46 protein-coding genes, 2 tRNA genes and 1 riboswitch are annotated in these 54,732 nt (G+C 62.0%); of the genes, 24 read left to right on the top strand and 24 right to left on the bottom strand.

What is annotated here, in order from left to right:
• Positions 1-1,074 (bottom strand): serine dehydratase subunit alpha family protein (locus GX181_07335; GenBank protein NLM71753.1); only part of this gene is annotated, 1,074 nt, incomplete at its 3' end.
• 336 nt (positions 1,075-1,410) lie between these two features.
• Between GX181_07335 and GX181_07330 the strand changes: the two genes are divergently transcribed.
• The 6 genes from GX181_07330 to glgB all read left to right on the top strand — a co-directional run bounded on the left by GX181_07330 (position 1,411) and on the right by glgB (position 10,761).
• Positions 1,411-2,496, top strand: coding sequence for a nitronate monooxygenase (locus tag GX181_07330; protein NLM71752.1), 1,086 nt, complete (start codon positions 1,411-1,413; stop codon positions 2,494-2,496).
• Positions 2,497-2,590: 94 nt separating this feature from the next.
• Positions 2,591-4,894, top strand: a complete 2,304-nt coding sequence (locus GX181_07325; protein NLM71751.1) for a mechanosensitive ion channel — start codon at positions 2,591-2,593, stop codon at positions 4,892-4,894.
• A gap of 3 nt (positions 4,895-4,897) precedes the next feature.
• The gene (locus GX181_07320) at positions 4,898-6,556 is read left to right on the top strand and encodes a M20/M25/M40 family metallo-hydrolase (protein NLM71750.1); all 1,659 of its coding nucleotides are present in this window, start codon (positions 4,898-4,900) and stop codon (positions 6,554-6,556) included.
• A gap of 166 nt (positions 6,557-6,722) precedes the next feature.
• The gene (gene rocD / locus GX181_07315) at positions 6,723-7,949 is read left to right on the top strand and encodes an ornithine--oxo-acid transaminase (protein NLM71749.1); all 1,227 of its coding nucleotides are present in this window, start codon (positions 6,723-6,725) and stop codon (positions 7,947-7,949) included.
• A gap of 169 nt (positions 7,950-8,118) precedes the next feature.
• Positions 8,119-8,226, top strand: a riboswitch (TPP riboswitch).
• 39 nt (positions 8,227-8,265) lie between these two features.
• Positions 8,266-8,781, top strand: coding sequence for an energy-coupled thiamine transporter ThiT (gene thiT, locus GX181_07310; protein ID NLM71748.1), 516 nt, complete (start codon positions 8,266-8,268; stop codon positions 8,779-8,781).
• Between the two features lie 114 nt (positions 8,782-8,895).
• Entirely contained in the window at positions 8,896-10,761 is a 1,866-nt protein-coding gene (gene glgB / locus GX181_07305) for a 1,4-alpha-glucan branching protein GlgB (protein ID NLM71747.1), read from the top strand.
• A gap of 12 nt (positions 10,762-10,773) precedes the next feature.
• On the opposite strand, the gene GX181_07300 is transcribed toward glgB, so the two are convergent.
• The 5 genes from GX181_07300 to GX181_07280 all read right to left on the bottom strand — a co-directional run bounded on the left by GX181_07300 (position 10,774) and on the right by GX181_07280 (position 13,390).
• Positions 10,774-11,646, bottom strand: coding sequence for a DMT family transporter (locus GX181_07300; protein ID NLM71746.1), 873 nt, complete (start codon positions 11,644-11,646; stop codon positions 10,774-10,776).
• A gap of 73 nt (positions 11,647-11,719) precedes the next feature.
• Positions 11,720-12,781: an AbrB family transcriptional regulator gene (locus GX181_07295; protein ID NLM71745.1), complete on the bottom strand. Its 1,062-nt coding sequence runs from the start codon at positions 12,779-12,781 to the stop codon at positions 11,720-11,722.
• Complete coding sequence (locus GX181_07290; GenBank protein NLM71744.1) at positions 12,781-13,065, bottom strand: acylphosphatase; 285 nt, start codon at positions 13,063-13,065, stop codon at positions 12,781-12,783. The genes GX181_07295 and GX181_07290 overlap by 1 nt, the downstream gene beginning before the upstream one ends.
• A gap of 166 nt (positions 13,066-13,231) precedes the next feature.
• A tRNA-Glu gene (locus GX181_07285) sits at positions 13,232-13,307 on the bottom strand.
• A 9-nt stretch (positions 13,308-13,316) separates the two neighbouring features.
• A tRNA-Gln gene (locus tag GX181_07280) sits at positions 13,317-13,390 on the bottom strand.
• Between the two features lie 125 nt (positions 13,391-13,515).
• Between GX181_07280 and GX181_07275 the strand changes: the two genes are divergently transcribed.
• Positions 13,516-14,706 carry an anaerobic sulfatase maturase gene (locus tag GX181_07275; protein NLM71743.1) on the top strand — a complete coding sequence of 397 codons (1,191 nt, stop codon included), beginning with the start codon at positions 13,516-13,518 and terminating at the stop codon, positions 14,704-14,706.
• A 70-nt stretch (positions 14,707-14,776) separates the two neighbouring features.
• Here GX181_07275 and GX181_07270 read toward each other — a convergent pair whose 3' ends face one another.
• The 12 genes from GX181_07270 to GX181_07215 all read right to left on the bottom strand — a co-directional run bounded on the left by GX181_07270 (position 14,777) and on the right by GX181_07215 (position 25,255).
• The gene (locus tag GX181_07270) at positions 14,777-15,637 is read right to left on the bottom strand and encodes an SDR family oxidoreductase (GenBank protein ID NLM71742.1); all 861 of its coding nucleotides are present in this window, start codon (positions 15,635-15,637) and stop codon (positions 14,777-14,779) included.
• A 137-nt stretch (positions 15,638-15,774) separates the two neighbouring features.
• Positions 15,775-16,623 (bottom strand): acetoacetate decarboxylase family protein, encoded by an 849-nt coding sequence (locus tag GX181_07265; GenBank protein NLM71741.1) that lies wholly within the window; start codon positions 16,621-16,623, stop codon positions 15,775-15,777.
• A 19-nt stretch (positions 16,624-16,642) separates the two neighbouring features.
• Complete coding sequence (locus tag GX181_07260; GenBank protein ID NLM71740.1) at positions 16,643-18,574, bottom strand: FAD-dependent oxidoreductase; 1,932 nt, start codon at positions 18,572-18,574, stop codon at positions 16,643-16,645.
• A 206-nt stretch (positions 18,575-18,780) separates the two neighbouring features.
• On the bottom strand, positions 18,781-19,359 hold the full coding sequence (locus GX181_07255) for an orotate phosphoribosyltransferase (protein ID NLM71739.1): 579 nt from the start codon (positions 19,357-19,359) through the stop codon (positions 18,781-18,783).
• Positions 19,344-20,060, bottom strand: coding sequence for an orotidine-5'-phosphate decarboxylase (gene pyrF / locus GX181_07250; GenBank protein NLM71738.1), 717 nt, complete (start codon positions 20,058-20,060; stop codon positions 19,344-19,346). Before pyrF ends, GX181_07255 begins: the two co-directional genes overlap by 16 nt.
• 20 nt (positions 20,061-20,080) lie before the next feature.
• A complete protein-coding gene (locus tag GX181_07245) occupies positions 20,081-21,001 on the bottom strand; it encodes a dihydroorotate dehydrogenase (GenBank protein ID NLM71737.1) in 921 nt (306 codons plus the stop codon).
• Entirely contained in the window at positions 20,985-21,776 is a 792-nt protein-coding gene (locus GX181_07240; protein NLM71736.1) for a dihydroorotate dehydrogenase, read from the bottom strand. The genes GX181_07245 and GX181_07240 overlap by 17 nt, the downstream gene beginning before the upstream one ends.
• The gene (locus GX181_07235) at positions 21,773-23,080 is read right to left on the bottom strand and encodes a dihydroorotase (protein ID NLM71735.1); all 1,308 of its coding nucleotides are present in this window, start codon (positions 23,078-23,080) and stop codon (positions 21,773-21,775) included. The genes GX181_07240 and GX181_07235 overlap by 4 nt, the downstream gene beginning before the upstream one ends.
• On the bottom strand, positions 23,077-24,003 hold the full coding sequence (locus GX181_07230; protein NLM71734.1) for an aspartate carbamoyltransferase catalytic subunit: 927 nt from the start codon (positions 24,001-24,003) through the stop codon (positions 23,077-23,079). The genes GX181_07235 and GX181_07230 overlap by 4 nt, the downstream gene beginning before the upstream one ends.
• Positions 23,987-24,532, bottom strand: coding sequence for a bifunctional pyr operon transcriptional regulator/uracil phosphoribosyltransferase PyrR (gene pyrR / locus GX181_07225; GenBank protein ID NLM71733.1), 546 nt, complete (start codon positions 24,530-24,532; stop codon positions 23,987-23,989). The genes GX181_07230 and pyrR overlap by 17 nt, the downstream gene beginning before the upstream one ends.
• 265 nt (positions 24,533-24,797) lie before the next feature.
• Positions 24,798-25,004: a TOBE domain-containing protein gene (locus GX181_07220; GenBank protein ID NLM71732.1), complete on the bottom strand. Its 207-nt coding sequence runs from the start codon at positions 25,002-25,004 to the stop codon at positions 24,798-24,800.
• Positions 25,005-25,042: 38 nt separating this feature from the next.
• The gene (locus tag GX181_07215) at positions 25,043-25,255 is read right to left on the bottom strand and encodes a hypothetical protein (protein ID NLM71731.1); all 213 of its coding nucleotides are present in this window, start codon (positions 25,253-25,255) and stop codon (positions 25,043-25,045) included.
• A 243-nt stretch (positions 25,256-25,498) separates the two neighbouring features.
• Between GX181_07215 and GX181_07210 the strand changes: the two genes are divergently transcribed.
• Positions 25,499-27,367, top strand: coding sequence for a S8 family serine peptidase (locus GX181_07210; GenBank protein ID NLM71730.1), 1,869 nt, complete (start codon positions 25,499-25,501; stop codon positions 27,365-27,367).
• A 125-nt stretch (positions 27,368-27,492) separates the two neighbouring features.
• Here GX181_07210 and GX181_07205 read toward each other — a convergent pair whose 3' ends face one another.
• Positions 27,493-27,699, bottom strand: a complete 207-nt coding sequence (locus GX181_07205; GenBank protein ID NLM71729.1) for a TOBE domain-containing protein — start codon at positions 27,697-27,699, stop codon at positions 27,493-27,495.
• Positions 27,700-28,317: 618 nt separating this feature from the next.
• On the opposite strand from GX181_07205, the gene GX181_07200 reads away from it, so the two are divergent.
• Positions 28,318-29,343 carry a DUF1016 domain-containing protein gene (locus GX181_07200; protein NLM71728.1) on the top strand — a complete coding sequence of 342 codons (1,026 nt, stop codon included), beginning with the start codon at positions 28,318-28,320 and terminating at the stop codon, positions 29,341-29,343.
• Positions 29,344-29,612: 269 nt separating this feature from the next.
• Here GX181_07200 and GX181_07195 read toward each other — a convergent pair whose 3' ends face one another.
• Both GX181_07195 and GX181_07190 read right to left on the bottom strand, forming a co-directional pair.
• A complete protein-coding gene (locus tag GX181_07195) occupies positions 29,613-30,155 on the bottom strand; it encodes a DNA-deoxyinosine glycosylase (GenBank protein ID NLM71727.1) in 543 nt (180 codons plus the stop codon).
• Positions 30,156-30,204: 49 nt separating this feature from the next.
• Positions 30,205-30,621: a class I SAM-dependent methyltransferase gene (locus tag GX181_07190; GenBank protein ID NLM71726.1), complete on the bottom strand. Its 417-nt coding sequence runs from the start codon at positions 30,619-30,621 to the stop codon at positions 30,205-30,207.
• A gap of 202 nt (positions 30,622-30,823) precedes the next feature.
• Between GX181_07190 and GX181_07185 the strand changes: the two genes are divergently transcribed.
• Complete coding sequence (locus GX181_07185) at positions 30,824-31,927, top strand: hypothetical protein (GenBank protein NLM71725.1); 1,104 nt, start codon at positions 30,824-30,826, stop codon at positions 31,925-31,927.
• Between the two features lie 54 nt (positions 31,928-31,981).
• Here GX181_07185 and GX181_07180 read toward each other — a convergent pair whose 3' ends face one another.
• A complete protein-coding gene (locus GX181_07180) occupies positions 31,982-34,138 on the bottom strand; it encodes a PBP1A family penicillin-binding protein (GenBank protein NLM71724.1) in 2,157 nt (718 codons plus the stop codon).
• A 247-nt stretch (positions 34,139-34,385) separates the two neighbouring features.
• On the bottom strand, positions 34,386-35,162 hold the full coding sequence (locus GX181_07175) for a methyltransferase domain-containing protein (GenBank protein NLM71723.1): 777 nt from the start codon (positions 35,160-35,162) through the stop codon (positions 34,386-34,388).
• 136 nt (positions 35,163-35,298) lie between these two features.
• Here GX181_07175 and GX181_07170 point away from each other — a divergent pair, with 136 nt between their 5' ends.
• From GX181_07170 to GX181_07145, 6 genes are all read left to right on the top strand, one after another.
• Positions 35,299-35,637 (top strand): helix-turn-helix transcriptional regulator, encoded by a 339-nt coding sequence (locus tag GX181_07170; protein NLM71722.1) that lies wholly within the window; start codon positions 35,299-35,301, stop codon positions 35,635-35,637.
• A gap of 2 nt (positions 35,638-35,639) precedes the next feature.
• Positions 35,640-35,888 (top strand): thioredoxin family protein, encoded by a 249-nt coding sequence (locus GX181_07165; GenBank protein NLM71721.1) that lies wholly within the window; start codon positions 35,640-35,642, stop codon positions 35,886-35,888.
• 85 nt (positions 35,889-35,973) lie between these two features.
• On the top strand, positions 35,974-37,137 hold the full coding sequence (locus tag GX181_07160; GenBank protein NLM71720.1) for a permease: 1,164 nt from the start codon (positions 35,974-35,976) through the stop codon (positions 37,135-37,137).
• A gap of 55 nt (positions 37,138-37,192) precedes the next feature.
• Positions 37,193-38,284 (top strand): efflux RND transporter periplasmic adaptor subunit, encoded by a 1,092-nt coding sequence (locus GX181_07155; GenBank protein ID NLM71719.1) that lies wholly within the window; start codon positions 37,193-37,195, stop codon positions 38,282-38,284.
• On the top strand, positions 38,285-41,329 hold the full coding sequence (locus GX181_07150; GenBank protein ID NLM71718.1) for an efflux RND transporter permease subunit: 3,045 nt from the start codon (positions 38,285-38,287) through the stop codon (positions 41,327-41,329).
• 139 nt (positions 41,330-41,468) lie between these two features.
• Positions 41,469-46,073, top strand: coding sequence for a S8 family serine peptidase (locus GX181_07145; GenBank protein NLM71717.1), 4,605 nt, complete (start codon positions 41,469-41,471; stop codon positions 46,071-46,073).
• A gap of 51 nt (positions 46,074-46,124) precedes the next feature.
• Here the strand turns inward: GX181_07145 and GX181_07140 are convergent, their stop codons facing one another.
• The gene (locus GX181_07140; protein NLM71716.1) at positions 46,125-46,679 is read right to left on the bottom strand and encodes a rubrerythrin family protein; all 555 of its coding nucleotides are present in this window, start codon (positions 46,677-46,679) and stop codon (positions 46,125-46,127) included.
• Positions 46,680-46,960: 281 nt separating this feature from the next.
• Here GX181_07140 and GX181_07135 point away from each other — a divergent pair, with 281 nt between their 5' ends.
• The 8 genes from GX181_07135 to GX181_07100 form a co-directional block, all read left to right on the top strand.
• Positions 46,961-48,343, top strand: coding sequence for a helix-turn-helix transcriptional regulator (locus GX181_07135; GenBank protein ID NLM71715.1), 1,383 nt, complete (start codon positions 46,961-46,963; stop codon positions 48,341-48,343).
• A gap of 183 nt (positions 48,344-48,526) precedes the next feature.
• Entirely contained in the window at positions 48,527-49,873 is a 1,347-nt protein-coding gene (locus GX181_07130; protein ID NLM71714.1) for a hypothetical protein, read from the top strand.
• Positions 49,874-49,886: 13 nt separating this feature from the next.
• A complete protein-coding gene (locus GX181_07125; GenBank protein NLM71713.1) occupies positions 49,887-51,347 on the top strand; it encodes a hypothetical protein in 1,461 nt (486 codons plus the stop codon).
• Between the two features lie 34 nt (positions 51,348-51,381).
• Positions 51,382-52,056, top strand: coding sequence for a PspA/IM30 family protein (locus GX181_07120; protein ID NLM71712.1), 675 nt, complete (start codon positions 51,382-51,384; stop codon positions 52,054-52,056).
• The gene (locus GX181_07115; GenBank protein NLM71711.1) at positions 52,049-52,480 is read left to right on the top strand and encodes a YbjN domain-containing protein; all 432 of its coding nucleotides are present in this window, start codon (positions 52,049-52,051) and stop codon (positions 52,478-52,480) included. Before GX181_07120 ends, GX181_07115 begins: the two co-directional genes overlap by 8 nt.
• 12 nt (positions 52,481-52,492) lie before the next feature.
• Entirely contained in the window at positions 52,493-53,281 is a 789-nt protein-coding gene (locus GX181_07110) for a hypothetical protein (protein ID NLM71710.1), read from the top strand.
• A 29-nt stretch (positions 53,282-53,310) separates the two neighbouring features.
• The gene (locus tag GX181_07105) at positions 53,311-54,531 is read left to right on the top strand and encodes a hypothetical protein (protein ID NLM71709.1); all 1,221 of its coding nucleotides are present in this window, start codon (positions 53,311-53,313) and stop codon (positions 54,529-54,531) included.
• A 57-nt stretch (positions 54,532-54,588) separates the two neighbouring features.
• Positions 54,589-54,732, top strand: a 144-nt coding sequence (locus GX181_07100) for a hypothetical protein (protein ID NLM71708.1), incomplete at its 3' end; no start/stop codon positions are given.

Here is a 54,732-nt window from a genome sequence, read left to right as displayed (position 1 = left end):
GTCGCACACCATGCCTACGAGGTTCCCGAGGATGATCAGCATCGCCTGGGCCGCCTTGGCGACGTCCCTCGTCTTCAGGTAGACCATCGCCGCCGCCGCGCCCGCGCCCGCCGCTACGGAGCAGCCGCAGGTAGGTGTAAGCCGGCCCGTGCGGCTCTTGACGTAGCTGGTGGCCAGGTGGCTGAAGGCCACCGCCTTGGCCGTCTCCTCCCGGCTCGCCCCGTGATGGGCCGCGAAGATCGCCACCGGCAGTATGGCGGTCACCCCGTGGTTGCCGCTGCCCGCGCTGCTCATCACCGGCATCGACACTCCGGCCATGCGAGCGTCGGAGGCGGCGGCCGCGAAGGACTTTATCTTAAGGCTCAGATCCTCGGAGTTGTAGCACGCGCCGGAGACCTTGCGGATGGTCTTTCCGATGTTCAGCCCCGTGTCGTGGTCCTGGTCGAAGCCGTACTCGGCGATGGCCATGTTCATCTCGACCCCCTCGAGCACGTAGTCGATGTCCTCCTCGTCCATCGTGTCCACCAGCGAGACGAGCTCGGAGAAGCCCATGGCCGCAACCTCGTCGGGTATGTTCTTGCCCTGATTCTCATCCCCCGAGGAGGCGGCGGTGAAGACGACCGAGCCGTCCACCTCGACCTCGACTATGCCTGTGTGGGTCCCCTCGATGCGGCAGACCGCCTCGTGGCCGGGGGAGCGAAGCGACGCCTCCACGTAGACCCCGTGGCGGTCCATGTCGGGGACGATCTTGATCGCGCCCCTTTCGATCAGCTTCATCGCTTCGGCGGCATGGTCGGCGCCGCAGTCCTTCAGCACCTCGAGACCGTACTCCGAACGACCGCACAGGACTGCGAGAGCCGCGGCGACGTTGTTGCCCTTGAGTCCGTCGGTGCCCGGGATACCAACGTCCATGCCGTTCTTGTAGATGCTGTCGCTGACGGTCACGAGGACGCTCTTGACCGGCTCGGACAGCTCCTCTCTCGCCCGGGCGACGGCAAGAGCCACCGCTCCGGGCTCGGTACACCCGAGTGCAGGCTTCACTTCGCTCTCCAGGAACTCCTTGATGGTGAACATCGTATCTCCCCTCCATGCAGAAAACTGACTAGCCTGTTATTCTTGGACTCGCCCGTGCGGGCGGATGGTATAACTGTCTGATGATTATATGTCGATTTTACCTCTCTGTCGAGGCTGGTGGGGCCCTGAATCAGCGCTTGGGGCTCGCTGGTATTTTGGTCGAAGAGGGTCCGGCGGGGTTGCTTGGCTGCTGTGATGCCTGCCCGCCCGAGGAGATGCAATCGTCATGCTGCTATTGCCTGTATCCTTCGATATAGTATAGAATGAGTCGTCGCGGCCATGTCTTTTTCCTTGAAGTAGAGGACTGGCGGAACACTAAGCAGAGGAGAGAGTTTTTTGACCACAACACTTCCGGTACTGAAATTAGGTAAGCACACGCCCCGCTTTCCGCTTGTCCAAGGCGGGATGGGCGTCGCCATCTCGGGCCCGAGTCTCGCGGGACACGTGGCAAAATGCGGCGGAGTGGGGACCATAGCCAGCGTGGGGCTTGCTGCGAACTCTCCCCACTACAACGGCAAGAACTACTTCGAGGCGAACCAGATAGCCGTAAAGGAGGCGATCGCGGATGCGCGGAAGATCGCCGGCCCGGACGGCGTTATAGCGGTTAACTGCATGGTCGCCCTCACCGACTACGACAGGCAGACTCGCTCCGCATGCGAGGGCGGAGTCGACGTAATAATATCCGGTGCCGGGCTTCCGCTGAGGTTGCCTGAGTACACGCGCGACTTTCCCGACGTGGCCCTGGTGCCGATAGTAAGCTCCAAGAAGGCGGCCGCCCTCATCGCCCGGCGCTGGGAGAAGACCTACGGCAGGGCCCCGGACGGCTTCGTGATGGAGACGCCCAAGTACGCCGGGGGACACCTCGGGGTCACCAAGATGGACCAGGTGGACGACGAACAGTTCTCGCTGGAACAGGTAATCCCGGAGCTGGTGGAGTACGTAGAGAAGGAGCTGGGCAGGGACATCCCCGTGATAGGCGCGGGTGGCATCTGGGGGAGGGAGGACATGCTGAATGTCTTCTCGCTCGGTGCGAAGGGAGTGCAGGTCGGCACGCGCTTCGCCTGCACCTTCGAGGGGGACGCCTCCGACCGCTTCAAGCAGGCCTACATCGACGCCACGGAGGAGGACGTAGTGATAATCCAGAGCCCCGCCGGGCTTCCGGGACGGGCGCTGAAATCCCCATTCGTCAGGCAGTACCTGGAGGGCGACGTCAAGAGCAAGCCCTGCATGGCAAACTGCCTCACTCACTGCCGCTACAAGACGGACAAGGAGACCTTCTGCATAGCCCAGGCCCTGATAGACTCCTTCCGCGGCAACTGGGAGGAGGGGCTCTTCTTCTGCGGCTCCAACGTCGTCAAGATTACCGAGATGCAGCACGTGGCCGATATAATGCGCGAGTTCTTCCCCGGCGAGGATATTTAGGCTCGGCCGGGGCATTTCCATCCGGGGTTTCAAAGGACAAGGCGGGGGAGAGGCTCCCGCCTTGTCTGGTAGTTGTATCGAGGAGGCGGTGTCGATGAGAGGAGCCAGGACGGTCTTTGCGCCGGTCGTTTTAGGACTGTTGTGCGCTTTGTTGATAGCTTCGGTGATGCCCGGCCCCGCGATGGCCGAGGAGGCGACGGACACGTCCGACCCCCCCGCCGTCGCCCGGTCAGAGGTCCCGAAGACGCCGTTCGAGGGGTTCTCAAAACAGAGCGTGAACGCGAGGATAGACGAGATCCAGAAGGAGATCGACTCGATAGTCTCCGAGAAGGACATACTGATAGAGGAGCGTTTGGCGGAGGAGGAGGACATCCGCAGGGCGCTGATATCGCTGGGTTCGCTGCAGAACGTCTACTCCAGGTACCTGACCGTGATCGACAGGCTCGAGGAGGCCAGGAACGGGGAGGAGGAACTTCCTCGAAAGACGGAGGGAGTCGCCCCGGGAAAGCCCGGTTACAATCTCTCATATTACGAGGATGTGCTGAACCGCTTCGAGACGGCGGTTCACAAGCTGGACTCGACCACGTCCAGCATCCGCCTCTCCGAGAGCAACCTTGTCTCCCTCAAGGAGCATGAGCAGAGGCTGACGGAGCGCTACCGGGAGCTGCTGAAGGCGCCGGAGCCGTCGAGCGGGCCGGAGCGTCTGAGGAGGTCCCTTCACATCACCGAGGCCGATGCGGACCTCGAGGCCGCGCAGGTCTCGCGAGAGGCGCAGAGTATCAGCATCGAGACTCAGAGGATCCTCCAGGCCAGGGCGCAGGCGGAGAGGGACGAGTTGGCCAAGGAGCTCGCCCATGTCGAGGAGAACCTCGTGTTCGACGAGAAGGACCGGGACGACCGGCTGCAGAGCATCGGGGAGCGCATGGCCCAGGCCCGGGAGAAGCTGCCTGCTCTCAGGGATGAGAGGGAGAAGGCCCGCCTGGCCCTGTCCAGAAAGCAGGGAGCTCTCACCAGCGCCCGCAGCGACAAGGAGAGGCAGCTAGCCCAGGCCGCCGTTGCGGAGCAGCAGGTCGCCCTTCAGCTTGCCCAGGTCGTGCTGGAGCAGGCCGAGCAGGAGGTCCAGTTCCTGGAGGAGGAGCAGCGTATCTGGGGCCTGAGATACATGTTGATAGAGGGGAGCCTCAAGGGGCAGGAGATCTGGGACATGAGGGCCGAGGCCCAGGCGCGCCAGAAGAACCTGGAGAACGTGATAATGGTCCGCCAGAGGAGCGCCTCGTCCATACAGGCGGAGATAGTCTCGGCCCAGAAGGAGCTGGAGGAGAGCGAGAATTTGTCCGTGGCGGCGCGCATCCGCTCGCGGCTGAACCTGCTGCATCGCACAGCTGAGGCGGCCAACGCGACCATGGCGATGGTTTTCCCCGTCATCAGCCAGTACAACCGGCTGGAGGAGGAGATAAACGATCGCATAGACGCGGTGAACATAGCCGAGAGGGTGACGGCGTTCGGCAAGGAGCGCTTCCTGGCCTTCTGGAACATAACCCTGTGGTCCGGAGAGGGCTTCGACATCACGGTTTGGAAGCTCTCCTTGGCCGTGGCCCTCTTCCTGGGAGCGTTTCTGCTAAGCGGCAGGCTGACGGAGGCCCTGAGCAGGATGCTCTTCGCCCGGTTTGGAATGGACAACATGGCGAGGATGGCCGGAAAGAAGATACTCTTCTTCCTGTTGATGGGGGCCTTCATCCTCGTCGCGCTCGACCTGGTCGGGATACCACTGACCGCTTTTGCCTTCCTCGGCGGAGCCCTCGCCATCGGAATCGGATTCGGCGCGCAGGACTTCTTCAACAACCTGATAAGCGGATTCATAATCATGTTCAGCATGCCCATCAGGGTCGATGACATTATTGAGATCGACGGACAGTTCGCCACGGTGGAGGAGATAGGGAGCCGCGCCACGCGCATAAAGACCTTCGACAACATTGACGTTCTGATGCCCAACAGCTACTTCCTGAACAACAAGATCGTCAACTGGACCCTCACGGACAAGAGGATCAGGACGATGGTCAAGGTGGGCGTTGCTCACGGCTCCGATGTCAGAAAGGTGGAGGAGCTGCTGCTGCTGGCGGCCACCGACCATACCCGAGTGCTGAAGAACCCCGAGCCGTTCGTGGTCTTCGGCGATATCGGGACGAACGCCCTTGAGTTCACCCTCTACCTGTGGATAGACATGGGCAACGCGTCCGGCATGAAGGTGTGCAGCGACATCCGCTTCCGCCTGGTATCTCTGTTCGAGAAGCAGGGGATAAAGATTGCTCCGCCGAGGATGTACGTCTGGCTGGACCGACCGAAGCAGGCCGAGCTCGATCATGGCGAGTCCGAGGAAGCGACTCCGAAGGAGGTCTAGCCGGTGCTCTCCTTGAATGAAAAGGATCTGTACCGCCTGTTGCTCGATCTCGTTTCGATTCCGAGCGTATCGTACTCGGCGGAGGAGAACCGGGTTGCCGAGTTTATTGTCGGGATTCTGGGAGAGCTCGACTACTTCCGTCGAAACCCCTCGCACCTGCGCCTGCTACCGATCGACGAGGACAGGCTGGGCAGAAGCGCCGTGGCGGCCCTGGTGAAGAGTGCCCCCGCGACCGAAAGGACGGTCGTCATCACCGGGCACTTCGACGTGGTGGACGCCGGGGCGTGCGGCCACCTCAAGCACCTGGCCTTCTCCCCGGAGGAGTACACGAGGCGAGTGGGGGAGCTGGAGATACCGGAGGAGGCCAGGGCGGATCTGGCGAGCGGCGAATACCTGTTCGGCCGCGGCGTCTCGGACATGAAGGCGGGCATCGCCCTCGAGATGTGCCTGCTCGCAGAGGTATCCCGCCTCGATTCTTTCCCGGCGAACGTGCTCTTTCTCGCGGTCCCCGACGAGGAGAACAGCTCCGCCGGCATGAGAGGCGCCGTGCCCTGGTTGGTTCGCCTGCGCGAGGAGTGGGGGGTGGACTATGTCGCATGCCTCAACGCCGAGCCGTCGGTGGGAGGCCGAAGCTCTCCCGCCGCCGTGTACGTCGGCACCATCGGCAAGCTGATGCCCTTCTTCCTGTGCGCCGCTCGAGAGGCTCACGTGGGCGACTACTACGACGGGGTTAGTTCGTCCCTGGTAATGGCGCACCTTGCGATGCTGCTCGAGGGGGCGCCGGAGACGGCGGAGGAACACGAGGGAGAGAGGTTCCCCCCGGCGGCGTGTCTGCGCTTCCGCGACCTGGTCAGGAACTATTCCGTCACGATACCGGAGAGGGCGGTAGCCTGTTATAACGTCCTCACTGTCTCGAAGACCCCGGCGCGGGTCCTGGACGAGATGAAGGAGACGGCGGAGCGAGCGCTTGACATGACGCTGGAGCGACTCGCCGGGTACGGGGAAAAAGCGGGCACGGGCACTCGCTTTGCGGGCAGGGTGCTCTCATTCGCCGAACTGGCGGAACGTGCGCGAAGGCGCACCGACGGATTTGACGCAGCGCTGAAGGAGTTCACCGAGTCTCTTCCCGATTCTCTGGACGAGCGGGAGAGATGCATCGAGGCGGCCTCCTTTCTTCTCGACCTGTCGGGCGAGAAGGGTCCGCTGATAGTGGTCGGATTCCTGCCCCCCTACTACCCTCCGAGGCTCAACAGGCGGGAGACGCCGGGAGAGCTCTCCCTGCTTCGAGCCGCCCGCAGGCTGGTGGAGGAGGCCGCCCCTTCGGGCGTGGAGATCAGCATGGTGGAGGTCTTCAAGGGCATAATGGACATGAGCTACTTGGGATTCCAGGGCGAGCCCTCCGAGCTTGATGCCCTCGCCGAAAACATGCCCCTGTGGGGGAGCGCCTACCGATTCCCTCTCGAAGACCTCAAAAGCCTGGACGTCCCGATAGCGAATTTCGGTCCGCTGGGCAAGGATGATCACAAGAACTCCGAACGCATCAACCTTCCGTACTTCCTTCGCGTTCTGCCGCCGCTGTTCATGAGATTCGTCGAGCTGATGGCCCTTGAGGCGGATGCCGAGGGGGAACGAGGCCTCGAAAACCGCTCTAATAACCCCTAAAAGAAGAAAATATTATGTATTTCTCCTCTCGCGCGTTGCAATTATCCGCGGCGAGGGGCATAATACTCTCAACCTGACCGAACCAGAATTTACAAGTTATGAAATACTAAACTATGGTTTATTTTTGTTCGAGCGCGGGTATATCAACGGAGAAAGAAGGGGCAGCATGTCGAGCAGCATATCTGAAGAGCTTATGGAGATGGAGAACGAGTACGGAGCGCACAACTATCACCCGTTAGAGGTGGTCATATCGAAGGCGGAGGGCATCTGGGCCGAGGACCCGGAGGGCAGGCGCTACATGGACATGCTGTCCGCCTATTCGGCGGTGAACCAGGGGCACAGGCATCCGAAGATAATCAAGGTGCTGAAGGATCAGGCGGACGTCCTCACCCTCACCTCGCGCGCCTTCTACAACGACCGGTGGCCGCTCTTCGCGCGGAAGCTCGCCGCCTTCACGGGCAAGGAGATGGTGCTTCCGATGAACACGGGGGCGGAGGCGGTGGAGACGGCCCTGAAGACCATAAGAAAATGGGGCTTCACGGTGAGGGGCACGCCGAAGGACAGGGGGGAGATCATCGTCTTCGACGGCAATTTCCACGGCCGTACCATCACCATAATCTCGTTTTCCACCGACCCCGACGCGACGGAAGGCTACGGCCCCTTCACCCCGGGGTTCAGGGTGGTCCCATACGATGACCTTGAGGCGGTGGAGCGGGCGGTGAACGAAAACACCATCGGTATCCTGGTCGAGCCCATACAGGGCGAGGCGGGCGTGGTCGTCCCCCGCGACGGCTTCCTCAAGGGGCTTGAGTCCATCGCGCGCAGGAACGGAATTCTCTTGGCAGTTGACGAGATACAGACCGGATTCTGCCGCACCGGAAAGGATTTCGCGTTCCAGCACGAGGGAATAGACCCGGATATCATCATCATGGGCAAGGCACTCGGAGGCGGCGTATTCCCCGTGTCTGCGGTAGCGGCGAACAGGGATATACTCGGAGTCTTCAAGCCCGGGACCCACGGGTCCACCTTCGGCGGAAATCCCCTGGCCTGCGCCGTGGCGACAGCGGCCATCGACGTGCTGGTTGAGGAGAATCTGACCGAGAGGGCCGCGGAGCTAGGCGAGTACTTCATGAAAGGTCTGAGGGCGATTAACTCGCCCGGGATAAAGCTGGTGAGAGGCAAGGGGCTGCTAATAGGGGTGGTGCTGAACGAATCCGCAGGAAAGGCGCGACTCTATACGACAGCCCTCAAGGAGAAGGGGCTTCTTTGCAAGGAGACCCACGACTGGATCATCCGCTTCGCGCCGCCGTTGGTGATAACCAGGCAGGAGATAGACCAGGCGATCGAGGCGATCAGCGAGGTCTTCTCGCAGACTCCCGTGTCCTGCGTGTAGCGGCGAACCGGATGGAGTCGGCTACAGAGCGGGCGGTCTGGCCGGGAAGCCCCGCCAGTATGCAGGACTCTACCCCCGGGAGCTCCCGCCTCCGGTAAGATGATACCACCGGCGGTTTGATTTCGCCCTGGGCTTTGACACTTTTCGTAAAACGGGTGTATAATTCGTTTAAATGCATCGGGGGAGTCCGACACGGACTGAGAGGGGGCGATACGGCCCCGACTCCTGGAACCTGATCCGGGTAATGCCGGCGAAGGGAAGGTGCCGCTTTTATAGGACATTCCACCGATGATATCTGTCAAAGGGGGAATGTCTTTTGTTTAACTCGCGAATCACCATCCTGGTCGAGGGCGCGCTCGCCGTGGCCCTCTCGGTAGTCTTCTCCGGTCTCAGGCTTTTCAGCATGCCACAGGGAGGGTCCATAACCCTCGAGATGCTTCCGTTGTTCCTGTTCGCCTTGCGCCGCGGCGGAAAGCACGGCTGCGCCGCCGGGGCGGTATCGGGCGTATTGCAGCTCATCACCGGCGGTTACATAGCACACCCGGTACAAGCCGCTCTCGACTACCCGATCGCCTTCGGAGTTTTAGGGACGGCAGGCTTCCTCAGGGACAAACCCATCTGGATAGGCCTCGTCGTCGGGGCGTTTCTCCGCTTTGTCTGCCACGTGCTGTCCGGAGTCGTCTTCTTCGGGTCGTTCGCACCGGAGGGGACGAACGTATGGGTCTATTCGTCCGTGTACAATGCGACCTTCATGGCCCCGAATCTCGTGGTCTGCGTCCTTCTCGCCTACCTGGTCTGGCCGAGGCTTAGCAGGCTGGACTCGGGAAGCTAAGGGGGTATCGGCGCAGCCTCCTCTGGGTTAAAATGGACATAGTTCAGGTCGGGAGGGGGAGGCGCAATGTCAAAGGCTGGAAAAATACGCTACGACTTCTCGGTCTTCGGGGAGATGGACTCGTACCTGTTCAGGGAGGGGAATCACTTCCGCCTGTACGAGAAGCTGGGCGCCCAGGTGGTGGACGACGGCAAGGAGAGAGGCACGTACTTCGGCCTCTGGGCGCCCAACGCTCGCGAGGTCAGCGTGGTCGGCTCGTTCAACGGCTGGGACAGGACGCGGCACTACCTATCGCCAAGGAAGGACAGCTCCGGAATATGGGAGGGGTTCGTCCCCGGGGTGGGCAAGGGCGCTCTGTACAAGTTCTCCCTGCGGACCAGGAGCGGTTCGGTCGTGGAGAAGGGCGACCCGTTCGCCTCCTTCTGGGAGATAGCCCCCAAGACAGCCTCGATAGTCTGGCCCGTCGACTACAAGTGGGGCGACGGCGACTGGATGAAGAACAGGCGCGAGCGAAACGCCCTTGACGCCCCGATGTCCATCTACGAGGTCCACGTCGGCTCGTGGCGAAGAAAGCCTGCGGAGGGCTTCCGCTCCCTCTCCTACAGGGAGCTCGGGCACGAGCTCGGCGAGTACGTGCTGGACGCCGGCTTCACCCACGTGGAGCTGCTTCCGGTGATGGAACACCCCTTCTACGCATCCTGGGGATATCAGACACTGGGCTACTTTGCGCCGACGAGCCGTTACGGCACGCCGGAGGACTTCATGTACATGATCGACGTGCTGCACCAGATGGGGATAGGCGTATTCCTGGACTGGGTGCCGTCTCATTTTCCGGAGGACGGCTACGGGCTGGCGCGTTTCGACGGCACCTGCATCTACGAGCACGAGGACCCGCGGCAGGGGTTCCAGCCCGACTGGGGCAGCAGGGTCTTCAACTTCGGACGCAACGAGGTGCGAGAGTTCCTCATCAGCAGCGCCTTCTGCTGGCTGGATCGATTTCACGCCGACGGACTCAGGGTCGATGCGGTGGCGTCCATGCTCTACTTGGATTACTCGCGAAAGCAGGGGGAGTGGGTGCCTAACAAGTACGGCGGCAACGAGAATCTGGAGGCGGTCTCCTTCCTTAAGAGGATGAACGAGGCGATCTACAAGGAGTTCCCGGACGTGCAGACGATGGCGGAGGAGTCCACCGCGTGGCCGATGGTCACCCGCCCTACCTACCTGGGAGGGCTCGGTTTCGGCATGAAGTGGAACATGGGGTGGATGCACGACACGCTGCAGTACATGAGGAAGGACCCGGTCCACAGGAAGTACGAGCACAACAAGATCACATTCAGCATCATGTACGCCTTCACCGAGAACTTCCTGCTTCCCTTCTCGCACGACGAGGTGGTGCACGGCAAGGGGTCGATGCTTGGCAAGATGCCGGGCGACGAGTGGCAGCAGTACGCCAATTTGAGGCTGCTGCTCGGCTACATGTACGCCCATCCGGGCAAGAAACTTCTCTTCATGGGTAGCGAGTTCGCTCAGGGGCGGGAGTGGGACCACGACGACAGCCTCTTCTGGGACCTGCTGAACTACCCGCGCCACGAGGGGATGTTGCGCTGGGTGAGGGACCTTAACCGGGTCTACAGGGAGGAGCCCGCCCTGCACGAGAGGGACTTCTCGCACGAGGGATTCAGCTGGTGCGACTTTTCGGACTGGGAGCAGAGCGTGGTCTCGTTCTTCAGAAGGAGCGAGTCGGGGGAGACGGTTCTGACGGCGCTGAACTTCACCCCCGTGCCTCGAATCGGCTACACACTCCACGTGCCCGTCGGAGGGAACTGGAAGGAGCTGCTGAACAGCGATGCCGAGGCCTACGGAGGCGGCGGAATCGGCAACCTGGGCGGCGTGACGGCGAGAGAGGCGTCCGGCTCGGACTGGCACCCTCTGACCATCAACCTGCCTCCCCTCGGGGCGGTTATGCTGAAGCCGGAGTAGCCCCTGGGATCGCTACCGCTCCTCCCTGGATGCGAGCACGATTCCCGCAAGGATGAGCCCGCCCCCGACGGTCTTGACCAGGGTCAGAGGCTCGCCCAGGAGGAGCGCGGCCAGGATCGAGCTGCCGACCGGCTCCCCGAGCAGGCAGAGAGATACCGTGCCCCCGCTCATCCACCTGAGCGCCCAGTTGTAGCTCGAGTGGCCGAGTACCTGGGGCACGAGCGCCATCAGGAAGAGGGCGCTCCACGTCGTTCCAGAGAAGCCGGACACAGGCAGTCCCGCCGCTAGGACTGCCGCCCACAGCACGGCCGCCGCCACCCCGTAGCTAAGGGTCACGTAGGTGCCGAGCGACACGTGCGGCCTTATCCTGCGGCCCAGCAGGATGTACAGAGCGGCGAACAGGCTCCCCAGCAGGGCCAGGAAGTCCCCCCACAGTGCCGCCCAGCCGGTGGCGAAGTCCCCCCAGCTTATGATCAGAGCGCCGGGAAGCGCGATGAGCAGCCCTCTTTTCAGGGCCTTCGAGAATGGTTCGCCTGTCAGGAAGGGGGAGAAGAGCCCTGTCCACAGGGGGATGGCGTTCACGATCACCACGCTGCTTGCGACCGAGGTGTAGAAAAGAGAGGAGATCCAGGCGGCGAAGTGAAGGGCCAGGAAGAGCCCGGACGCCGCGCCGCAGAGCACGTCCCTCCGCCCGAGCGAGGAGAGCTCCGCGACGGCCCTGCGGATGGTGAAGGGCGAGAGGAATAGGGTTGCCAGCCCCACCCTGTAGGCGGATATGACGAGCGGCGGCGCGGATGCCATCCGCGTGAAGATGGCGCCCGTCGATATGGCGAACACCCCTATGGACAGGACTATCCAGGGAGATACGGGAGGTTTTTCTGTCACGGCTCTGTCTCACTCCTAGCGTTGCAAGGGTTCTGTCATTCCAGGGAGAATGATACCAGAGAAAGAGCCCCGATCAGAGGAAGAAGAGCGAGAATACCAGGGGCAGCACGATGATAATGCTCAGCAGTCGGACGGTCTGGAGCAGGGTGACCTTCAGGGGATCTGCCCCCATCTCGTCAGCTATGACGATCATCTGCGAAAGGCCTCCCAGCGAGGCCGACAGCAGGCAGGTCGGGTAGTTCCACCCGGTCATCCTGTGCAGCAGCTCGGCTATCGCAATGCTGCCCAGCAGCATCAGCATCAGCACCACCGACACGGGCAGCCACTGCCGGCCCAAGCCGCCGAATGTCGAGGCGGAGATGTTGGACGCTATCGTCAGTCCTATGATGGCCTGGGCGGTGGACACGAGCACCCGCGGAACAGAGGGCAGCCCCTCGCGCAGCAGATTCGCCGCCGCAGTCCCGATCATTGCCCCTGTCATCACCCCTGCTGGCAGGCGCAGCATGTAGCCTGCGAAGCCGCCCGAGACGGCAGCCGCGGCCAGTAGGGCGTAGCCGGATGCCGTGCGGTGCCGAACTTCGGGCTCTCCCGGCCCGGGCTCTTCCTGCCCGGCATTGTCGCGGCCCAGTATGGCCGGGAGCGCCCTGCAGATCATGGGCGATAGCGTCAAAGCGATCAGCACTCGCGCCGTCTGAAGCAGGGTGACTGTCGCTACGTCCGCCCCCATGGAGATCGAGAGCAGCGCCATCTCCGATATCCCGCCCGTGGTGGAGCCTATGAACGCCGTCCTCGGGGAGAGGTCCGTGGACAGGTAGAGCAGAGCGCCCCCGCACAGCGACAGGGCCAGCATCCCCGCGGACACTACAAGGGCGGGGAGGGGCAGCTCTCCCAGGAGCCGCGCCGACCTTCTGCTCACCCTCGACCCGGCGAGAGCGCCGATGATGACGTTGCTGCAGCGGGAGGGCCAAAGCATGTCTGCCTCGGGGTAGAGCCCGATCAGATTTAGCATCCCGGCGAAAAAGAGAGGCCCCAGCAGCGCAGGCACAGGCACGGAGAGCTTTTTGAAGACGAGGAAGCCGGCCAGGCCGACCAAGAGAAGCAGCAGGTATGGGGAGAAAAAGGAGAGAACGGTCATCATCGGAAGTAGCGGACGGTGAAAGAGCTCTCGCCCGTCTCGGGAGGGACCTCCATCGCGATCAGCCTCGTCACGGTCGCCATGGGCGGACCTTCGCGAAGCCAGTCCTCCATGGTGGCGACGGACTCGGCTTCACCCTGGGCATGAACCTCCACCGATCCGTCGGGAAGGTTTCGCACCCATCCGACCAGCCCCAGCCTAAGGGCCGTCCTCGCCGCGCTGTGGCGGAACCCCACTCCCTGCACGGTTCCCTTGACCAGAAAACTCCTGCGGACCACGGCCATGGCGTCCTCCTTTCAGGGCGCACCTCCAACAACAAGGGCAGGACCGTCTGCGAAGACAATAATATCACCCGTGAACGGGTGGATCAAAGGGGGCTTGCGCCACGAAAAAAGGCCGCCAGGACGACGGCCTTTCACTATTATCACCGTACGCCGGTACGGATATATTTGGTAGCCCCAACGGGATTCGAACCCGTGTTTTAACCTTGAGAGGGTTACGACCTAGACCGCTAGTCGATGGGGCCTTTGCTTGCTGGCTGGGGAACCTGGATTCGAACCAAGATTGCCTGATCCAGAGTCAGGTGTCCTGCCATTGGACGATTCCCCAGTTTATACGCATTATACGGCGTGCGGGGAGTATATTACCATATTTCCAGAGTTTGACAAGGGGCGAGGCGATAACTAAATGTTCTGTTTTTGTTCGCCGGTGCTTTGGGTGTATAATTCATTATAATGAAATGGATGGTAGCAAGGAGGGTTGCGGAGGCGATGGAAGGGGAGAGGTGCGCGTTCACTGTTATGGCCAAGGTAGTGGGAGGGCTTTGCAATCTGCGCTGCACTTACTGCTATTACTCGGAAAAGCCCGGGCTTTTGGCGCAGGAGATGCCGAGGATGTCCGACGAAGTCCTTGAATCTTACGTAAACCGGGTATTCGATCTCGACGAGGACGGCCAGGCGGAATTCGTCTGGAGCGGCGGCGAGCCTCTTCTTGCCGGGCTTCCGTTCTTCGAGAGGGCGATGGAGCTCCAGGAGAGGCGAGGTGGCGGGGCCAAGAACAGCATCCGGACCAACGGCACTCTGCTCGACGACGGGTGGTGCGACCTCCTAGCCAAGCATGGCTTCCATGTAGAGGTCTGCATCGACGGTCCAAAGGAGCTGAACGACGTCTACAGGGTAGGGCACGACGGGGGCACGTTCGACAAGGTGATGGCGGGGGTCGACCTGCTGAAGAAGCACGGGGTGCGGTTCGGCGCCCTTGCCAGGGTCCACGCGGCGAACGAGTCGCACCCGCGCGAGGTCTACGGCTTTCTGCGCGGCATCGCCGACCGCATGCAGTTCACCCCGGTAGTGGAGAGAGAGGCCGCTTTCCACGAACTGGAAGATGGCCAGTGCTTCTCCATGCCTCCGGGGATAAAAGGCCCACCCGTCCAGAGTAAGTCCGTCGAGCCGTTCTCGGTCTCGCCCGAGGGGTTCGGATCTTTCCTGGCAGAGGTCTTCGACAGTTGGATGGAGCTTGACGGGGGATTGAAAACCGTCGTCCTATTCGATGCGACCGCCCGAAACATGCTGGGAAACCAGGGAGGGACCTGCGCCCACAACCCGCTCTGCGGTCACGGCGTCTCGGTCGAGGTGAACGGGGATGTCTACTCGTGCGAACGGTACGCCTATCCGAAGTACAAGCTGGGAAATCTGCTGGAGACCCCTCTCTCCCAGATAGTGGAGCGCAATCGCCCTTTCTGCATGAACAAGACCGAAGGGCTCCCCGATGACTGCTTCGACTGCCCTTATATCACCCTGTGCTTCGGGGGCTGTCCGAGTCACCGCATCGTTCCGTCGGAGGACGGACTGAGGGGAAAGAACTACCTGTGCGAGGGGTACAAGAAGTTTTTCAGCCACTTCATCGAGAACATGCAGCAGATGTGACGGGGGCGAACTTCCGCGAAGACCATAGATGCCGCCGGACGCTCTCCCGGCGGCATCTTTCATTATCTTGCTAGACCCTGGTCATCTGGCCGCCCCTTCTGGCTCTTGCCACCTCCAGAAGATATGTGTCCGGGATCTCCTCGTGGTCAGGGTGGAAGCAGGTCTTCGCCCCGGACTCGTCGGGGTCGTCCCCGAAAATAACTCTTCTGTTCCTCGCCGCCTGGGCCAGGATGCGCCTCGCGGACTGCTGCGGTGTCTGGGCGGTCGGGGGCGCGGGCAAGTCGCCCCAGATCGCCGTGGCGGTGGTTCCGGGAGTGGCCGAGTTGAACTTGATGTTCTCGTCCCAGTACTCGTAGCGCAGCGACAGCGTCATGCCGTTGAGCGCTGCCTTTGTGGCGGCGTACATAGTCTGGTAGGGCATGGGGTAGAAGGCTATGCCGGAGATCACGTTGATCACCTGTCCGCCGCCGTGCCTCCGCATCACCGGTATGACCGCGCGGCAGCCGTACAGGGCCCCGTAGAAGTTGAGGGCGAAGGATCTCTCCCAGTCCTCGTTGGTCTGCACCCTGATCTCCTTGAGCTCCTCCTCGGGAGCCGAGGGGTGCGGCTCGACGAAGAGCCCCATCATGCCTCCTCCCGCGTTGTTGATAAGCAGGTCGATCCTACCGCCGAAGAAATCGGCCGCCCCTGCGATCATGTCGACGACCTCGCCCTCCTTCGTCACGTCGCAGAGTATGCCCTTCACCTTTTCTGGGTACTCGGCCGACAGGCGGGCTGTATGCTTTTCAAGGTTCTCCTTGTTGAAGTCCGCGAGGACGACCTTCTCCGCTCCGTAGGCCAGCAGCTCCTCGACGAGCCCCAGTCCTATTCCCGACGCCGCCCCTGTGACGACAGCCGTCTTGCCCCTGTAGTAGCTTTCATCGAACTCCATCTGTGCGTCCCGCCTTTCATCATCGATTCAAACGACTGCTGCTTCGAGTCATCCCGAGCGTATGCGAGGGATCTCGCCTTTAACCGCCTCAACCCCGAGGTCCCTCCGGTGCTACGCACCGTTCGGGACGACAGCAATCATTCGTAGGTCTGGTGGTCCTTCAGGAACGTGCAGCGGTCGAAGCGGCCCGGCAGCAGCAGTGACATCGCCTGAGTCAGCTCCTGTTTGTCGGTGTACTCGTAGATCTCCTTCTGACTGATGACCCAGTTGTCGCTGACCATCCATCCTGCGCCGATGACGTTGGTCACGGGCAGCTCCCCCCACCTGTCGTTGAGCGACGAGGCCAGGGACAGGTCGGCCTCGGCGGGATCCCATGAGTAGATCATGGTCGGGCTGTCGTAGTAGATTACCTTGAGGTTGGAGAAACCGCCCTGTCTTATCTCGTATACGTGGTTCAGGCACCCTCCGCCGATTGTCGTCGGGTTCTCCCGCGTGCTCCCCTCCTGAGCCGTGGCGAAGCCCTTCTGGTTGTAGCTGCCTATCTTCAGTTTAACGTCCAGCAGGTCCACTCCGTCTCTCCTGATGAGGCATCTTCCTACGTCGCCCGTCCTCTCGACAAGGATTCTTTCGCACAGCTTCTTGGCGAGCCCTGAGCCCTCGCGCCCGGAGAGCACCCCCATCAACGAGCCTGGGCCGCTCAGCATCAGGCCGAGGAAGTAGATGCCCTCGTAGTCGCCCAGGCGAGCCATTATCCCCAGCCCTCCCTCCATGTACCAGGGCGAGAAGGTCGGCTGCCTGATGTTGACTACATACACGTAGCACATCGGGTTGGCCGGATCCGCCGGCTCCAGGGGAGGCGGCAGTAGCTCCCTCGCCCTCTTAGGGTCCGTGTTGAAGAAGAGCTGGATGCCGTACTGGTCGTTCATGGCGCCGTCCTTCATGAAGTTCGAAAGCTCTTCCTCCGGGATTTTATACCCCATGTCCATGCAAAACCTCTCCTTTCGTTCAGGCTCGCGGCTCGAAGGTGAAAGCCCTTCCGCGAGCGTCCTGCGTGGCCTCCAGCACGCGTCCGCAGCATTTTGCGTCGCCGATGACCACGACGTCCGGAAAGGCGGTTTTGAAGCTATCGACTACCTCCCTCCTGGGGGCGACCCCGACCGCCAGCACGACGCCGTCCGCATTTACCTCGACCATCTCTCCGTCCGACAGGCGCAACAGCTTCACGCCGCCGGGCACGATCCGCTCCAGCCTGTGACCGGTCAATATCACCGGATCGTGCGGCCCGATGCGGTTCATCACGTCCATCACTACCAAATGGTACATGCCCGGCCCGAGCTCGCCCAGCATCTCCACCAGCGTGACTTTGCACCCTTCCAGGGCCAGGGTCTCCGCCGTCTCGAGCCCGGTCATGCCCGAGCCGATGATGACGACCCTACCCGTCGGGCGTGTGCGCCCCAGCAGCACGTCCTCCGCTGTGCAGACGAAGTCGAGGTCCGTTCCGGGGACGGGCGGGACGCACGGCTCTCCGCCGCACGCCAGAAGGACTCCGCACGGTTTCAGCTCCGCGACGTCCTCCGGTGCGACCTCTTGGCCGAGCCTGACCTCTATGCCGGCCTTCTCGACCTGGGCGACCAGGGAGTCCACGTACTTTGTAATCTTGTCCTTGCCGTATCCCTTGTCGGCGGTGTTCAGAGTTCCGCCGAGCCTCTCCGCGCCGTCGAATATCACCGGGTCAAAACCACGTTCCTTGAGCACCAGTGCGGCCTCGATACCAGCCGGGCCGCCGCCTATCACCGCGACAACGCGCCCGTCGCCGTCGCGAACCGGGTGCAGGTACTCCCGCTCGCGCCCGGTCCTCGGGTTCACCGCGCAGCGCACCTGCCTGACGTTGGCTATTTCCGCGAAGCAGCAGAGGCAACCTATGCACCTGCGTATCTCGTCGTCCCTGCCGGAGAATGCCTTGGCGGCCCACTCCGGGTCCGCCAGAAGGGCTCGTCCAAGCCCCGCGAAATCGCAGACCCCCTTCTCAAGCAGCGACTCGGCCACGGACGGATCCTTGATGTTGTTCACCGCTATCACCGGGATCGATACGACTTTCTTGATCGCGGCCCCCATGTAGCTCTTCCATCCCTGCTCGTAAGTTCCAGGCTCGATGCAGCCGAGGTTGTAGCAGCTCACGTTGATCGCGTCGGCCCCCGCCCTCTCCAGCGCGGCGGCGATCCTGGCGGCCTCCTCGAGGTCTATCCCGCCCGGGAGGGCCTCCTCCGCGTTGATGCGGACTGATACGGGGAAATAAGCTCCGCAGCCCCTCTTGATCCCCGCGACTATCTCCTCGACGAACCTCATGCGGTTCTCGAAAGACCCGCCGTACCTGTCGGTCCGGTAGTTCATCGCGGGGGACAGGAACTCGTTGATCAGATAGCCGTGCGCACCGTGAAGCTCAACTCCGTCCGCTCCCGCGGACTTTGCCACGTAGGCAGCGAAGACGAACTTGCCGACCATCTCGGCGCACTCCGCCTCGGTCAGCTCCCGGGGAACGTTGTCCGGTGTCGATGGGTCCGCCACCGGGGAGGGTGCCACCGAGGTCTCGCCGGTCACCCCCGGGGAGGCCATGCGTCCGGGGTGCTGAAGCTGAATGAATATCCTGGTCCCGTACTTGTGCACCGCGCCGGTCAATCGCTGAAGACCGGCTATGTCAGAAATTTTATGAGCCGAGAGCTGGCATGGATCGCTGCTCCCCCTGCCGCCCTCGACTCGTGTGACCTCCGTGATTATCAGACCGACGCCGCCCCTCGCCCGCGCCTCGTAGAACGCAATTATGTCGTCGGTGACGCCGCCATCCGGGGCCGCTAAGTTGACCCCCATGGCCGGCATCACCACCCTGTTGGGAATTACAAGCCTCCCGATCTTCCCCTCGGACCTTAGATTTGGGTACATGGATTTCCTCCTTCCGCGCTTTGAGCGAATGCTACATCAAAAGTGGAATAGAGGCAAGGATAAATTGTTATTAGTCCGTAGATTGTTTAGAGTGGGTCTTTATTATGCTTACGTGGTGCCGCCAAGGGCGAGATTCCTCCTCCCGTCGGTCGTTCGGGACGACGATTCGCTGTATCCTCGTTATGTGTTCGCGAGAGTAGAGATTATCAAACCCTGCTTCCCGGCTTCACCACGGGAATGCCCTGCCTGCACAGGGGGCATTTCTCCGGTTGCCAGACTGGAAAGACGGCCTGCCAGAGGGATTCCGGGATGTGGGGAAGCGACGATTCGCCGCCACTTCTGTCTATTATCGCTCCCGTGCCCGCCCAGACGGCGCCGCCCTCCTCGAGCACCTTCCCGACCTCGCCGGACGAGGCGCCGGTGGTGATCACGTCCTCTATGACCACCATTCTCGTCCCGACCGGCATGGGGAAGCGCCTGAGGGTCATGGTTCCGTCCCTTCTCTCGCAGAAGATGAAGGGGACGTCTAGCGCACGGGCAACCTCGTGCCCTATCACTATTCCTCCGATCGCGGGCGACGCGATCATCTCGGGGGAGAGTTTCCGCACCCTGTCGGCGAGCGCCTTCCCGGCGAACTTGGCGTAGCGGGGGTAGCGCAGCAGCAGCGCGCACTGGATGTAGTCGCCGCTGTGGAAGCCGGACGTCAGGCGAAAGTGCCCCTCCAGGTGAGCGCCGCTCTCCTTCATCATCTCCTGCAGACGCTGTGTTATTAACTCTTCCTGCATTTCAGCCCCCCCTCGATGTCGAGCGCAATTCTCTCCACCGCCTCGACCCTGTCGGGAGCGCCGAGTATCGGCCTGCCTACGACTATATAGTCAGCGCCCGAGGCGATCGCCTCCCTCGGCGTAGCCACCCTGGCCTGGTCGTCCGACGCGCTCTGCGGCCGGACGCCGGGGACCACGGTGAAAAGCCCCGGGGCGGAAGCACGCACCGAGGCAAGGTCCAGCGGGGAGCAGACAAGGCCGTCGATCCCCGCCTCGTGGCAGAGCGCCGCTCGTGCTCTCAGAGCGTCAAAGAGGGAGCATCCGGGGACGACCTCCGCCCACGAGCCCTCGTCGAAGCTGGTCAGCACGGTTACTCCTAGCAGCGACATGCCCGATCCGCTTTTGTCCCTAGCCCTGCGCGCCTCATCCAGCATTCGCCTTCCGCCGGCGGAGTGCAGGGTCAGGGCCCAGAGCCCCTGGTCCGCAAGAGCCTCCACGGCCTGCAGTATCGTGTTGGGGATGTCGTGCAGCTTGAGGTCGAGGAAGATGGACAGCCCCATTCCGTGAAGCTCCCCCAGGAAGGCAGTGCCTCCGCGCGCGTAGAGCTGATGCCCGATCTTCACGTACTTCAGGCCGCCTCTGAGCGAAGCCAGCAGCTCCCTGCCCTCGTCGGGACGCTCCACGTCGAGCGCCAGAATCAGGTGTTCAAGTCCTTCTCTCATGATTTTGCTCCTCCAGTCGATCAGCGGCGTCCGAGGCCGATCAGCCCGGGCACGCTGTCGATATTCCGCTCCGCCATCCAGTCCGACAGCCCGTCGGCGATCCTGCGAGGAATCTCCAGGTCCGCGAACAGAGCCGAGCCGACCTCCACCGCCGACGCGCCCGCCATGAGCATCGCCGCGGCGTCCCGCCAGCCGGATACGCCACCGCAGCCCACCACCGGGATCGAGACGGCCCCGCTAACCTGCCAAACGGTGCGCAGCGCAAGCGGGAAGATCGCCGGGCCGGACAGCCCCGCGACGACCCTGCGGAAGACGGGACGACCAGTATCTATATCCATCGCCATTCCAAGCCAGGTGTTGCAGCATACCACCGCGTCCGCACCCTCGGACTCCACGGCCCTGGCCACTGCCGCCAGGTCGGGCGACTGGGGGGTGAGCTTCGCCCACAGGGGGCCGTTCCACTCGCTCCTGGCTATGCGAACGGCACGCGCCGCTCCCTCCGGGTGCAGCCCCCACTCCATCCCATCCCCCTCGACGTTCGGGCAGGAGATGTTCAGTTCGACCGCCGGGACGCCCGGCGCGTCGCGAAGGGCGGAAAGACTCTCCCGTACCTCTCGCTCCGACTCCATTATAAGGTTCACCAGGAAGGTACGCCCGCAAGAGCGCGCCAGCGGCAGGTAATCCTCGATGAAGGCCGCCATCCCGCTGTTCTGCAGCCCCACGCTGTTGAGCAGGCCGCAGGGGGTCTCGTGGACGCGCGCGCCCCTGTTGCCGGGGCGCGGGTTTAGTCCGACGGCCTTGGTGCAGAGGGCGCCGACCCCCTCCAGCCTCTCCGGAGTCCAGAACTCCGCCTCCTGCGGCCACACGCCGGACGCGGTTATCACCGGCGAGTTCAGCTTCAGGCCGCCAACCTCGACCGACAGGTCAGTCCTCGAGCTCATCCCACAGCACCTCCCCTACGGTGAACACGGGGCCGTCCGAACAGACCCTGCGGTTGCCGTTCACGGTCGGGATCACGCACCCGAGGCACCCGCCCACCCCGCACGCCATCCGCGACTCCAGCGACACCATGATTCTGCCCCCGTCGTTCGGGAATCTGGCCGCCAGCGCCCGCAGCATCCCTGCGGGGCCGCAGGCCCAGATCTCCGCGCCCTCGGGAAGATCGGCGGGGAGGCCGTCCAGCGCGGTCCCCCTGGACCCTATGCCGCCGTCGTCGGAGTGAAGATCCGCGCCCGGCATGGCCGTCTTCAGCCAGTCGGCAAACCCCTCCCAACCGGCCCCCGAGACTCCCATCGTCGCGCCGGCTATCCTGCCCATCCCCAGCCGCTTCGCCGCGAAGACAAGCGGGACCGAGCCTACGCCGCCCCCCGCGAGGAAGACCCTGATGGATGAGCCGCCTGAACGGTCGAAAAATCCCCTGCCCAGAGGCCCCCTTACGACGAGGAGGTCTCCTTTTCGTTTGGCCGCCAGAAGCTCCGTCCCCCTGCCGACCACCCTGAATGCCAGCTTGAAGACGCCGTCCGAGGCCCCGGCCACTGCCAGCGGACGCCCCAGGAAGGGATCCGCGCAGCTTCCCGCCCTGACCATGACGAACTGTCCGGGCACGGCCGAGTCGGCTATCGCCGGGCACTCGACCGCCAGCAGGAGGGTGCGGTCGTCCAGAGCCTTCGCCCCGGCGACCCTCGCCTCGTGGTCGCGCGCCCCCTCGCCGCTCACTCGCCGCCCTCCAGCCGGTTCATCCTTATAAGCCCGTCCACCAGGGTCAGCATCGGCCATCCCTGCAGCATCTCGCCGTCCCACGGGCATATGCGGGCCTTGCTCTTCCATTCGTTCACGTCCACCGTCCTTATCTCCTCCATGTCGATCACGGTGACGTCCGCCCGCGCCCCCTCCTTCAGCGCGCCCAGCGAGCGCCAGGAGCGGGGCATAAGCGCGGCCGGCCCGGAGGTGAAGAGCGATAGCAACCGCTCCAGCGGCACCGGGCGGCCAAGCTTCCTCCACGCGTCCAGTACGACGGCCACCGAGCACTCTATCGAGGCGATGCCGAACGGCGCCTCCTGGAAGGGGACGTCCTTGTCGTCCATGTGGTAGGGGCTGTGATCCGTCGCTATCGCGTCCGCCGTTCCGTCCTCGACGGCCTTCCAGAGCATCTTCACGTCCCTGCGGGTCCTCAGTGGAGGATTTACTTTGTATGCGGAGGAGAAGCGCCCCACGAGGACGTAGTTCTCGTCAAGAGTCAGGTGGTGCGGCGTCACGTCGCAGGAGACCGGCAGCCCCTCGCGCTTGGCGCGCCGAATCGCGTCGATCCCGTGCTCCGTGCTCACGTGGGTGAAGTGGATGGGGGAGTCGGTCTCGCGACACAAGGCGATGCCCCTCTCTATGTCGATGACCTCCGCGGAGGAGGGCCATCCCTTGAGCCCGGACGAGGCGGACACGGCGCCCTCGTTCACCTGCGCTCCCTCTGTGAGAGACGGCTCCTCCGGGTGCTCCATCACCCTGACCTCGAGGTCCTTCGTGTAGCGCAGGGCTGTCTTCATCAGCCCGCCGTTCGACACGGGCGAGCCGTCGTCGGTGAAGAACACGGCTCCCGACCGAGCCATCAGCCCAAGCTCCGCGATCCGTCCGCCCTTGCGCCCCCTGCTGACGCAGGCCGCAGGAAGAACACGCGCCCCTTTGGCCGTCTCGCCACGCTTGATCACGTACTCGACCGCGACCTGAGAGTCGACCGCCGGCTCCGTGTTGGGCATCGTGACCACGGTGGCGTACCCGCCGGCCGCAGCGGCTTTGGCTCCGCTCATTATGTCCTCGCGCCACTCGAAGCCTGGGTCGCGGAAGTGGGCGTGCAGATCGATGAAGCCCGGACAGACGATGCGCCCGGCACAGTCGATCACTTTGGCCCCTTCCGCCGCCAAGCCAGCGTTCCTGCGGGCTACTACTCCGTCTTTCAGCAGAATATCCTCGCTCTCTGTCCCCAGAGTGAAGCCGTCGAAGATGATGCCGTTCTTAAGCATGATACTCATCGTGCACCCCCGAGGCAGAGATAGAGAAGGGCCATTCGAACGGCCACACCGCTGCGTATCTGGCCCAGTATGACGCTTTTGGGGCCGTCGGCGACGGTTGAGGCGATCTCGACTCCGCGGTTCAACGGTCCCGGGTGCATCACGACGGCGTTTCTGGAGGCAAGGGCCACGATCGACTCGGTCGCACCCCACCTCCTGTGGTACTCGTCGGCTGAAGGGATCAGCCCTTCCTCCTGCCGCTCCGCCTGAATTCTTAGAAAGTAGAGTATATCCGCGTCTCGTGCCGCTTCGCGGACGTCGGAGACGTACTCCACGCCGAGGGAGTCCGTGTCCTCCGGCATAAGGGTCAAAGGGCCGCTGAGGGTGACCGAGACGCCCATCTTGCGGAATGCCTCTATGCCCGACCTGGCCACTCGGCTGTGCAGCACGTCGCCGATCATCGCCATCTTCGCACCGTTGAGCTCTCCGAGCTTCTTCCAGGCGCTGTGAAGGTCCAGCAGGGCCTGGGTCGGGTGGCCGTTGGTGCCGTCGCCCGCGTTTATTATCGCGGCGCTGCTCAGCTTCTTCGCCAGGTAGTCGGGCACTCCCACCTGCCCGTGGCGCACCACCACAGCGTCCGCTCCCATGGCCTCCAGCGTCCACGCCGTGTCCCGCAGGGTCTCCCCCTTCGCGGTGCTAGACCCGGAGGAGGACCAGTTCACCACGTCGGCGGAGAGCATCTTGCCCGCCATCTCGAACGATACACGGGTCCTGGTGGAGTTCTCGAAGAAGCAGTTCACAACCATCTTGCCGCGCAGGGCGGGCGCCTTCTTGATCGGACGGCTGATGATCTCCTCCATGTAATTTGCCTGCTCCAGGAAGAAGAGAAGCTCCTCCCTGGTCCACCCATCCAGGCCGATGAGATTCTTATGCCTCCACTCCACTGCCCGCACCTCCCTTGCGTTCGCGGATGACGACCAGATCCTCCCCGTCAAGCTCCTTAACCCGCACCTCGATGCTCTCCTGGCGAGATGTGGGTATGATCCTTCCAACGTAGTCCGCCGCTATCGGCAGCTCCCTGTGACCCCGATCGACCAGCACGGCCAGCTGTACCCTCTCTGGCCTGCCGAGGTCCGTGATCGCGTCCAGCGCCGCCCGGACGGTACGGCCGGTGTACAGAACGTCGTCCACCAGCACCACTCGCCTTCCCGTAATGTCGCACGGGACGGTCGTGCTGCGCACCACCGGCTGATCCGCCAGAGTGGAGATGTCGTCGCGGTAGAGGGTTATGTCCAGCTCGCCCGTCGGGATCTCCACCCCCTCCTCGACCCTGAAGACCTCCTTGAGCCGCGCCGCCAGATGCACGCCGCGCCTCTGGATGCCAAGCAGCACGACCGAGTCCAGCCCCTTGTTGCGCTCGACAATCTCGACCGCGATCCTGCGAAGTATCCGCTCCATGTCCCTCTCGGACATGACGGTCGCCTTGCGGATCCACACCTGCCCCGGCTGTTCCTTCAAAGCATCATCCCCCTTTGAGTATAAAAAAAGAGCCTCTCTCCCAAAGGGAAAAAGGCTCCGACGTAACCGTCAGACGAAAAAAAGAGAAGGAAAGCGCCTCGAACACGAGGCCGACAGGTAGATCCGCACATGACGCCTTCCCCCCTTCTCTGTAAACTGGAGGAAGGATACCACAATCCGGGCGTTTTTGCGCGCCTTGATACAAGAAAAAGTATTTTGACTAATCGACTCCCAGCATGACGCTGTCGGCCTTTATCACGGCCACGACCTCCGAGCCCACCGCGATGCCGAGGTTCTTCACCGAGTCCACCGTGATCACCGAAACTATCGACTGGCCGCCTATGTCGACCGTCACCTGGGCCTCCACCGCTCCCTCCTTTATCGCCGTGACCCTTCCCTTGATTTGGTTTCTCGCGCTTAGCCTCATAACAATCGCCTCCCGAGGGTAAAATCGGCTTCCCAACCTTACACCCTCAACATTCGCAGGACCTTGACAGTTGAATAACCGTTGTCACGAAATGTGAACTGGACCACGAGCGATCCCAGCGTAGTCGTCGGGTCGCACTTCGGACTCACCGTCACAATAACCGGGATCGCGGCCGGAGCGGCCATACCGGCCGTGCTCTTGCTTATGCTTCCCCTTCCCGTCATTTTTTCATTAATCGAGAAACGCATCATTGAATACAAAAAAGGCATACTTGACAATTGTCAAGCTATGCTATAATGCTTTTACAATATGTCGCAAGGTTATGAGAATTTGTTGCGCCTTCAGGACATGCAGGCAAATCCGCTGATCGAAGGCGTGTCGCGCGACGAGTTACAGAGGCGTTTGCCGTCGTCAACCAGGCTTTCGGCGCCGAGGAGGAATGCTGTTTTTCGACGAGACCTGTTTTTCATGAAAAAGAAAGAAGGGTGCTTTCAATGAGGAAAAAGTTGCCTATTCTGATTATCGCGCTGCTCCTCTGCGCAGGCTCGGCGTTCGCCGACACGCCGCTCAAGACCGTCTACACGTTCGACGGCGCTCCCGTGCGCGGCGAGCACGTCGACGGGGAGGTGTTGGTGGTGCTCGAGGTCCCCGCCGCCGCGTCGGCCGAGGGCGCCGCCTACGAGACCGCGCTCTTGTCCGCCGGCCAGTCGACGGCGGAGTCGATCGGCGCCCGAGCGGTTCGGGCGTACGGCGCCATAGCCGCCGCGACCGGCAGGAACATCGTCCACATGAAGGCCGAGGGCAGGAGCACCATGGAGCTGCTGACGGCCCTGAGCGGCAGGCCCGGCGTGATCGGAGCGTCCCCGAACTACATCCAGCACGCTATGAAGACTCCCAACGACCCGGAGTACGACAAGCTCTGGGGCATGGAGGCGATCGAAGCTCCGGATGCCTGGGACGTCGCGACCGGAAGCAAGAGCGTTTACGTCGGGGTACTGGACACAGGCATAGAGTACACTCACATGGACCTGGCGGGCAACATCCAGCGCGACCTCGATAAAAACTTCGGCCGCAACTTCGTCGGCATTGATCCGACCAATCCCATGGATTTCAACGGGCACGGCACGCACGTGGCCGGCATCATCGGCGCGGTGGGAAACAACAACACCGGGGTCGTTGGCGTTAACTGGAAGGTCGGCATGCTGGCGGTCAAGGTACTTGACAAAAACGGAAGCGGCTGGGATTCATGGATCATAGCGGGATTGAACTACCTGCTCGACCAGAAGAACCTGGGGCTCAACATCAGGGTTGCCAACATGTCGTTGGGAGGGTGGAGGGATTCTATCGCCAATCCGAGCACGCATCCTTACGGGATAGCGGTCAAGGCCCTGGCGGACGCGGGCGTCGTAATGGTGTTCGCGGCGGGGAACGAGGGCCAGGACCTGGACGATCCGACAGGATACGATGACTTTTTTGAGGGATGGGTGGACCTGAACGGGCAGCTCTGCTACCCGGCCTGCTTCCGATTCGCCAACACGATAACCGTGGCGGCCATGGACTCGGACTGGAAGCGGCCCAGCTTCTCCAACTACAGCCCAAACTACGTCGACCTCGCGGCCCCGGGAAGACTCATATTCAGCTCGTACTCGGCGAACAAATACAAATCCATAGGCGGGACCTCCCAGGCCGCGCCCCACGTCGCGGGGGCTGCGGCCCTCATAGCCGCGAAGCACCCTGGCATGACCGCGACACAGATCAAGGCGCGCATCCTCGAATACGTCAGGATTAACACCCACTTCAAAGGCAAGGTCGCTCGGAACGGACACCTCAACGTCAACGCGGCCATCAGGGGCGAGAAACCACCGCCACTGCCTATTCCCAAGCCGCCTCCCAAGCCTATTCCCATGCCGCCTCCCAAGCCTATTCCCATGCCGCCTCCTCCCCCCCCGCCCACGCCGATCCCCTGGCCTCCCCCGTTAATCGTCCCGGTGATCGGAGTGAGCGTGAGCCCCGCCTCGTTGAGCCTTGCCGTCGGAGAGAGCGCCGTTCTGACGGCCACGATTGTCCCCGCGAACGCGACTAATCAGGATGTGAACTGGACCACGAGCGAAACGAATATAGTCTACGGGACGCAGTCCGGATTCACCGCCACGCTGACCGGAAAAGCGCCCGGCACGGCGGCAATCACGGTGACGACCCAGGACGGCGGCTTCACGGCGACCTGCGACGTGATGGTCGGCGGGGGCGGAGGGGGCGGAGGAGGCGGAGGCGGCGGATGCTCCGCAGGCGCAGGGTCGGCCCTGCCGCTCGCCCTGCTGCTGCTGGCGCCGCTCGCCGTATTCCTCGGCAGGGGCTCGAAGTAGCGCTTGAGAGAGAGGTAGGGCGTACAAGCCCTCCTCTCTCCCAAAGGGAAAAGGCTCCGACGTAACCGTCAGACGAAAAAAAGAGAAGGAAAGCGCCTCGAACACGAGGCCGAAAAGTATTTTGACTAATCGACTCCCAGCATGACACTGTCTGCCTTTATCACGGCCACGACCTCCGAGTCCACCGCGATGCCGAGGTTCTTCACCGAGTCCACCGTTATCACCGACACTATCGACTGGCCGCCTATGTCCACCGTCACCTGGGCCTCCACCGCTCCCTCCTTTATCGCCGTGACCCTTCCCTTGATTTGGTTTCTCGCGCTTAGCCTCATAACAATCGCCTCCCGAGGGTAAAATCGGCTTCCCAACCTTACATCCATTGTCGCGGCTGGATGCCGGTCCGTCAAGCCGGCTTGGCCCCGGTGATCCGCATTTCCTCGTTGCCATTTCCCTTCCGGAAGCCGTTTCCGTCTTTTAGAGAACGGACCGTGCAAAAGTCCCGCTTCCAGTGTAGTATTGATCCGAGCCATTAGTTCACGGAGCCCCGCTTTGCCTTTGAAGCAGGGCCCTCTCCTCGATACGATAATGGTTTCCCGGCAGCGTCATAACCGAGGCCTGTGCGAATGGCTCAACTCGATTCAGCAAAAAGTTCACCGAAAGGTTCACCGGAAAGTTCACCGAAAACAGAGGATCGAATCATCGAACTGATGCGGCAGGATGCCGTGGTACGCGCTTAATCTCTGGGCGATGCGCTCGGCATGAGCAAACGCGCGTTACTCAAGCAGATTGCGAAACTGAAGTCGCACGGCAGACTGAAGCGCGTCGGTCCGGCCAGTGGCGGCTACTGGAAGGTTATCGAATGACAACACCAAAGAAGAGGGTTCTCGCCCCGAACCATCTTCCCGACACCGCGAAAATGATCGAGCCCCCTGATGAAAGGAGCGACAGCCATGACCATGATCACTCAAAACGCGGACTATGCGCGCCTACTGGCCGAGGTGAAGGAGCGAGTTCGTTCTGCGCAGTACGCAGCTCTGAAAGCGGTCAACAAGGAGCTGGTGGGGCTGTACTGGGATATTGGCAGGATGATTGTGGAACGTCAGGATGCAGCCGGATGGGGACGGTCTGTCGTCGAAAACCTATCCGCGGACTTGAGGCGGGAGTTTCCGGGAATTACCGGTTTCTCCCCGCAGAACCTTTGGTACATGCGGCAATTCTTCCTCGAATACTGCGGACATGAAAAACTCCAACCACTGGTTGGAGAAATTGCCTGGTCTCACAACCTGGTCATAATGAGCAAGTGCAAGGACCCGCTCGAACGTGAATTCTACGTCCGCATGACCCGCAAATACGGCTGGTCGAAAAACGTGCTCATGCACCAGATAGAGAGCCAGACCTACGAAAAATCCATGCTGGGTCAGACCAATTTCAACCGAACGCTGACCCCGGAGCTTCGCGCCCAGGCAAAGTTGGCTGTGAAAGACGAATACACCTTCGACTTCCTGGATTTGGGGGAGGAGTACAGCGAGCGGGAGCTGGAACGGGCTCTGATCGCCAGGATCGAGGACTTCCTTCGTGCAATGGGCGGCATGTTCGCCTTCATGGGCAGCCAGTTCCGCATCGAGGTGGACGGCAGGGACTTTTTCATCGACCTGCTGCTCTTCCACCGCCGCTTGCGCAGCCTGGTCGCCATAGAGCTGAAAGTCGGCGAGTTCCAGCCGGAGTACGCGGGCAAAATGCAGTTCTACCTGACCGCATTGGACCGACAGGTCCGTCAGGAGGACGAAAACCCGTCCATCGGCATCGTCATGTGCAAGGAGAAGAATCGCACCATAGTCGAATACACCCTCCACTCCGCCACAAAGCCCATAGGCGTCGCGACCTACGAAAACACCAGGTCGCTGCCGAAAGAGCTGAAGGGGCAGCTACCTCAGCCGGAGGAAATCGCCGCCCTGATGGAGGGGATTGAAGAGTGAGCGCATACCCGCCTTTTGATCCGGTTGAAATGGGCGCCTCGCCGGGCATGCTGCCCGGGATCAGCACTTCCACGTCCTGTCGCGACGCGAAGGGAAAGCTGTTGTCACGTGTCGCGATACGGCGCACATCCTTGAACTACGATGGCACGCTTCAAGCAGGCTTCTCCCCGGTGATACTCATTCCGAAGAACTCCGCGCGAACCTGTCGTAGGTCTCGGCCGTAACCCTGCTCAGGACGACCTCGTTCGTCAAAGCGACCCTGGCCCTTGTCATAACCGTCTCCCCTCCGGTGGGACTTCGACCGCAAGGGGCACCACCCGCCAAGCCTCGATCTTCCGCTCCGTGCTGTACGACGCGTTGGCCGGACTGGTGGAGGGGAGGCGGACGAGGCGGAGCGGCGAACCCGGCAAGGCGGGCGCGATGTGCCTTCTCCAGGCCTGCTCGGCCTTCGTGCCATTGAAGAAGACCGTTCGCACCAGCGGGTGTTCGGTGAGAAAGCCCGGCAAGTCGTTAGGGACTGCGGTGGAGTCCACTATGTCCGAGTCGAGGCTGCCCGGCCGCACGCAGGATGCCAGCACGTCCCACAGCGCCACTCGCCTGTCGATCAGGGCGGCGATCCTCTCCTCGTAGGGGAGGTCCGCCCCGACGCCCAGCACAGCCTCCATCACCGGCCAGAAAGCGTTGCGCGGATGGGCGTAGTACTGACCCGCCCTCAGCGACGCCTCCCCCGGCATGCTGCCCAGGATCAGCGCCACTGCGTCGGGGTGCGACGCGGTGGGGAAGCTGCGGATCTGATTCGCGACACGTCGCATATCAAACTCCAATAGCGTGCTTTTTAAGTGGGCTTCGCGCCGATGATGCTCATCCCGAAGAACTCCCTGAGAGCCTCGCATCCGTGCAGCCCTGCCCGTTCGAGAAGACCGAGTCGAAACTACCGTCGGGGAAGGGCATCTCCATGGCGTTGCCCAGAACGTACTCGGCCCTGCCGTCAAGGCTGTACTCGCGGGCGTTCCTGCCGGCGATTTCGATCATCGCCGGGCTTATCTCAAGCCCCGTAAGCCGTGCATTCTCCCCCTGCCTTTTCAGCCATTCGAGCCCGACGTAGCCTGGGCCCGGGCCTACCTCGAGGGCACGCCCCGCCAAGAGTCCTGCATTATGCAGGCTGTCCACGTTGAGCCAGCCCTTGTCCCTCATGATCCGCGCGAACCTGTCGAACATCTCCACCGTTATTTCGCTCTGGATGCCCTCGTTTGTCTCCACTACCCTGGCCCTTGTCATCGAAGATCTCTCCTTTTTTAGAAATCAGGGTTTCGTTTAATTATGACATGGAAGAGCTCTGTTGTCGCAAATGCCGCCCTATCTAAAAGGGCGTAAAAGTGCTAAAATTACTTCAACGATAGGCGCCCAAAGGCACCTGAAACGTGTATCTACGCCGTCTCCTCGGGGCGTGGAATCCAATTTATTTAAGGGGGTATCTATGGTGAAGAGGTTGTTATTCTCCATCATCTTTCTTTTTGCGCTGTTGGGTCTTGTCTCCATGCCATCCGCAGCTGTGGCCGGAGAGGTCTCGCTGGGCAGGATTCCGTCCGGATGGATGGAGCAGGAGCCCGTAGACGAGTCGATTCACAGGTACTTCTTATATCAGGAGAAGGGCACAGTCCTTGCGGAGATGATCTGGCTCGAGGAGGATATCCCGAGTCGGTTTCCGCTCTCGGACTACTTGCAAGCCCTTAAGGAGAACAGCATGCCCGGCTTCGCCGAGTATTCTCCCCTTGAGGACGAGGCGACGATGCTTCACGGCTGGAATGCGTTCATCCATCGATTCCACTTCTCGAACCAGCGGGACACGCTCAAGGGAGAGATGTATGTTTTCGTACTGGACGAGACCGGCTATGTCTTCCTGTTCGACACTACCGACGAGTGGTTCGAGGCGCTGCAGCCCAAGTTCCTTTCCTTCGTCAAGGGCGTGCTGAAGTTCCCGCCGGCCTTGGAGGCGACTCCGGAGGATGAGGATGAAGAGGATGAAGAAGAACAGGAGGCTCTCTCCTTCCTCGACGACGAGGAGGACGATGAAGACGATGGGCTTCCTGCAATCGACGATGACGAGGACGAAGACGACGGTCTTCCTGCCTTCGACGAAGACGACGAGGACGATGGACTTCCCGAGTTCGTCGACGACGAGGAGGAGGGTGTTTTCACCATCGGAGGCACCTCGATCTTCATAGAGCTGCCCGACGGAGCGGAGGAGATGGATCGCGACGACGACGAGATACGGGTCGCGGGGCCCGACGGCTCGGAGATCTACATCGTGCTGATGGAGGGGCCCGAGGCCGTAGCGGAGATGATGAAAGAACGCACTGCGGGGGCGCGCGAGCAGGGGACCAGCACCCTGAAGTGCGGCGACGGGGACCTGAAGGTAACCCTGTTTTCCCAGAAGAGCGGCGACGGCGTGGACGCTGTCCTCTCGGTCGCGTGGGAGGGAACTGGAGTCGCGCTCGGAGTCCGCGTCCCGAAGGAAAGCTACAAGGACGCGGCCGGCTGGATTAAGGACATGCTCTGCAGTGTGAAGGTCCTGGACCGATAGGCGGGCGCCGTGAAAAAGCCTAGGCCCCGGTCCGGTCTTCCGGCCGGGGCTTCGTCAATCGCCGACTTTGTACTTCTTCAGCAGCTCCTCCAGCTTCGCGTCCGTCTCCGATTGGATTATCATCGATGGGTGGTGCTGCCTCTCCCTCTCCTGACCGGGCCAGGGGCGGGTCGACGGGCGGGGTACGATGGGAGTCTGCGTGGGTTTTACCTCGACGGGGGGTGAAGTGAATACCTCCTCCTCTTCCGGCTCTTCTTCCTCCGCGCCTTCGTCGTGCGGGACCTTGGCAGAGGTGACGGCGTACTTCGGGAAGGATAGCTCCGGGGATAGAATGTCCGCGGCCTCCTTCATGAACTCCTGCCAGATAGGCGCGGCTATCTTTCCGCCTGTCGCTCCGCCCCCTATCGGCTTCCTGTCGTCGTGCCCCGTGTAGACCGCCGTGCAGAGCCCAGGGAAGCCGCCGATGAACCAGGCGTCGCGGAAGTCGTTGGTCGTCCCGGTCTTGCCGAAGACCTCGTACCCCTTTATGCGTGCCGCAGTCCCGGTCCCGTGGTTCACGGCCTTTATCAATGTATCCCTTATCTCTCCCGCCGCCTGCTCCGAGATGGCCCGTATCCGGTCGTCCTCCGTCCTGAAGAGCAAGTTGCCGTCGTCGTCCCGAATCTCTCTCACCATGTGTGGAAAGACCCTGTAGCCTCCGTTGGCGAACGCGGAGAAGGCCGTCGCCATCTCGAGCGGGGTCAGGGATGCCGAGCCGAGGGCCATGGAGGGGCTCTCCGGCAGGTAAGGGGTGGTAATGCCGAGTTTTCGCACGGTCCTAGTCACGGCCCCCTCGCCCGTGGCCAGGAAGGCGCGCACGGCGGGAACATTGAGCGAGCTGACAAGCGCCCTCTCTACGGTGACCCTGCCGCGGAACTTGCGGTCGTAGTTGTGCGGGGACCACAGCTCCGTCCCGTACCTGAGCGTCAGGGGAGAGTCGTCGAGCTTTGACATGGGGCGCCATCCCAGCTCCTCGAAGGCGGCCGCGTAGACGAGAGGCTTGAATGAAGATCCGGGCTGGCGATAGGCCTGGACGGCCCTGTTGAACTGGCTCTCGTCCCATGTCCTGCCGCCGACAAGTGCCATAACAGCGCCGGTGGCGGGGTCGAGCCCGACGATGGCCAGCTGCAGCTTGGACTTGGCCGCTACTCGCTCCGCCGCCTCCTGCAGGTCCGGGTAGAGAGTGGTGTATACGTGCAGGCCTCCGCCGTAGGCGCCCCGGACGCCGTACTTGGGCAGCAGAGTCTCGTTGAGGACCCTCATCGCGAAATACGGGTATTTCACGCGAGCCTCGGGCCGATCCAGGGCGTGGTCAGCCACCGCGACCGGGGGGGAGCCCTCCCTGTACTCCTCCTCTGTGATCGCCCCCGTCTCGAGCATTCGGGCTAGAACTCGCCTCTTCGCCGCCTCCGCCGCGTCGGTCGGCGAGCCGGGCGGCAGGCGGTTAGGCGAGGGGATCAGGGCGGCCAAAAGAGCCGCCTCGCCCGGTGAGAGATCGGAGGCGCTCTTCCCGAAGTAGACCCGAGACGCCGTCTCCGCCCCCCATGCGCCCCTGCCGAAGTAGATCTCGTTGAGGTACTTCTCCAGGATCTCCTCCTTGCTGAAGGCGCTCTCCAGCCTGAAGGCTATTATCACCTCGCGAAGCTTGCGCTCCAGAGTGCGCTCGTTGGTCAAGAACATGGTGCGGGCGAGCTGCTGGGTTATCGTGCTCCCCCCCTGGCGGATGCCGCCGGCCCTCCTGTTCTCCAGGGCGGCCCTGCCGATGGACAGCAGGTTTATTCCGCCGTGGTCCATGAACCGGGCGTCCTCGGCGGCTATGACAGCCTTGCGGAGCCAGGGCGAGACCCGGTGAAGGGGGATCTCCACCCTGTCCTCGATGAAGAACCTGGCGAATGGCTCGTTGTGAGCGTCGTAGAGCACGGTGGTCTTCATCGGCCTGTACGAACGAAGCTCGTCGATGGAGGGTATGCCCTGGAGTTCCAGTCTGAGGGCCGAGTCGACGGCGAACTCCCACGAGTACCAGGCTATTCCGAAGAGGATGGCCTGGTCCACCAGGATGACGGCGAAGAACAGAAAGGTCCTCCAGACCGCCCTCGACCAGGAGAACTTCCTTCGGTCGTTGCGCTCCTTCCCGCCCTTATGCTCTTCTTCATGCTCGGGTCTCCAGGTCATCCGCGCTCAGCTCCCATATAAGATGATACACGCACGGATAGCACGCCGCAACGGGAACGAGGCGGCGCAAAAAAAGCGGCGTCTCCGACGAGCGCCGCCCAAAACTACCCCCTGAACCAGTTGATCACCCAGGATATCGCCGCGATGCCCGCCGCGGCCAGGAACACTAGGATTCACGGAGGACAGACGAAGCCGCGGGATTCTTTTTCCCTTTCACTCATTAAAATCACCCCCTGGGAGTATTATATCACACCGACCTCGCGCGGCGCCTCCTGCCGATGACGATGGCGCTCGCCAGCACCCCGTCGATCTCGCGCCTCTCGCTCTCCGACAGCTCCGGGAAGGCCATAGAGGCCAGCGACTCGGGGATGGGAAAGACCTTGATCCTGCGTATCTCAACCTCGATGAAGCCCGCCTCCTCCGCCAGACGCCGGTAGTCCTCCTCCAGCAGCGCGCCTGCGATGCACCCCGACCATGCGGCGAGGTTACTGACTATACGCTCCGAGACGGGGCGAATAAAGAGCATGTCCGCGACGCAGAACCTGCCTCCGGGCTTAAGGACCCTGTAGGCCTCCCTCAGCACGGCGGGCTTATCCGGTGAGAGGTTGATCACGCAGTTGGAGATGACGACGTCCACGGACTTGTCCGCTAGTGGTATGTCCTCGATGTATCCCCTTAGGAGCTCGACGTTTTCCAGCTCCTTCAGGTTCCCTGCGGCCTCCGCCAGCATCTCCCCGGTCATGTCAAGGCCTATGATCCTGCCCTCCGGACCGACGGCCTTCGACGCGATGAACATGTCGAGCCCGGCGCCGCAGCCGAGGTCGAGCACAGTCTCGCCGTGGATCAGCTCAGCATGCTCGACCGGGTTGCCGCAGCCGAAGGATCGCGCCGCCATTCCGCCGGGAGCTGCCGCGAGTGTCGCCCCGTCGTAGTTTCTCCTCGTCATGTTGATGATGCCGGATCTCCGCGGTGACCGCGCGGCCTCGGCGTATCTCTTCTCCACGTATTTTCGCACTTCGTCCATGGAAGCCACTCCTCACACCGTATATGGCACGATTGTAACAGCTTTGTCCTGGGTTTTCAGGAGGGGCTTGACCGAACCAAGGTAAGTGGTAGAATTGCCACATAAAAAGAGCGATGCCCTTCAATGGAGGATGAGAATGATCGACGACACTCAGCGCAAAAAGACCGCCATACTCAAGGGGCTGGCGCATCCGGTCCGTATGACTATAGTTGAGGCCCTTGCGAGCCGCGAGATGTGCGTATGTGATATCGCCGATATGTTTCATTTCGACAGGACCACGATAAGCAAGCACCTTGCGATGATGAAGTCGCTGGGCATACTGGAGGATAGGAAGGAGGGACTGAATGTGTACTACTCGCTGAGGATGGGTTGTCTCGCTCAGCTGCTCTCCTGTGTGGAGAGGGTTGTGCTTGGGGAGGAGCCAGAGCTTTTTCTGGCCAGATGCGATTGTGATCCGCGGAAAGCGAGGCGGTAATGATGACACTGGCAAGAATAGAAGTATTGGGAACGGGCTGCGCGAAGTGCAGGAAACTGGAGGAGCTGACGAAGCAGGCTGCGACGGAGCTGGGGCTGGACTGCGAGGTCGTGAAGGTGACCTCCATAATGGAGATAATGGAGAGGGGAGTGGTTGCAACTCCTGCACTCATGGCGGACGGAAAGTTGTTGTTCGCGGGGGGATCGCCGTCGCTTGAGAAGATCAAAGAGCTGCTATCGAAGCTTGTTTAGTCCGGCGACTCCCTGAAGGGGGAATTTTTTTTCGCATTATATGTGCAGAAAATGCCACATATATTTGACCGGGGGGGTGTTTTTGATGAGCGACAGGGTGAAGTTCTTGTGGATAGCCGCATTTTTCCTGGTGTTCTATTTTATTCCCGCTGACAACGAGAGAGTCTGGAATGCCTTGGCAGAATCGGTTGCCATGATGCACGATTATGCCAGGGAGCACGTGCTGCTGTGTCTAGTGCCCGCGTTCTTTATCGCGGGGGCGGTCTCGGTCTTTGTCAGCAGGCAGTCCGTGATGAGATATTTGGGGGGACGCGCGAATAGATGGCTCGCCTACTCGGTTGCATCGGTATCGGGAGGTGTGCTCGCGGTCTGTTCCTGCACAGTGTTGCCTCTGTTCGCGGGGATATATTCGAGGGGAGCGGGGCTTGGCCCGGCATCCACCTTCTTGTACTCAGGGCCGGCGATAAACATCCTGGCCATAGTTTTAACCGCCAGGGTGCTCGGTTTTGAGCTGGGCGTCGCGCGAGCTGTTGGAGCGATTGTAATCAGCCTGCTGATAGGATTGATCATGGGAGCGCTCTTTGGACGGGAGGAGGGTGCTCGGCAGGAGGGATTTGCAACGGTACCGGAGCCGGGGGACGAGCGCCCTTGGAGAACGGTCGCGCATATAGGAGGCATGGTGCTCTTTCTCTTATTCGCAAACTGGGCGCCGCCGCGCACACCAGGCGGCCTGTGGAGCGGGATTTACGAGATAAAATGGCTGCTCTCCGGGCTCTCGCTCTCGCTGGTGATCTTCGCTTCGCGGGCCTGGTTCTCGCGTGACGAGCGAAAGGAGTGGGTGGCCTCTTCCCGCGACTACGCGCTGCTGATAACGCCGCTGCTGTTCGCGGGTGTGCTTGGGGCTGGCTTCCTGCTCGGCCGTCCGGGGCACGAGGCGCTGATCCCGGCTCGTTACGTGGCGATGTTGGTGGGAGGGAACTCGTTTGGTGCAAACTTCTTCGCATCGTTGTCCGGAGCCTTCATGTATTTCGCTACTCTTACCGAGGTTCCCATCCTCGACGGGCTGATCGGCGCAGGAATGGGAAGAGGCCCTGCACTTGCACTCCTGCTTGCAGGGCCTGCACTATCCTTGCCCAGCATGCTGGTAATCAGCGGGGTACTGGGTCCTAAAAAAACTCTTGCGTTTATATCGTTGGTGGTGCTGCTTTCTGCGACTGCGGGTGTGGTGTTCGGACATCTTTTCAATTGAGGTGATAGAATAAACCGAGATTACATCGGAGCAACGCGAGTTGCAGGAGGGTGCGATGTCGGTATTGAAAAAAGCGAACGTTCTTTTCTGGGTGTTTCTCCTGGCCGGGACTTTGGGTTTCCTGGGCTACAGGATAGCAGTGCCGTCGGGGGCGCAGAGCAGGATTCCCCCTCCTTCGGCCGGGATCACCATCACGGTTTACGAGGTGCGGCCGCAGCTCTTCGAGATAAGGCGCAGTTTCTTCGGCACGGTTCGCTCGGCGCAGGTGCAGAAGGTATCGGCGCCATCGCGCGAGGTCGTGGAGGAGGTCAACGTCGAGGTCGGCGACTTGGTGAAGAAGGGGGACGTGCTTGTGTCCCTCGCGGGGCAGAGCCAGGTGGCGCTGCTGGGCGCTCGAAAGGCGGCCTACGATGAAGCGAAGTCCCGCTACGATCGCCTCAAGAGCCTGTTCGAGGCGGGCGGCGCGTCGAAGCAGGAGCTGGACAGGGCCAACGTCGCGGTGCAGGAGGAGGCCGCGAGGCTGCGCGATGCGCGCACGACCGTGTCGCGCGTCCAGATTCGCTCGGCCCTCAACGGCGTGGTGGTCCGAAAGAGCGTCGAGGTAGGGGAGTTCGCCGACCCGGGGCGCGAGCTGCTCGCCGTCGCGGACTTCGACAGGCGGGAGGTCGAGATGCTGATCTCACCGACGATCCGAGGGCTTATAAAGCCGGGCATGGAGGTCCTGGTCAGAGCTCCCTGGGGCGGTGAGGCCACCGGCTCGATTTTGCGCCTGGACCCGGAGGCGGATCCTCAGACCGGCTTCTTCCGGGGTATAGTCGGGCTTCCGCCGGACTGTTCCCTGATACCGGGCGACTATGCGCGGATGGAGGTCCTCATGGTGCGCAAGGAGGACGCCCTGGCCGTCCCGTACGAGTGCATCCTGCGCGAGGACGGGCGTCCCTACGTGTTCATCGTCGAGGGGGGCTTGGCGGCTCGCCGCGATATAGAGGCGGGCGAGGGGAGCGGCGGCTTCATGGAGGTGCTCTCCGGCCTCGCGCCCGGCGACATGGTGGCGAAGCTGGGGGCGGGCAACCTGTACGAGGGGGCCAAGGTGACAGTCTCGGACGGCAGGCTGCGCACGGGCGCGAACGGGGGCGACGGCGGCTAGATGGGCATAATCGGACTATCCATCAGGCGTCCCGTGCTGACCCTGGTGATCGTCATCCTCGCCGTGCTGCTGGGGCTTTCGGCCATGAACGGCATGGGAATATCTCTGCTTCCCAAGATAGAGGTCCCTTTCGTCTCCGTTATCACCCGCTATTCGGGCGCCGGGCCGGAGGATATGGAGATGCTCGTTACCAAGCCGCTTGAGGATGCTATCAGCCAGGTGCAGGGTAGCAGAAAGATAGAGAGCTCCTCGCTGGAGGGGCTGTCCTTCGTCTTCGTCGAGTTCGACGCGGACGTGGACCTGGCGGACGCGGCGCTCGACGTGGCCAACCGGGTGAGGACGGTGCGACTTCCCGAGGACGCGGACGATCCGGTGGTCAGGAAGTTCGACATGAACGCTCGCTCCTTCATGTCGATTGTCTTCACCTCCACCCTGCCGCCCCAGAGGGCGTACGACATACTGGAGGACAGGGTTCAGCGAAGGCTGTCGCAGGTGACCGACGTGGCGGACGTTTCGCTGGACGGCGGGTTGACGCGAGAGATACACGTGGACCTCGACCCTGTGGCTCTCGCCAGCCTCGGCCTTGGCATACGCCAGGTGACGAACATGATCAGGAGCGGCAACTACAGCTCTCCCTCCGGGCGCATATCGTTGGAGGACCAGGAGTCGATCCTGCGCGTGGTCGGCGAGTCGGCCACGGTGCGGGAGCTTGAGGAGCTGCAGATACCCCTGTCGAAGGGCGTGTCTGTGCGGCTTGCGGACATAGCGTCGGTGACTGACTCCACCGCCGAGGTGCGCCGCCTGGCCCGCTACAACGGCAGCGACTCATTCATCCTATATCTCACGGCGGTCCCCGACGGCAATGTGGTGAAGGCGAGCCGGGCCGTGCGCGAGCTGCTGGATAAGATCGTTCCGGATCTGCCGCCCGGATTCTCCATGGCGATCCCGTTCGACGACGGGGAGCTGATCTCCGAGTCCATCTGGAACGTCTTCCGGGACATGATAATCGGCACTCTGCTGACCGCCCTGATACTCTTCTTATTCCTGGGGAGGATGTCAGCCACCCTGCTGGTGGCATTCGTGATGCCGACCGCGGTGGTGGCGACCTTCATGCCGATGGTTCTCGCGGGCTACTCCCTCAACCTTATGACTACGCTCGGCCTTGCAATATCGACTGGCATACTGGTGAACAACTCGATACTCGTGATAGAGAACATAATCAGATACCGGGAGCTGGGACACGATAGGCTGCAGGCCGCGGAGCTGGGGACAAGGGAGATCGCTCTGGCGGTGCTGTCCACCACCTCGACCAACCTGGGAGTCTTCATCCCGATAGCCCTGGCGGGAGGGCCCATGGGACAGATGTTCAACCCCTTCGCGATGACGGTCGTTTTCTCGACGCTCTTCTCCCTCTGGGTTGCGCTGACGGTGACCCCGATGCTTGCGGCGCGGATGGGGCGATCCTCCGGGCCATCGACACTCAGCCGCCTGCTGACCGGCTGGTGGCAGTGGCTCTACCAAGGGTTCGAGGAGCTGCACCACGTGCTGGTGCGGCTGGCGGTCCGCTTCCCGGCGACGACGATTCTGCTGTTCGTCGCTCTGTGCGTTGGCTCGGTGATGCTGGCCGGAAAGGTCGGCTTCCAGTTCTTCCCCATGTCCGACGAGGGGCAGGTGTCGATCAGCATGGAGACGTCGGCGTCGGCTTCGCTGGCCATGACCGATCGCCTGACCAGGCAGGTGGAGAGCCACGTGCTGTCCCTGCCTCACGTGTCGGGCGCCAGCGTCGTGATAGGCGGAGGGGGTTCGAGGTCCGGGCTGAACAGGTCGTCCATCCGCATATATCTGGATGACGCGCCCGACAGGCCGTCCAGCTTTTCATTCGCGACACCGCTGCGTCCCCTGCTTGCGTCTCTGCCGGACGTGAAGTCGAGCGTGTCGGCCGGAGGAGGGCGAGGCGGCGTGCGAGGCAAGCCGATCCAGGTGGTCGTCAGGGGGGAGGACGCCGTAACTCTTAACTCCCTCGCTGTCACCGTCATGGACGCTCTGCGCGAGATTGACGGCGTGGTCGACGTTGACCTGGACTGGAGGACGGGGCGTCCGGAGATACAGCTAGTCCCGGACCGCCTCAGGATGGCCAGGCTCAACTTCAATACCGAGAGCCTGTCCGATACGCTGCGCGGCTACGTCACAGGGCTGAGTGCAGGGGTCTTCCGCGAGGCGGGGAAGGAGTACGACATCCTGGTAAAGTTGAAAGCGGACGAGGTGGCAAGCCCCTTCCAGCTTCCGGACCTTCCCTTCCCGACGTCCGCGGGATTCGTCTCTCTTAGGGACCTGGCCGAGCTCAAGCACACAATGGGGCCCACCCAGATTCTTCGCAAGGAGAGGCAGCGCTCTATAACAGTCGAGGCGGACGTGCAGGGTGTCACCGTCGGTGACGTGTACAGGGCGATAAGAAGCAGGCTGGAGGAGGTGCCGCTCCCGCTGGGTTACGGCTTCTCCTACGCGGGCGAGATAAGGTCGATACAGGAGAACTTCGGCACTCTGAACTTGGCCCTCGCCCTGGCGGTACTGCTGACTTTCCTGATGATCGCCGCCATACTGGAGTCGTTCGTCTTCGCGCTGGTGATAATGCTTACGGTCCCCCTTTCGATAATAGGCGTGATCCCGGCGCTGCTGCTGACCGGCACGCCTCTGTCCGTCTACGCTCTGATGGGGGTCATCATGCTGGTGGGGTTGGTGGTCAACAATGCCATAGTGGTCGTGGACTTCGCCGAGATCCTGAGAAAGGAGGGCAAGGATCCGGCGTCGGCGATAGTCGAGGCGTGCAGGGTGCGTCTTCGCCCGATAATTATGGCCGATGCGACGTCGGTCATCGCGATGGTACCGCTCGCCATGGGGATCGGCCAAGGGGGATCCTACCGCTCGCCGATGGCCATCGTCTCGATAGGAGGGCTGATAGCGGGGGGAGTGCTGGCCCTTTTCCTGATACCGCCCGTGTACAAGATGGTCTGGGGGCTGAAGGCAAAACTGGGCTTCGGGGCTTGACCGGAGAACCGGTGTACTCCGCGCGAAAACCGACTGAACTTGCGTCAGGATGGCTGCTCACGCAATTGACATCTGGAAGCGATGGTGTACGATAAACAAGGCGTACTTTTACAGCACAGTTAAATGGATGGTGATCTTGATGAAGAAAGTGAAACTGGCGTTGGCACTGTTATTGCTATTCCTATATGGTGGCTGTGCTTGTGCGCAGCCGAAGGCCCCGAACCTGGAGTTCGTGAGGGGGGACGTGCTTGTTCTGATGGACGCGCCGGGCGGCGCGTCGGAGGTGGAGCCCCTTTCCGGGCGAGTCGCAGAGGCCACCGGTTCCAAGGTCATACGCACCTACGAGGCCATAGCGGACGCCTCGGGAAAGTGCATCTTCCAGATCAAGTCGGCGGAGAAGCCTGTTGACGAGCTTCTGGAGGAGGTCCGTGCCCTCCCTGGTGTCAGGGGAGCGACGCCTAACTACATAGTCAAAATCCTGGCGAGCCAGGACGACCCTGAGCTCGAGTCGTCATGGGGGATCGAGTATATAAGGGCGTTTGATGCCTGGGCACTTGCGACCGGCGGGGACGAGGTGTATGTCGCCATCCTTGACACGGGAATAAAGGCGGACCACGAGTACCTTGCCTCAAACGCAGGAAGCGACAAGGACGGGGAGTTCGGGAAGAACCTCGTCAGCGTCGTCAGGGGACCGTTTGACGACAACGGGCACGGGACCCTCGTCGCGGGGATAGTCGGCGCCACGGCGGGCGACAGTGCGCGCCTTCTCTCGGTTAAGGTCCTTGACGCCAATGGCGCGGGCAGTTACGGACACGTCATGGCCGGTCTCGACTACGTCCTAGGGCAGAAGAAGCGCGGCCTTAACATACGAGTAGCGAACATGGCCTTCGGCGCCTGGACGCCCGAGGTCGAAGACCTCGAATCCGACCCGTTCGCGGTTGCCTGCAGGGCCGTCTCCGACGCGGGGATACTTCTCGTCGCCGCGGCGGGCAACGAGGGGCAGAACATCGACTCTGCCGGCGGCGGATACAAGGGGAACAAGATCTACCCCGCCTCTCTCTCCGCCGAGGGAGTCCTGACGGTAACCGCGGTGATGGAGAACGGTAATCCTGTGAAGTCGGCCAACCATGGGCTTGCCGTGGACATCGCCGCACCAGGTTTCGAGGTGTTGAGCACGGCTCTGGACGGCGGTTACCAGGTTATCAACGGCACGTCCGCGGCCTCCGGCTTCGCGGCGGGCTCGGCGGCACTTGTGGCCATCGCCGACCCGGAACTTTCGGCCTCCGGGGTCAAGGAGCGCATACTCGAGTTTGCCGCCAGGGACAAGGCGCTGGCGGGCAGGGTCGCTTACGGCGCTCTTAACGTCGGCGCGGCTGTAAAGAACGAGAGAGGTTCGGTGACGGTCGCGATCCAGGGACCGGGCTCGTCCCGCTGGGGCCTCGACGACAAGGGGCGGTACGAGAGCGGCTACATCCTGTCCGGTGTGCCGGTCGGGGATCACACGGTCACCTACCACGAGGTCGACCTGTGGTCCAAGCCTGCCGATTTGGACATAGCCGTCGCGGTCGATGAACAGACGGAGGTGGAGGGGCAGTACAGTCAGCACAAGGCCTCCCTCTGGGTCACGGTCGAGGGGCCGGTGGAGGGGCGTTGGTCGCTGAACGGCGAGGAACTGTTCGAAAGCGACCAGACAATAGGCAAGGTGGCAGGGAAGCGCACAGTCACCTACTCCGACGTCCCCGGGTGGGATTCGCCGGAGCCGCAGGCCGTGACTGTCCACGGAAACGCGCCTCTTGCCCTGACCGGCGTTTACAAGAGGCAGACCGGGTCGGTGGTCGTGACGATAGTCGGGCCGGAAGGCGCGTCCTGGGGGCTCGATGGAGAGGGCGAATATGCCGGAGGAGAGGCCGCCGAGAACATACCGACAGGCGAGCGCACCATAGGCTTCGCCGATGTTCCCGACTGGGACAGGCCCGCCGACATCGCCATACAGGTGGAGAAGGATTCGACGATTTACTCTCGCGGGGTCTACGTCCGGCATGTCGGCTCGATAAAGGTGAACATCGAAGGCCCGGACGACGCAAGCTGGGCCATAAACGGCAGGGGTCTCTACGTGAACGGCGAGACGGTGTCCGATCTGCCGGTGGGCGACTACACGATCTCCTTCTCCGCGGTCCGCGACTGGGACAGCCCCGCCTCGATCCAGGTGTCCGTGAAGCGCGACTCCGTGGCGGAGTTGGACAAGGCTTACGAGAAGCACACTGGCTCGGTGGCAGTGGCGATCGAAGGGCCCGAGGCGGCCAAGTGGCACTTGGACGGAGTTGACGGGGCTCTCGCGGCCGGCGAGGTCTTGTCGGGTGTGCCCGTGGGCGAGTACACGGTCGTCTTCTCGGATGTCCCGGACTGGCACACGCCGGAGCGAGCAACGGTCCTGGTGGCCAAGGACGCGACGGCCAAGGCCGAGGGCGCATACTCGGAGCACAGGGGCTCGATAACCGTCGACATCACCGAGCCGGAGGAGGCCACCTGGCACCTGGACGGCGAAGGAGTCTACGCCAGCGGCGAGGTCGTTCAGGGCGTGGTCGTCGGGGCGCATAGCATCTCCTTCTCGAAGGTGGACGATTGGGACGAGCCGGAGAGCCTGACGGTCACAGTGGCGAACGAAGCCCTTGCAAAGGCGGAGGTCGCCTACAAGCGCCATAGGGGCGCGATCCAGGTGAATATCGACGGTCCGGTGGAGGCCCGCTGGACTATGGACGGAGAGAACTTCCACAAGGACGGCGAGGTGGTCAGGGACCTCGTTGTGGGCGATTACACCGTGACATTCTACGATCTTTTAGATTGGGACGAGCCGGACGATGTCTCGGTCACAGTGACCAAGGACGAGACGGCGAAGGTCGATGCGGTGTTTACCATCCACAGGGGCTCGATCAGGATCCCCTTCAGCGGACCCGGGGAGGGGCGCTGGATCCTTGACGGGGAGGGGAGCTACGAGAAGGGCGAGACTGTGGACGGAGTTCCTGTTGGAACGCACAGGATCAGCTTCTCGCAGGTGGATGGATGGGACTCCCCGAAGGAGTTCCAGCTGACTGTGGCTAAGGATTCCTTGGCGAAGGCTGAACCCGGCTACAAGCGGCACCTCGGCTCGGTGGCTGTGACAATCGAGGGGCCGGCCACGGCGCGCTGGAGCGTCGACGGCGAGGGGAGCCACCACAGCGGAGCTACCGTAGGAGATATTGCAACAGGCGAGCATACGATAATCTTCTCCGACGTCGAGGGCTGGGACAAGCCGCTTGACCACGGGCTCGTCGTAGCAAAGGACGCGGTGACGGAGCTGAGAGGCTGGTACTTGCAGCATGTCGGTACCGTGGCCGTCTACATCGAGGGGCCGGAGGAGGCCAGGTGGTTCGTGGAGGGCGTCGAAGGAGCTCATGCAGCGGGCGAGGCGTCGAAGGTCGTCCCCGTGGGTGATCGCAAGGTGAGCTTCCTTGAGGTCGAGGGATGGGAGACGCCCGAGGATCAGCCGATAACGGTGTTCCGTGACGTGACCACCATAGCCGCGGGAGATTACAAGCGTCACACTGGCTCTCTCTCAGTCTCCATCGAAGGGCCCGGGGACGCCCTGTGGAACCTGGGAGGCGAGGACGAGTACTCCAGCGGAGAGGTGGTCCGGGGCCTTCCGACGGGAGAGCACACCGTTGGCTTCGGCGAGGCCGAGGGTTGGATCGCGCCAGAACCGCTCGCTGTAACGGTCGAAAAGGACGAGATAACCCCGGTTGAAGCGGAGTACGAGCAGGTGAAGGGATCCGTCTCCGCCGTCATCGAGGGCCCGGAGGAGGCTCTGTGGTGCCTGGATGGCGAGGGGGAGTACTCGAGCGGCGAGGTGGTGCAGGGCCTGACCCCCGGCGAGCACGAGATATCATTCTCTGACGTCGAGGGCTGGATCGCTCCTGATCCGATCGCGGCGAAGGTTGAAGCGGGGAGTTTGAGCTCGGTGACCGGCGTCTACAGTCAGCCCGAGGAGGAACCGATAGTCGAGGAGGCCGAAGAGGTCGAGGAGGCTGTCGAAGAGGCGGAGGCTCCGGTTGAAGTTGAAGAGGTGGAGGCGCCGTTGGTCGAGGAGCCTGCTGCCGAAGTTGACGATGCCGAGCCGGAGGAGGAGCCGATAGTCGAGGAGGCCGAAGAGGCTGAAGAGGCTGTCGAAGAGGCCGAGGTGCCGGTTGAAGTTGAAGAGGTGGTAGAGCCTGAGTTCGAGGAGCCGGTGGTCGAGGTTGACGAATCCGAGCCTGAGGAGGAGCCGATAGTCGAGGAGGCCGAAGAGGTCGATGAGGCTGTCGAAGAGGCCGAGGTGCCGGTTGAAGTTGAAGAGGTGGAAGAGCCTGAGTTCGAGGAGCCGGTGGTCGAGGTTGACGATGCCGAGCCGGAGGAGGCGCCGATAGTCGAGGAGGCCGAAGAGGTCGAGGAGGCTGTCGAAGAGGCCGAGGCTCCGGTTGAAGTCGAAGAGGTGGAAGAGCCTGAGTTCGAGGAGCCGGTGGTCGAGGTTGACGAATCCGAGCCTGAAGAAGAGCCGATAGTCGAGGAGGCCGAAGAGGTCGAGGAGGCCGAAGAGGCTGAAGAGGCTGTCGAAGAGGCCGAGGTGCCGGTTGAAGTTGAAGAGGTGGTAGAGCCTGAGGAGCCGGTGGTCGAGGAGCCTGTTGGCGAGGTGGATGACGAGCACTCGGCGTCCGAGGAAGAGACCAACTGAGGCGATAAACAAGAGAGGGGGGCGTTCCGCCCCCCTCTTCGCTGTCCTGAATCAGAATCTCCTGTACTTGTCCTTCGCGACGCCGCACACCGGGCACTTGTCCGGCGCCTCGTCCTCGATCGTGTGACCGCAGACGGGGCAAACGTAGATCGCTTGGAAGCCGACGTCCTTCTTCTCCAGCGCGCACTCCCTGGCCTTTCTGAAGAGGTCTGCGTGCTGCTTCTCCGCCTGGAGGGCGAAGTTGAATGTGCGCATCGCATCCTTCTCTCCCTGGAACTTCGCGGCCTCGTAGTAGACCGGGTACATCTGCTCTATCTCGTGGTCCTCGCCCATGATCCCGCCCAGCAGGTTCTCCGCCGTGTCCTTGATGCCGAACACGGCCCCGGCGGTCACCGCCGTGTCTGCGACGTCGCCTCCGAGTACGTTGAAATGGTTATTGGCGTGAACCTGCTCGGCATAAGCGACCGCCCTGAAGAGGCGGGCGATCATCGGGAAGCCCTCCTTGTCGGCCTTGTCGGCCCAGCTGAGGTAGCGCATCTGAGCCATGCTCTCTCCGCCGTAGGCGGAGCGCAGGAACTCCGCTGTCATAGCATTCTTTACGGACATGTAAATGTTCCTCCTTAAAAATAGTTATTCCCGAAAAAAAGGATATCATATTGTCCGTGGATGTGAAAAGAGGGGTGCCGATACTCGTACGGGGTGGGAAAAACCACCTCGGAGATCCGACAGGGGATGGGGAATTGTCTCCGCTGCACTGGTAGAATAGTACCGTAAAGCCGAGGACGGAAGGGGATGATTTGCATGAACTGCCGATCGGACTGCTCAAGGTATTTGGCGGCCCCCCCGTTGCTTTCCGGAGGACGGTCGCTTGGCAAGGGGGTCCTCCTATGAGAGTCCGCAGAATCGTCTCCGCCGCGGCGGGGATGGGTCTGCTCTTCGCCTGGATGGGATCCGTCTTCCTCCGGTACGGTCTTATGGAACGGTTGTCGGAGGCGGGGTATTCGGGCTGGAACCCCGTGCATCTCTTCCTGGGGGTGCACGGGCTGACCTACTTGGTGCAGGCGATAATTCCGGGCGGGCCAGGCGACGAGCGTCACACGGGCCTCCTCGGCGCTATCTCGATGCTCTTGCTGCCGCTTCTTCTGCACCTTTCAACCAGGCTCGGCGTGCCGTTTTCGTCTATAGCGGCGGTGTCGGGCCTGGTCTTATCCGCTGCGGGGGCCGCCATGCTGATAGGCATGTTGGGCATGTCGCTGACATCGCTCATCCCCGACGATGTCGCCGTCGTCTTCGGACTGGCGCCGCTGGTCGCGGCCATCGCGGGACTCCTCGCCTCGCTCGTCGCCCCTCTGCTCTTGTCGATCCTGGCCCCCGTTCTGTCTGCGGGCCTCATCCTCTCTACGGCGGGGGGGCCCGAGGCGAAGGAAGCCCCTGCAAGGACGGCAAGGCTGCCATTCTGGAGGCTGTCCGTCTTTCTCTTCTGCCTGTACGCGGCCAACGGGTTCTTGCTGGGATTAAAGCCCGCTCTCTTTCATGCGCAGCGCTCGGCCGCCCCGTTCATCGACGGTCTGACCGGCGTCGTCGCATCCCTGGCCGCGGCTGCTGCTTTCCGCTTCTATCCCAGGGCGGAGTTGCGGACCTTCTACAAGGGGGCGTTCCCCTTCATCGCCACAGCCCTCTTTCTTATGGCCTTCTCGCCGCTGTACGCCCTGCCGAGCCTGCTGTTGGAGACAGGGCTCGCCTTTCTGGATCTCTACGCCTGGCTGCTCCTGATCTACTTTGCTTCGCGCTCCGGGGAGGGGCGCAAGAGGGTGGTTCACGGAGGGCTCTTTCTGATCGTCCTGGCCGGAGGTACGGTCCATCTGCCCGCCTTCTCCGGCGAGACGGGATATATCTCGCTGCTGGTCCCCGGCGTCTGTCTGCTTCTGCTGATGCTGGTCCTCTGGGACGGAGCGGAAGTGCCGCTTCAGCCGGAGAGGAGCGGGGAGGATCCCTCTCCCGTCGCTGACGGAGCCGGGGAGCCGGTCAAGTCGGCGACGCCCGAGGAAAAGAAGGCGGAGGAGGAGCTCCTGCTGCGAGCGAGGCTAATGGAGTTCAACCTGACCCGGCAGGAGACGGAGATAGCCCTGCTGCTGCTCAAGGGACAGAAGGACCGGAACATCTGCTCCATGCTCTTTATAACTCAGAACACGTTGAAGTACCATCTGCGCAACATCTACAGGAAAACGGGCACCGCCAATCGACTGGAGCTAAGGGAGAATTTGGGCTAGTCGAGGGGTGAGGAAGGGGTGAGTATTGTCACCCTTGAGGATGAAAACACGGATGGGGACGGAAGTCCTCTTAGGGGTGGGAAATACCACCCCTGTATTTTAGCCTCGGGATGGGGTGACAAAGGCTTGATGATGCTACAATGCATTCTGAAGACATCCCGAAGGCGAGAGGAGATGAAACCTATGAGCTGTCGTTTGAAAAGAGTCTGGTTCCTGCTTTTTATCGTCGTCCTGTTTGTCTCTGTCATTTCGGCGCGTACGGAGGCGGCCGAGCAGGCACCCAAGAACGACGTGACACGAGCGGAGTTCTTTCTTAAGAAGTTCGAGGACAGGGTGGTCCGCTCCAGGGGGCAGCCCTTCAAGCTCGGGTACGACGAAAACGAGGCCCTCAAGCGAGTAAGGGATCTCAAGGAGAAGTACCCGGAGGACCCGGCGGTCGAGGCCTTGTTCCAGAGGGCGAAGGCCGCGCTCATGAAGAGCAAGGGGGACTTCATGGAGATCACCCCCGAGATGCTGGTCTACCGCGAGAACGAGCAGAAGCTCAAAAAACTGTTCGGCGACCTCGCCGACCGGGAGTGGAAGGAGTTCACCGACGAGATTCTCACCGGTCCGGTGGCCCTCCCGAAGGCCTTTCCCTCCCCGGACAGGACCGAGGTCTCGATCGAGGAGCTGGCGGGAAAGTACGTCATCCTGGAGGAGTTCGAGTACCCGGCGGGGCAGTTCATAGACCTTGGCAGGGAGTTCGTCTCCGTGGGCAGCGGCGTTAAAGGCTACTATTACGTGGAGATTTCGAACCGCAACTGGCTCGGGCCTTACGAGGCGCTGAAGCGCTATCGCAGGCTGATCAACAGGGATCTCCCCGAGGAGGGGAAGTGGACCCTGCTGGGCAGGATCACCGGAATAGAGATGGTCGTCCCGCAGGCGGAGAAGGTCAAGACTATTGCGCCTCAGTGGGGGTGGGTTGTGACTCCGGTCGCCATCCACATCCCAGGGCACACCTTCACCCTGTACGACCCGACCGAGGAGCTCGGCGGTCTGTTCGCGGGGGAGGAGAGGATGGAGGAGATAAAGAGCCCGCTCTACACGGTTCGCTACGTGCCGTCGGACGTGACGCCGGAGAGGCTCGTGGAGATCTTCGCGGCCTCCATAAAAGAGAAGAACTTCGACCTCTACCTTGAGTGCATAGACCCCAAGCGCACGAGGACCCGCTCCGAGATGTCCCTGTTGCGGTACCACTGGGACCTGCACCTGGAGCGATTCGCCAGATTCTACGTCCACGTGGAGACGGATGAAGCCGTTATCGAGGTGATCAAGGGGTTCGACAGCGGCACCGGGATGGAGGACTTCTTCCTCGACGAGGAGCAGAAGGATAAGATACGGGAGATATCCGGGGAGTTGGTCGAGCAGGCGACAGTCGTCACCAGGGCGTGGGACGAGAACGGGCGCCAGTACGGGTCGCCCAAGCCTCACTACCTGGTACGCAGGGACAAGGGACGCTGGTACATCGACAACTTCGAGCAGCCGTTCTAAGGGGGCGACGGATATGAAGACGAGATTCAGAACGATTCTTTCGGTGCTTCTGCTGATAATGGCCCTTTTCACCTGTCAGGCGTGCCAAGCACAGGAGGGGCTGCCCTCCGTCCTGTCGGAGATGGTCTCCTCTGTAGAGAGGAGGATCTCCGAGGTCCAGGAGCAGCTGATGGCGGCGTCGGGCGAGGTGGAGGCCGTAATGAAGCTGATGTCGACCGATGCATCGAAGATGACCGGCAAGTGGAGAGAGCTGGTGGAGAGAAGCTACTCGTCGCCTGAGGTCGTGGAGCTGGCGGAACTTCTCCCGGCGCTCGACAGGGCGATCGAGAGGGTCCGCTTCGGCGCGGTTCAGGCGGGGAATATCGGCCCCGATGTCGCTCAGGACGTGTACGACGAGGCGGAGGAGCTGCTGAGGTTCTCCCGAGAGATTCAGGATGCGGGCAGGGTGATCGGGTGGATGCTGCAGATCAACCGCCACATAGCCTCGATCCAGCACGACATAGCCAGCGCGCCGGTGAGAATGGCCGCCTACGTCGACGAGATGAAGGGCGTCGGCGAAAAACTGACCGAGATGTTCAAGGTGGTACCTAGCAGCATGATCGGTTTGAGCGAGTCGGAGTTGGCCTCGCTCAAGGGCAGGGTCCTCGAGTATGCGAAGGAGTCGATACAGCTCGCGGCGGTATCGAGGAACGCTCAGGAGAGCCTGTTGTACATGGTGGAGGCGATCCGCCTCGACACGGCCGAGCAGCTCGACGAGGAGTACAAGATAGTGGAAAAGATCGTCGAGTCCTGGAGGAACTCAGGGGAGCGGTATCCTCTGATCGCAAGGGAGATAACCGAGGGGGTCGCCAGGTGGGCGCCTCTTCCCAAGGCCAGGCTGGATCTGTACAAGAAGTCCAGGGCGGACTATATGGACGCCTACGCGGCCTTCTTCAGGGAGGAGATCTTCAAGGGAATACCCCATTTCGAGGGAATAAGGTTCGTCGGGCTCTCCGCGGTCGCCGACGAGGCTCGCATCACCATGCTGTCGCTGCTTATGGCGTTGGAGGGGCAGGAGCAGGACATGGCCCGACGCAAGAAGGCCCTGAAGGACGATGCGCATCTCACGGCGTTGGAGAGGGAGCAGATCAGGCGTTACGATGAGAAGTACGGCCCGGAGGTGTACAGGAGGCTCAAGAGGGCGGCGGACACAGCTGCCGGGGGGAAGGAGCAGATAGATGCGCTCAAGCGGTATCTGGAGGATCCGAGAGTGCAGAACGATGATCCTCCCGCTTGGCGTCAGGAGGCGAAAAGTACGCTCGAGAAGCTCGAACGCCGCCAGCACCCCGAGCAGATAGAGGCGGACTACGCACTGTCCGATTTCATCGTCGAGAGAGTCGAGGCCGTCAAGACCATAAGAATGATGATGGAGGATCACGCCAAGCGTAAAAGGTCGCTGGGACTGGAGCCGGCTCTGACGTTCGAGCCGTTCTAAAACGGAAAAAACAAAAGTGCAAAGGAGGGGGAACATGAGCATTTTTGCGCGAGTGACGGACATCTTCAAGTCCAACGTCAACGACATGCTGGACCGGATGGAAGATCCGGAGAAGATGGTCAAGCAGATGATCATCGAGATGGAGGAGGGGCTTGTCAAGTCCACCGCGGCCCTTGCAAAGGCCATGGCCAACGAGAAGGATCTGCGCAAGCAGCAGGACAACGCCATCACACAGTCCAAGGCGTGGGAGGAGAAGGCGGCTCTGGCCATGAAGGGCGGCAATGCCGACCTGGCCAAGCAGGCCCTTTCCAAGAAGATCGTCTTCGACGGGCAGGCGAAGCAGTACGAGTCGATGGTCGCTCAGGCGTCGTCCACCGTGTCGCAGCTTCGGGGACAGCTCGACACCCTTAAGATGAAGCTCGACGAGGCCAGGATGAAGCAGTCCACTCTCGTGGCGCGCGCCCAGACCGCCAAGACCCAGAAGGAGTTCTCCAGCGCGATGAGCGGAGCGACCTCGCAGAGCGCGTTCGCGAAGTTCGAGAAGATGGAGAAGAAGATAGAGGGGATGGAGGCTGAGGCTGAGGCGTTCGGCGAGCTGACCGGCGAGCTTCCCGAGGACGAAGCCTTCAGGACGATGGAGAAGGACATGGCGCTGGAGGCCGAGATGGCCAAGCTGATGGAGAAGATGGGGGGTGGGGACGATGCATAAGTTCCCGATCCTGAAGGACGGAGTCAACGAGAAGCTGCTCGCCGAAGCGCGCGCCAAGGTGGACAAATGGCTGGATGAGTTTTTCGACGAGGGCGATCTGACGAAGGTGGACGACCTCGTTCAGTTCGAGTTCGGCAGCGCGACCATACAGGTTACGGTCAACCCGTGGCACAGCGAGGATGTGCTGGTCAAGGTGTTCTCCTACCTGGCGGACGACGTGGACGGCAGGAGGGCGGCGGTGGACTTCATGAGACTGAACGCCGAGCTGCCCCTGGGGGCCTTCTCCCTCGTCTTCGACAACACGGTTATGCTCTCCTGCTCCATCCCGGGGGCGAACTTGGACAAGAGCGAGCTTCTCGGCGCCCTGCAGACCGTCGCGGCCTACGCCGACCAGTACGACGATATTCTGAAGGAGTACTACTAAGGAGGAGATCAGATGAACATGCTTGCGATCGGAGTCGGCGGCCTGCTGGTCGCCGGAGGTGCCTATCTCTCCTTCGTCCAGAAGAAGAAGACGGAGGGGAAGATCACCGAGCTGAAGTTCATGAGGCCACTGTCCCTCGCGGAGTTCAGCGACACGTGGAAATCCCTCGCGGACGAGGGACTTGGCGACAGCTTCCGCGACATGGTGGCGACCCACGGAAAGGCCGAGACGGACGGAGAGCTGAAGGCGCCCTACAGCGAGACTCCCTGCGCCTACTTCGAGGCGACCGTGATACGCGAGTTCGAGAAGGAGGAAAGGAAGAGGGACGAGGACGGAAATATGAGGGTGACGACCAGGAGAAGCTCCGAGACGATCTCGTCCAGAAAGAGTCCCTCTCCGCTCTACATCGCCGATGGAGACGTCAGGGTCGCAGTGGACATGGACGGGGCATCCCTCTACCTGCGGGACGGAGAGGACCGTTTCGAGCCGTTCGACAGCAAGAAGACCTACAGCTTCTTTGGGGTGCAGTTCACGGCGCCCGCGAGCGGCGGCACACTGGGCTTCCGCTACAAGGAAAGTATCATACCGCTCGGTCACCCTCTGTACGTGGTCGGGGAGGGGAGGAAGTCGGGGGGCGCGCTGCGCATAGGCAAGCCGTCCGAGGCGGGCAAGCCCTTCATAGTCTCGACCAGGTCGGCGGAGGAGGTCATAGAGAACCTCAAGGGCTCCGCGAAAGGAACTTTCTATCTTGGAATAGCGCTGATGGTGATAGGCGCGGCGGTCGCCGCATTCATGCACTAGGACTAAAAAACTAGGGAGGTGCGTATACCATGAAAAGAGAGATGCTTGCAGCAGTTCTGGTCTTTGCTTTTCTGATCGTGTCGGCGTCGGCCGGGTTCGCGGCGGACCCGGTGTACAAGGGCAGCAAGACGTTCGGCCCGATGATAACGGGCGGCATCACGGACGAGTTCGTGGACATGATCCGAGAGGATCCGGACATAGCAGCCGGAAAGCCCCTTCGCATAGGCAAGGACGTTGGCGATGAAGACCTCAAGAAGCTGGTTCCGCTAGCCGACATGCTGACCGGACTGCTGATCGAGAGGAACAACGAGATCACCGACCTGTCGCCCCTGTCCGCCCTCGTAGGGCTGACATACCTGAAGCTGGACAGCGTCAGGGAGGTGACCACCCTCGCTCCGCTAGGCGCGCTGGTGAACATGAAGGAGCTCGAGATCCGCGGAGTCCAGTACCCCGACCTCGATTTCCTGACCGGAATGAACGACCTGGAGTCCCTGGCCTTCTTCATGATGCCCGAGGGAATCACGGACGCATCCTCGCTGAAGGGCAAGGTCAAGCTCAAGAAGCTGCACCTCTACGGCGGTGCGAAGGGCGGAGTGGAGGACATCTCGATGCTGGCCGACATGGAGGATCTCGAGGACCTCAGCCTCTACATGACCAGCGTGGAGGACCTGTCCCCCATCTCGGGGCTGACCAAGATGAAGAGGCTGAGCCTCTACGGGATTCCCGCAAAGGACATGAGCCCGGTGGAGAACCTGGCGGAGCTGAAATACATCTGGATCTACGCGACCAAGTTCGAGGACTACTCGCCTCTGGCGAAGCTGACCAAGCTGGAGGAGCTGGCCGGCGGCCTCTCCGCCCTCGACACTCTCGAGTACGTGGAGAACATGCCCAAGCTCAAGGAGATCAGCATGCTCCGCGAGGAGATAGACGACTACTCGCCGCTCGCCAAGTGCCCCGAGCTGACCAAGGTCAGCTTCGAGTCCATGAAGGGTGCGCCGATAGACCTGTCGGTCTTCTCGGAGCATAAGAAGCTTGTCAACCTGTTCGTCCGCGGCTCGGAGGTCAAGAACGCACCCGCCGTCGCGGCGCTGCCGAAGCTTGAGTGGTTGATACTGATAGACACGACGGGGATCGAGGACGTCTCGGTATTCAAGGACCTGCCCAAGCTGAAGAGGGTCAGCGTCAAGGAAGGGCAGTTCCCCGACGAGCAGATAGAGGCGCTGGGCGACAAGGCCCAGGTGCAAAAATAAGGGGCCTTTCGGAGGAGGGAATTCTCCCTCCTCCGACGCTAAGGGGAGGTGATCCGTATGCAGACGGCTCTGAGCGGTTCCGACGGGCAGGGTGCGCCTCAAGAAGAGCGCAGGAGGAAGATCTCGCGCTCCGAGATGCGGATCCGCCTGAGGCTCGAGCCCTTCGACCTCACCAAGAAGGAGACGGAGATAGCCCTGCTC

This window comes from Synergistaceae bacterium (assembly GCA_012521675.1).
Classification (GTDB): Bacteria; Synergistota; Synergistia; order Synergistales; family Aminobacteriaceae; genus JAAYLU01.
The sequence above is the reverse complement of the archived record's forward strand: the minus strand, read 5'-3'. Positions and strand labels throughout refer to the sequence as shown.

Coding starts and splice junctions, on each gene's coding strand:
- GX181_07275 (NLM71743.1), top strand. CDS start 13,516: ATGAAATGGATGGTAGCAAGGAGGGTTGCGGAGGCGATGGAAGGGGAG.
- rocD (NLM71749.1), top strand. CDS start 6,723: ATGTCGAGCAGCATATCTGAAGAGCTTATGGAGATGGAGAACGAGTAC.
- GX181_07210 (NLM71730.1), top strand. CDS start 25,499: ATGAGGAAAAAGTTGCCTATTCTGATTATCGCGCTGCTCCTCTGCGCA.
- GX181_07290 (NLM71744.1), bottom strand. CDS start 13,065: ATGGCCGTGGTCCGCAGGAGTTTTCTGGTCAAGGGAACCGTGCAGGGA.
- GX181_07235 (NLM71735.1), bottom strand. CDS start 23,080: ATGAGTATCATGCTTAAGAACGGCATCATCTTCGACGGCTTCACTCTG.
- GX181_07160 (NLM71720.1), top strand. CDS start 35,974: ATGAGCGACAGGGTGAAGTTCTTGTGGATAGCCGCATTTTTCCTGGTG.
- GX181_07125 (NLM71713.1), top strand. CDS start 49,887: ATGAAGACGAGATTCAGAACGATTCTTTCGGTGCTTCTGCTGATAATG.
- GX181_07195 (NLM71727.1), bottom strand. CDS start 30,155: ATGCGACGTGTCGCGAATCAGATCCGCAGCTTCCCCACCGCGTCGCAC.
- GX181_07120 (NLM71712.1), top strand. CDS start 51,382: ATGAGCATTTTTGCGCGAGTGACGGACATCTTCAAGTCCAACGTCAAC.
- GX181_07220 (NLM71732.1), bottom strand. CDS start 25,004: ATGAGGCTAAGCGCGAGAAACCAAATCAAGGGAAGGGTCACGGCGATA.
- GX181_07165 (NLM71721.1), top strand. CDS start 35,640: ATGACACTGGCAAGAATAGAAGTATTGGGAACGGGCTGCGCGAAGTGC.
- GX181_07325 (NLM71751.1), top strand. CDS start 2,591: ATGAGAGGAGCCAGGACGGTCTTTGCGCCGGTCGTTTTAGGACTGTTG.
- GX181_07180 (NLM71724.1), bottom strand. CDS start 34,138: ATGACCTGGAGACCCGAGCATGAAGAAGAGCATAAGGGCGGGAAGGAG.
- pyrR (NLM71733.1), bottom strand. CDS start 24,532: ATGTCCGAGAGGGACATGGAGCGGATACTTCGCAGGATCGCGGTCGAG.
- GX181_07265 (NLM71741.1), bottom strand. CDS start 16,623: ATGGACATGGGGTATAAAATCCCGGAGGAAGAGCTTTCGAACTTCATG.
- GX181_07295 (NLM71745.1), bottom strand. CDS start 12,781: ATGACCGTTCTCTCCTTTTTCTCCCCATACCTGCTGCTTCTCTTGGTC.
- GX181_07150 (NLM71718.1), top strand. CDS start 38,285: ATGGGCATAATCGGACTATCCATCAGGCGTCCCGTGCTGACCCTGGTG.
- GX181_07140 (NLM71716.1), bottom strand. CDS start 46,679: ATGTCCGTAAAGAATGCTATGACAGCGGAGTTCCTGCGCTCCGCCTAC.
- GX181_07175 (NLM71723.1), bottom strand. CDS start 35,162: ATGGACGAAGTGCGAAAATACGTGGAGAAGAGATACGCCGAGGCCGCG.
- GX181_07190 (NLM71726.1), bottom strand. CDS start 30,621: ATGACAAGGGCCAGGGTAGTGGAGACAAACGAGGGCATCCAGAGCGAA.
- GX181_07215 (NLM71731.1), bottom strand. CDS start 25,255: ATGATGCGTTTCTCGATTAATGAAAAAATGACGGGAAGGGGAAGCATA.
- GX181_07130 (NLM71714.1), top strand. CDS start 48,527: ATGAGCTGTCGTTTGAAAAGAGTCTGGTTCCTGCTTTTTATCGTCGTC.
- GX181_07110 (NLM71710.1), top strand. CDS start 52,493: ATGAACATGCTTGCGATCGGAGTCGGCGGCCTGCTGGTCGCCGGAGGT.
- GX181_07170 (NLM71722.1), top strand. CDS start 35,299: ATGATCGACGACACTCAGCGCAAAAAGACCGCCATACTCAAGGGGCTG.
- GX181_07145 (NLM71717.1), top strand. CDS start 41,469: ATGAAGAAAGTGAAACTGGCGTTGGCACTGTTATTGCTATTCCTATAT.
- GX181_07135 (NLM71715.1), top strand. CDS start 46,961: ATGAGAGTCCGCAGAATCGTCTCCGCCGCGGCGGGGATGGGTCTGCTC.
- pyrF (NLM71738.1), bottom strand. CDS start 20,060: ATGAGAGAAGGACTTGAACACCTGATTCTGGCGCTCGACGTGGAGCGT.
- GX181_07115 (NLM71711.1), top strand. CDS start 52,049: ATGCATAAGTTCCCGATCCTGAAGGACGGAGTCAACGAGAAGCTGCTC.
- GX181_07270 (NLM71742.1), bottom strand. CDS start 15,637: ATGGAGTTCGATGAAAGCTACTACAGGGGCAAGACGGCTGTCGTCACA.
- GX181_07245 (NLM71737.1), bottom strand. CDS start 21,001: ATGAGCTCGAGGACTGACCTGTCGGTCGAGGTTGGCGGCCTGAAGCTG.
- GX181_07205 (NLM71729.1), bottom strand. CDS start 27,699: ATGAGGCTAAGCGCGAGAAACCAAATCAAGGGAAGGGTCACGGCGATA.
- GX181_07255 (NLM71739.1), bottom strand. CDS start 19,359: ATGCAGGAAGAGTTAATAACACAGCGTCTGCAGGAGATGATGAAGGAG.
- glgB (NLM71747.1), top strand. CDS start 8,896: ATGGACTCGTACCTGTTCAGGGAGGGGAATCACTTCCGCCTGTACGAG.
- GX181_07105 (NLM71709.1), top strand. CDS start 53,311: ATGAAAAGAGAGATGCTTGCAGCAGTTCTGGTCTTTGCTTTTCTGATC.
- GX181_07155 (NLM71719.1), top strand. CDS start 37,193: ATGTCGGTATTGAAAAAAGCGAACGTTCTTTTCTGGGTGTTTCTCCTG.
- GX181_07200 (NLM71728.1), top strand. CDS start 28,318: ATGACCATGATCACTCAAAACGCGGACTATGCGCGCCTACTGGCCGAG.
- GX181_07260 (NLM71740.1), bottom strand. CDS start 18,574: ATGTACCCAAATCTAAGGTCCGAGGGGAAGATCGGGAGGCTTGTAATT.